The organism is Streptomyces sp. NRRL F-4489 (genome assembly GCF_001509485.1).
Taxonomy (GTDB): domain Bacteria; phylum Actinomycetota; class Actinomycetes; order Streptomycetales; family Streptomycetaceae; genus Streptomyces.
Genome location: NZ_LLZI01000228.1, coordinates 1 through 55,986 on the forward strand (window position 1 = coordinate 1; position 55,986 = coordinate 55,986).

Annotated in this window: 51 protein-coding genes; 29 read left to right on the plus strand and 22 right to left on the minus strand. The window is 74.4% G+C overall.

The window, feature by feature from the left end; translation table 11 throughout:
- Window positions 1-432: 432 nt before the first annotated feature.
- Window positions 433-1,281, plus strand: coding sequence for a DeoR/GlpR family DNA-binding transcription regulator (locus ADL22_RS18715; RefSeq protein ID WP_066980754.1), 849 nt, complete (start codon window positions 433-435; stop codon window positions 1,279-1,281).
- A gap of 62 nt (window positions 1,282-1,343) precedes the next feature.
- A complete protein-coding gene (locus ADL22_RS18720; protein ID WP_066980622.1) occupies window positions 1,344-1,817 on the plus strand; it encodes an SRPBCC family protein in 474 nt (157 codons plus the stop codon).
- A 71-nt stretch (window positions 1,818-1,888) separates the two neighbouring features.
- Here the strand turns inward: ADL22_RS18720 and ADL22_RS18725 are convergent, their stop codons facing one another.
- A complete protein-coding gene (locus ADL22_RS18725; RefSeq protein ID WP_066980756.1) occupies window positions 1,889-3,004 on the minus strand; it encodes a PLP-dependent cysteine synthase family protein in 1,116 nt (371 codons plus the stop codon).
- Between the two features lie 302 nt (window positions 3,005-3,306).
- Between ADL22_RS18725 and ADL22_RS18730 the strand changes: the two genes are divergently transcribed.
- The 4 genes from ADL22_RS18730 (at window position 3,307) to ADL22_RS18745 (ending at window position 5,764) form a co-directional block, all read left to right on the plus strand.
- A complete protein-coding gene (locus ADL22_RS18730) occupies window positions 3,307-3,597 on the plus strand; it encodes a hypothetical protein (protein WP_066980624.1) in 291 nt (96 codons plus the stop codon).
- Window positions 3,598-3,772: 175 nt separating this feature from the next.
- Entirely contained in the window at window positions 3,773-4,273 is a 501-nt protein-coding gene (locus ADL22_RS18735) for an ATP-binding protein (RefSeq protein ID WP_066980627.1), read from the plus strand.
- A 199-nt stretch (window positions 4,274-4,472) separates the two neighbouring features.
- On the plus strand, window positions 4,473-5,189 hold the full coding sequence (locus ADL22_RS18740; RefSeq protein WP_079064251.1) for a TetR/AcrR family transcriptional regulator: 717 nt from the start codon (window positions 4,473-4,475) through the stop codon (window positions 5,187-5,189).
- Window positions 5,190-5,209: 20 nt separating this feature from the next.
- On the plus strand, window positions 5,210-5,764 hold the full coding sequence (locus ADL22_RS18745) for a DUF4865 family protein (RefSeq protein WP_066980631.1): 555 nt from the start codon (window positions 5,210-5,212) through the stop codon (window positions 5,762-5,764).
- A 548-nt stretch (window positions 5,765-6,312) separates the two neighbouring features.
- Here ADL22_RS18745 and ADL22_RS18750 read toward each other — a convergent pair.
- Both ADL22_RS18750 and ADL22_RS18755 read right to left on the minus strand, forming a co-directional pair.
- Window positions 6,313-6,636: a hypothetical protein gene (locus tag ADL22_RS18750; protein WP_066980634.1), complete on the minus strand. Its 324-nt coding sequence runs from the start codon at window positions 6,634-6,636 to the stop codon at window positions 6,313-6,315.
- Between the two features lie 215 nt (window positions 6,637-6,851).
- Complete coding sequence (locus ADL22_RS18755) at window positions 6,852-8,078, minus strand: ROK family protein (RefSeq protein ID WP_066980637.1); 1,227 nt, start codon at window positions 8,076-8,078, stop codon at window positions 6,852-6,854.
- A 161-nt stretch (window positions 8,079-8,239) separates the two neighbouring features.
- On the opposite strand from ADL22_RS18755, the gene ADL22_RS18760 reads away from it, so the two are divergent.
- Window positions 8,240-9,541, plus strand: a complete 1,302-nt coding sequence (locus tag ADL22_RS18760) for an MFS transporter (protein ID WP_420711574.1) — start codon at window positions 8,240-8,242, stop codon at window positions 9,539-9,541.
- Between the two features lie 312 nt (window positions 9,542-9,853).
- A complete protein-coding gene (locus ADL22_RS18765; RefSeq protein WP_066980640.1) occupies window positions 9,854-10,612 on the plus strand; it encodes a maleylpyruvate isomerase family mycothiol-dependent enzyme in 759 nt (252 codons plus the stop codon).
- Window positions 10,613-10,725: 113 nt separating this feature from the next.
- Here the strand turns inward: ADL22_RS18765 and ADL22_RS18770 are convergent, their stop codons facing one another.
- Together ADL22_RS18770 and ADL22_RS18775 are read right to left on the minus strand one after the other, a co-directional pair.
- On the minus strand, window positions 10,726-11,175 hold the full coding sequence (locus ADL22_RS18770) for a hypothetical protein (RefSeq protein WP_234430767.1): 450 nt from the start codon (window positions 11,173-11,175) through the stop codon (window positions 10,726-10,728).
- A 438-nt stretch (window positions 11,176-11,613) separates the two neighbouring features.
- Window positions 11,614-12,231, minus strand: coding sequence for a TetR/AcrR family transcriptional regulator (locus ADL22_RS18775; protein WP_066980648.1), 618 nt, complete (start codon window positions 12,229-12,231; stop codon window positions 11,614-11,616).
- Between the two features lie 371 nt (window positions 12,232-12,602).
- Here ADL22_RS18775 and ADL22_RS18780 point away from each other — a divergent pair, with 371 nt between their 5' ends.
- Window positions 12,603-13,541 carry a class I SAM-dependent methyltransferase gene (locus tag ADL22_RS18780; RefSeq protein WP_079064252.1) on the plus strand — a complete coding sequence of 313 codons (939 nt, stop codon included), beginning with the start codon at window positions 12,603-12,605 and terminating at the stop codon, window positions 13,539-13,541.
- Window positions 13,542-13,690: 149 nt separating this feature from the next.
- On the opposite strand, the gene ADL22_RS18785 is transcribed toward ADL22_RS18780, so the two are convergent.
- Complete coding sequence (locus tag ADL22_RS18785; protein ID WP_066980651.1) at window positions 13,691-14,971, minus strand: geranylgeranyl reductase family protein; 1,281 nt, start codon at window positions 14,969-14,971, stop codon at window positions 13,691-13,693.
- Window positions 14,972-15,151: 180 nt separating this feature from the next.
- Here ADL22_RS18785 and ADL22_RS18790 point away from each other — a divergent pair, with 180 nt between their 5' ends.
- A complete protein-coding gene (locus ADL22_RS18790; protein ID WP_066980654.1) occupies window positions 15,152-16,513 on the plus strand; it encodes a dipeptidase in 1,362 nt (453 codons plus the stop codon).
- Between the two features lie 598 nt (window positions 16,514-17,111).
- Here ADL22_RS18790 and ADL22_RS18795 read toward each other — a convergent pair.
- From ADL22_RS18795 to ADL22_RS18805, 3 genes are all read right to left on the minus strand, one after another.
- Window positions 17,112-18,146, minus strand: coding sequence for an NUDIX hydrolase (locus ADL22_RS18795; protein WP_066980657.1), 1,035 nt, complete (start codon window positions 18,144-18,146; stop codon window positions 17,112-17,114).
- A 355-nt stretch (window positions 18,147-18,501) separates the two neighbouring features.
- Window positions 18,502-20,619: a serine/threonine-protein kinase gene (locus ADL22_RS18800; RefSeq protein WP_066980762.1), complete on the minus strand. Its 2,118-nt coding sequence runs from the start codon at window positions 20,617-20,619 to the stop codon at window positions 18,502-18,504.
- Window positions 20,620-21,066: 447 nt separating this feature from the next.
- Window positions 21,067-22,023 (minus strand): ROK family protein, encoded by a 957-nt coding sequence (locus ADL22_RS18805; protein WP_066980660.1) that lies wholly within the window; start codon window positions 22,021-22,023, stop codon window positions 21,067-21,069.
- 324 nt (window positions 22,024-22,347) lie between these two features.
- Between ADL22_RS18805 and ADL22_RS18810 the strand changes: the two genes are divergently transcribed.
- Window positions 22,348-23,337, plus strand: a complete 990-nt coding sequence (locus tag ADL22_RS18810; protein ID WP_107116338.1) for a LacI family DNA-binding transcriptional regulator — start codon at window positions 22,348-22,350, stop codon at window positions 23,335-23,337.
- 52 nt (window positions 23,338-23,389) lie between these two features.
- Here ADL22_RS18810 and ADL22_RS18815 read toward each other — a convergent pair whose 3' ends face one another.
- Window positions 23,390-24,682: a DUF6986 family protein gene (locus tag ADL22_RS18815; protein WP_066980666.1), complete on the minus strand. Its 1,293-nt coding sequence runs from the start codon at window positions 24,680-24,682 to the stop codon at window positions 23,390-23,392.
- A 204-nt stretch (window positions 24,683-24,886) separates the two neighbouring features.
- On the opposite strand from ADL22_RS18815, the gene ADL22_RS18820 reads away from it, so the two are divergent.
- Window positions 24,887-25,405, plus strand: a complete 519-nt coding sequence (locus ADL22_RS18820; RefSeq protein ID WP_066980668.1) for a DinB family protein — start codon at window positions 24,887-24,889, stop codon at window positions 25,403-25,405.
- Between the two features lie 133 nt (window positions 25,406-25,538).
- Here ADL22_RS18820 and ADL22_RS18825 read toward each other — a convergent pair whose 3' ends face one another.
- From ADL22_RS18825 to ADL22_RS18840, 4 genes are all read right to left on the minus strand, one after another.
- Complete coding sequence (locus ADL22_RS18825) at window positions 25,539-26,501, minus strand: electron transfer flavoprotein subunit alpha/FixB family protein (RefSeq protein ID WP_066980671.1); 963 nt, start codon at window positions 26,499-26,501, stop codon at window positions 25,539-25,541.
- A 115-nt stretch (window positions 26,502-26,616) separates the two neighbouring features.
- Window positions 26,617-27,405, minus strand: a complete 789-nt coding sequence (locus tag ADL22_RS18830) for an electron transfer flavoprotein subunit beta/FixA family protein (protein WP_066980673.1) — start codon at window positions 27,403-27,405, stop codon at window positions 26,617-26,619.
- Between the two features lie 212 nt (window positions 27,406-27,617).
- Complete coding sequence (locus ADL22_RS18835; protein WP_066980765.1) at window positions 27,618-28,124, minus strand: flavin reductase family protein; 507 nt, start codon at window positions 28,122-28,124, stop codon at window positions 27,618-27,620.
- 231 nt (window positions 28,125-28,355) lie between these two features.
- Complete coding sequence (locus ADL22_RS18840) at window positions 28,356-28,694, minus strand: thioredoxin family protein (protein ID WP_079064261.1); 339 nt, start codon at window positions 28,692-28,694, stop codon at window positions 28,356-28,358.
- A 418-nt stretch (window positions 28,695-29,112) separates the two neighbouring features.
- Between ADL22_RS18840 and ADL22_RS18845 the strand changes: the two genes are divergently transcribed.
- A complete protein-coding gene (locus tag ADL22_RS18845; RefSeq protein WP_066980677.1) occupies window positions 29,113-29,814 on the plus strand; it encodes a lysophospholipid acyltransferase family protein in 702 nt (233 codons plus the stop codon).
- Between the two features lie 400 nt (window positions 29,815-30,214).
- Here ADL22_RS18845 and ADL22_RS18850 read toward each other — a convergent pair whose 3' ends face one another.
- From ADL22_RS18850 to ADL22_RS18860, 3 genes are all read right to left on the minus strand, one after another.
- Window positions 30,215-31,285 (minus strand): threonine aldolase family protein, encoded by a 1,071-nt coding sequence (locus ADL22_RS18850; protein WP_066980680.1) that lies wholly within the window; start codon window positions 31,283-31,285, stop codon window positions 30,215-30,217.
- Window positions 31,282-32,043: an SDR family NAD(P)-dependent oxidoreductase gene (locus tag ADL22_RS18855; RefSeq protein WP_066980771.1), complete on the minus strand. Its 762-nt coding sequence runs from the start codon at window positions 32,041-32,043 to the stop codon at window positions 31,282-31,284. Before ADL22_RS18855 ends, ADL22_RS18850 begins: the two co-directional genes overlap by 4 nt.
- Window positions 32,044-32,147: 104 nt before the next feature.
- Window positions 32,148-33,545, minus strand: a complete 1,398-nt coding sequence (locus tag ADL22_RS18860; RefSeq protein ID WP_066980683.1) for a DUF6421 family protein — start codon at window positions 33,543-33,545, stop codon at window positions 32,148-32,150.
- 411 nt (window positions 33,546-33,956) lie between these two features.
- Between ADL22_RS18860 and ADL22_RS18865 the strand changes: the two genes are divergently transcribed.
- The 4 genes from ADL22_RS18865 to ADL22_RS18880 all read left to right on the plus strand — a co-directional run bounded on the left by ADL22_RS18865 (window position 33,957) and on the right by ADL22_RS18880 (window position 37,473).
- Complete coding sequence (locus tag ADL22_RS18865; protein ID WP_079064255.1) at window positions 33,957-34,640, plus strand: glycerophosphodiester phosphodiesterase; 684 nt, start codon at window positions 33,957-33,959, stop codon at window positions 34,638-34,640.
- A gap of 183 nt (window positions 34,641-34,823) precedes the next feature.
- Window positions 34,824-35,711 carry an ABC transporter substrate-binding protein gene (locus ADL22_RS18870; protein ID WP_066980689.1) on the plus strand — a complete coding sequence of 296 codons (888 nt, stop codon included), beginning with the start codon at window positions 34,824-34,826 and terminating at the stop codon, window positions 35,709-35,711.
- Between the two features lie 17 nt (window positions 35,712-35,728).
- Complete coding sequence (locus ADL22_RS18875) at window positions 35,729-36,637, plus strand: amino acid ABC transporter permease (protein ID WP_066980691.1); 909 nt, start codon at window positions 35,729-35,731, stop codon at window positions 36,635-36,637.
- A gap of 20 nt (window positions 36,638-36,657) precedes the next feature.
- Entirely contained in the window at window positions 36,658-37,473 is an 816-nt protein-coding gene (locus ADL22_RS18880; RefSeq protein ID WP_066980694.1) for an amino acid ABC transporter ATP-binding protein, read from the plus strand.
- Between the two features lie 12 nt (window positions 37,474-37,485).
- On the opposite strand, the gene ADL22_RS18885 is transcribed toward ADL22_RS18880, so the two are convergent.
- A complete protein-coding gene (locus ADL22_RS18885) occupies window positions 37,486-38,019 on the minus strand; it encodes a GNAT family N-acetyltransferase (RefSeq protein WP_066980697.1) in 534 nt (177 codons plus the stop codon).
- A gap of 179 nt (window positions 38,020-38,198) precedes the next feature.
- On the opposite strand from ADL22_RS18885, the gene ADL22_RS18890 reads away from it, so the two are divergent.
- From ADL22_RS18890 to ADL22_RS18915, 6 genes are all read left to right on the plus strand, one after another.
- A complete protein-coding gene (locus ADL22_RS18890; protein ID WP_066980700.1) occupies window positions 38,199-38,585 on the plus strand; it encodes a VOC family protein in 387 nt (128 codons plus the stop codon).
- 154 nt (window positions 38,586-38,739) lie between these two features.
- The gene (locus ADL22_RS18895) at window positions 38,740-40,329 is read left to right on the plus strand and encodes an FAD-dependent monooxygenase (protein WP_066980703.1); all 1,590 of its coding nucleotides are present in this window, start codon (window positions 38,740-38,742) and stop codon (window positions 40,327-40,329) included.
- A gap of 167 nt (window positions 40,330-40,496) precedes the next feature.
- Window positions 40,497-41,102, plus strand: a complete 606-nt coding sequence (locus tag ADL22_RS18900; protein WP_066980706.1) for a DUF5134 domain-containing protein — start codon at window positions 40,497-40,499, stop codon at window positions 41,100-41,102.
- A 180-nt stretch (window positions 41,103-41,282) separates the two neighbouring features.
- Complete coding sequence (locus ADL22_RS18905) at window positions 41,283-42,236, plus strand: M56 family metallopeptidase (RefSeq protein WP_066980708.1); 954 nt, start codon at window positions 41,283-41,285, stop codon at window positions 42,234-42,236.
- A gap of 91 nt (window positions 42,237-42,327) precedes the next feature.
- Entirely contained in the window at window positions 42,328-43,194 is an 867-nt protein-coding gene (locus ADL22_RS18910; protein ID WP_079064256.1) for an HAD family hydrolase, read from the plus strand.
- A 191-nt stretch (window positions 43,195-43,385) separates the two neighbouring features.
- Window positions 43,386-44,177 (plus strand): SDR family NAD(P)-dependent oxidoreductase, encoded by a 792-nt coding sequence (locus tag ADL22_RS18915; RefSeq protein ID WP_066980711.1) that lies wholly within the window; start codon window positions 43,386-43,388, stop codon window positions 44,175-44,177.
- A gap of 49 nt (window positions 44,178-44,226) precedes the next feature.
- On the opposite strand, the gene ADL22_RS18920 is transcribed toward ADL22_RS18915, so the two are convergent.
- Window positions 44,227-45,603 (minus strand): pyridoxal phosphate-dependent decarboxylase family protein, encoded by a 1,377-nt coding sequence (locus ADL22_RS18920; RefSeq protein ID WP_066980713.1) that lies wholly within the window; start codon window positions 45,601-45,603, stop codon window positions 44,227-44,229.
- A 249-nt stretch (window positions 45,604-45,852) separates the two neighbouring features.
- The gene (locus tag ADL22_RS36695; protein WP_066980716.1) at window positions 45,853-46,647 is read right to left on the minus strand and encodes a FadR/GntR family transcriptional regulator; all 795 of its coding nucleotides are present in this window, start codon (window positions 46,645-46,647) and stop codon (window positions 45,853-45,855) included.
- A 185-nt stretch (window positions 46,648-46,832) separates the two neighbouring features.
- Between ADL22_RS36695 and ADL22_RS18930 the strand changes: the two genes are divergently transcribed.
- Window positions 46,833-48,293 (plus strand): MFS transporter, encoded by a 1,461-nt coding sequence (locus tag ADL22_RS18930; protein WP_079064258.1) that lies wholly within the window; start codon window positions 46,833-46,835, stop codon window positions 48,291-48,293.
- Between the two features lie 217 nt (window positions 48,294-48,510).
- Window positions 48,511-48,990, plus strand: a complete 480-nt coding sequence (locus ADL22_RS18935) for a nuclear transport factor 2 family protein (RefSeq protein WP_066980720.1) — start codon at window positions 48,511-48,513, stop codon at window positions 48,988-48,990.
- A gap of 10 nt (window positions 48,991-49,000) precedes the next feature.
- Here the strand turns inward: ADL22_RS18935 and ADL22_RS18940 are convergent, their stop codons facing one another.
- Both ADL22_RS18940 and ADL22_RS18945 read right to left on the minus strand, forming a co-directional pair.
- Window positions 49,001-49,504, minus strand: coding sequence for an SRPBCC family protein (locus ADL22_RS18940; RefSeq protein ID WP_066980724.1), 504 nt, complete (start codon window positions 49,502-49,504; stop codon window positions 49,001-49,003).
- A 138-nt stretch (window positions 49,505-49,642) separates the two neighbouring features.
- Entirely contained in the window at window positions 49,643-51,016 is a 1,374-nt protein-coding gene (locus tag ADL22_RS18945) for a glycosyltransferase family 39 protein (RefSeq protein ID WP_107116337.1), read from the minus strand.
- 356 nt (window positions 51,017-51,372) lie between these two features.
- On the opposite strand from ADL22_RS18945, the gene ADL22_RS18950 reads away from it, so the two are divergent.
- The 4 genes from ADL22_RS18950 to ADL22_RS18965 all read left to right on the plus strand — a co-directional run bounded on the left by ADL22_RS18950 (window position 51,373) and on the right by ADL22_RS18965 (window position 55,886).
- On the plus strand, window positions 51,373-52,722 hold the full coding sequence (locus ADL22_RS18950; protein WP_066980726.1) for an acyltransferase family protein: 1,350 nt from the start codon (window positions 51,373-51,375) through the stop codon (window positions 52,720-52,722).
- 83 nt (window positions 52,723-52,805) lie between these two features.
- On the plus strand, window positions 52,806-53,567 hold the full coding sequence (locus ADL22_RS18955) for a (5-formylfuran-3-yl)methyl phosphate synthase (protein ID WP_066980729.1): 762 nt from the start codon (window positions 52,806-52,808) through the stop codon (window positions 53,565-53,567).
- Between the two features lie 121 nt (window positions 53,568-53,688).
- Window positions 53,689-54,843 (plus strand): NAD(P)-dependent alcohol dehydrogenase, encoded by a 1,155-nt coding sequence (locus ADL22_RS18960; protein WP_234430768.1) that lies wholly within the window; start codon window positions 53,689-53,691, stop codon window positions 54,841-54,843.
- The gene (locus ADL22_RS18965) at window positions 54,840-55,886 is read left to right on the plus strand and encodes a class I SAM-dependent methyltransferase (protein WP_079064260.1); all 1,047 of its coding nucleotides are present in this window, start codon (window positions 54,840-54,842) and stop codon (window positions 55,884-55,886) included. The genes ADL22_RS18960 and ADL22_RS18965 overlap by 4 nt, the downstream gene beginning before the upstream one ends.
- Window positions 55,887-55,986: the final 100 nt, after the last annotated feature.

Sequence of the window (55,986 nt, forward strand, 5' to 3'; positions counted from 1 at the left end):
GGGCGGTGCGGACGGTGGTGTGGCCGCGGTCTCCACTGGCTCTCCCCCGATGTCAGTGCGTGCGGTGCGGTCTGGTGCCCCTGGGGCGCGGTGGGCGGTACGCGGTGCGCGGTGCCGGGCAGGTGCGCGTCACCCGGCTTTCCGCCTCCCCGGGATTGTCTCCCCCGGAGAGTCTCTTTCCCAGGGAGCCTCCGCACCCCGCTCGCGGTTCCCGGGACCGTCGTTCCCGGGACGGCCGTTCGCGGGACGGCGATTGCCGGGGCGGCGGTCGCCACGACCGGCCGTTCGCCGGACGGCGGTTGCCGCGGCCCGCGGGCGGCCGGGCACCCGGCCCCGGCCCGCTGTCAGACCCTCGTGCGAGGATGAAGGCACCAGGAGCACAGGTGGCGGAGCAGGCGGCGGAGAGTGCCGGGCGGGAAGGGACGGGCCGCGGTGGGCGACAGTCAGAATCTCCTCGCGGAGCAGCGGCGGGCCCTGATCCTCGACGAGGTCAGGCGGCGCGGCGGCGCGCGGGTCACCGAGCTGACCCGCCGGATGGGCGTCTCCGATATGACGGTCCGTCGCGATCTGGACGCGCTGGCCCGCCAGGGCATGATCGAGAAGGTGCACGGCGGCGCTCTCCCGGTGAGCGACCCCAGCGCCCACGAGCCGGGCTTCGAGGCCAAGTCGGGGCTGGAGCCGGGCGCCAAGGCCGCGATCGCCGAGGCCGCGGCCGAGCTGGCGGTGCCGGGCAGCGCGATCGCCCTGGCCGGCGGCACGACGGCGTACGCCCTGGCCCAGCGCCTGCTGGAGGTGCCGGAGCTGACGGTCGTGACGAATTCGGTGCGGGTGGCCGAGGTGTTCTACGCCGCGCAGCGGGCGGCGGCCGGCGGCGGCGCGGGCCGGCCGCCCGCCGAGGCCCCGACGGTGATCCTGACGGGCGGGCTGCGCACCCCGTCCGACACCCTGGTCGGGCCGGTGGCGGACGCCGCGATCCGCTCGCTCCACTTCGACCTGCTGTTCCTCGGCGTGCACGGCATATCGGCGCGGGCCGGGCTGTCCACGCCCAATCTCGCCGAGGCCGAGACCAATCGCCATTTCGTCCGGTCCGCCCGGCGCGTGGTGGTGGTCGCCGATCACACCAAGTGGGGGACGGTGGCGCTGAGTTCGTTCGCCGCGCTGGACGAGGTCGACGTGCTCGTGACGGACGCCGGACTGCCGGCCGAGGCGCGCGCGGAGTTCGCGGACCGGCGGACGGAGCTGCTGGTGGCCGGCGAGCCGGCACCCGGTGCGGACGGCTGACTGGCTGTCAGCTAGGGTGGCGTGCGCCGAATTCCGGCCGGTCCCTCTGGAGGTGCTCGTCCATGTCCCGACGACTCCGCTCCGTCTCCCTCGACTTCGCCGCCACGGCCCCGCTGCGGCTGGTGTTCACCGCCGAGACCGCCGCGCCGCCCGCGGCCGTCTACGCCGCGCTGGCCGACGACGTCCCCGGCTGGGCCGAGTGGTTCTCCGGCGTCTCCGAGGCCGCTCCGGCGGACGGCGGACGGTGCCGCCTGGTGCGGCTGGCCGGCGGCACCCGCTTCGCCGAGACGATCATGGCCGCCGAGCCCGGCGCGCGCTACGCCTACCGCGTCGACACCACCAACGCCCCCGCGCTGAGCGCCCTGTTGGAGGACTGGCGGCTGACACCGGCGGGCAGCGGTACCCGGGTGCGGTGGACGTTCGCGGCGGACGGCACGGCCGCCTTCCGGTGGCTGATGCCGCTGGCCCGCCCCGCCATGGGCCGTGCCTTCCGCGACTCCGTACGCGCCCTGGACCGCCGCCTGACCGCGTCCTGAGACCGGGCCGCCTCCCCGGGAGCGCCCCGGGGACGGCGCCGCCGGCCCCGAGGAGCGCCCCCGCAACGGCCTCAGCCGTCCCACACCCCCGTGGCCAGAAAATGCTCGATCGTCCGGGCGTACGGGGCGATGTCCAGCCCCTGGGCGGCCAGCCAGCCGTCCGAGTAGTACTTGTCCAGATACCGGTCGCCGGGGTCGCACAGCAGCGTCACCACCGATCCCGTCCGCCCCCCGGCGACCATCTCCGCGACGAGCCGCAGCGCGCTCCACAGCCCGGTGCCGGTCGAGCCGCCCGCCTTGCGCCCGATGACCTGCTCCAGGGCGCGCACCGCGGCGATACTGGCCGCGTCCGGCACCTTCATCATCCGGTCGATCGCGCCGGGCACGAAGCTCGGTTCCATCCGCGGCCGGCCGATGCCCTCGATCCGCGAGGCGGTGACGCAGTGCGTGCTGGCGTCCCCGGTGAGCCAGCCGTCGAAGAAGCAGGAGTTCTCCGGGTCCGGGACGCAGATCCGGGTGTCGTACTGCATGTAGTGGACATAGCGGGCGATGGTCGCGGAGGTGCCGCCGGTGCCGGCCGTGGCGACGATCCAGGCGGGCTCGGGATAGCGCTCCAGCCGCAGCTGCTGGTAGATCGACTCGGCGATGTTGTTGTTGCCGCGCCAGTCGGTGGCCCGCTCCGCGTAGGTGAACTGGTCCATGTAGTGGCCGCCGGTCTCGGCGGCGAGCCGGGCGGAGACCTCGTAGACCGTCCGCGGGTCCTCGACCAGATGGCAGGTGCCGCCGTGGAATTCGATCAGCCGGGTCTTCTCGGTGCTGGTGGTGGCCGGCATCACCGCGATGAACGGGACGCCGATCAGCGACGCGAAGTACGCCTCGGAGACGGCCGTGGAGCCGCTGGAGGACTCGATCACCGGCTTGCCCGGGCGGATCCAGCCGTTGCACAGCCCGTAGAGGAACAGCGAGCGGGCGAGCCGGTGCTTGAGGCTGCCGGTGGGGTGCGTCGACTCGTCCTTGAGGTAGAGGTCGATGCCCCACTCCTCGGGCAGCGGGAAGCGCAGCAGGTGGGTGTCGGCGGTGCGGTTGGCGTCCGCCTGGACCTTCCGGACGGCCTCTTTGAGCCAGGCCCGGTACTCCGGATCCGAGCGGTCCACATCGACGGTCGGCAGGACCGGCGGGGCCGGCATGCGGTCCGCGGCGTCGGACCCGGGCGGGCTCTGCGGCTGGGGTGCGGTGCTCACCGGCGCGCTCCTCAAGGGGGTGTACGGCCCGTCCGGAAGGCCGGGCCGAGTCCGACTATAACCACCCGGCGCACGCTTCTCACCTGCATAAACATCCCTTTGAGGGGCCCCAAGACGACCCTGGGGGAAGGGTGTTGTGCGCCTCTGCGCCCCCGGAGGCACTGGTATGACCGGCGCGGTGGCGGCACACTTCTACAGGGGGGCGGTGGCCGGCACCCGCCCACGACATCATCAGGGGAGTGATGAGAATGGCGGACCAGGAGTATCAGGCGACCGGCGTGCGGATCGACCGCTCGCTGCGGTCGCTGACGAGAGCCGGCCAGATCCGCATCAGCGGCGGCCGGCTCTCCCTGCTGACGAGCTACGGCACGGAGATCGACAGCGCCCCGCTCGGCGCGGTCGAGGCCCACAAACCGCTCTTCGCGGCGCGCGACCGGGCGCTGGCCGTCCTCAACGGCAACCGCTACTCCCTCACCCTGGGCGGCGCCCGGGACCGCTTCCTGAAGGCCGTGGAGGCGGCGCGTCGGCCACGCGCGTGAACGCCGGCGGCGGCTGAGGCGGTGCGGTTGCGGCGGTGCACCGCCTGGACGACCCTGGACACGTATCACTGAGGGTTCACCAGCGGTGACGCTGTGGTGCAGCCGGCATCGCTGATTCCGATCTTCGCCCCTTCCCGGTACGGGGGGCGCCCGGCCTCATCAGGGAGTCGCGGTCGTGATCAGGCAGCCCAGCAGACACTGCACGGTGAAACTCCAGGCCGATCCGGTCCGCATCGGGCATGTGCGCAGAATCGTCTCGGCACAGCTGCGGTACTGGCACCTCGACGCCCTGATCGATCCGGCCGCCCTCGGCGTGACCGAACTCCTCGCCAACGTCCACCGGCACGCCCGCCCCAGCAAGCAGTGCACCGTCGAACTGTGCGTCCTGCTCGACCAGTTGACGGTCTCGGTGCGCGATCTCGACCCCCGGCTGCCGCACCTGCGCGCCGCCGCCAGCTGGGAGACCTGCGGCCGCGGCCTGGCCCTGATCGCCGCCCTCAGCGAGAGCTGGGGCGTGCGCCCGCACGACCCGGGCAAGGTCGTCTGGTTCACCCTCCCCGCGCTGACCACCGCGCCGGAGGAGGCCCGCGCGCACCGCACGCACTGGCATCCCGCCCCCTTGGCCGGCGCGGACGCCGACGCCCGGCCGCGACACCGGAGCGCCCGGGTGGGCTGAGGCCGGCCGGGCCGGACCCGCGGATACGTACCGGCCGTACGCGCGCCGCCGCCTCCCCCACCGCTACGCGGCCTCGCATCGCTACGCGACCTCGCACCGCTACGCGGTCTCGCACCACTCGGCGACCTGGCGCCGCTCCGTGTTCTTGCGCCACTCCGCGATCTTGCGTCCTGTAACTACTGGTACGTACAGTGGGCCCATGAGCAGCGAACGAGACACGGGGGGCCCGGGGGGCGCACCGCCCACCCTTCCCCCGGCCACCACCCAGGAACGCCTCGTCGCCAGCACCCGGGAGCTCCTCTGGGAGCGCGGCTACGTCGGCACGAGCCCCAAGGCGATCCTCCAGCACGCCGGCGTGGGCCAGGGCAGCATGTACCACCACTTCACGGGCAAGTCGGACCTCGCCCTGGCGGCGATCCGGCGCACCGCCGAGGAGATGACCGCGGCGGCCGAGCGGATCTTCTCCGGCCCCGGCACGGCCTACGACCGCATCGCGGCGTACCTGCTGCGCGAACGGGAGGTGCTGCGCGGCTGCCCCATCGGCCGGATGGCGCAGGATCGCGACGTGGTGCGCGACCCCGCGCTGCGGCAGCCGCTGGACGAGATGTTCGCCTGGCTCCGGCGCCGCCTCGCGGACGTCCTCGACGAGGGCCGGGCGGCCGGTGAACTGGCCGCCGGGCTCGACCCGGAGGCCACCGCGGCGAGCGTCGCGGCCGTCGTCCAGGGCGGCTACGTACTCGCCCGCGCGGCCGAGGACACCGCGCCGTTCGACGCCGCCGTACGCGGTCTGCTGGCCCTCCTGGCCGCGCAGACCGCCACGGGGACGCCCCCGGTTGCCACCGGGACGGCCTCGGTCGCCACCGGGACGGCCCCGGTTTCCGCCGGAGCGCCCCCGGCTTCCCGCCCCGCTCGCTGACCGCCCCGGAGCCCGCGACCATGCACGCCATGCAGTACACGATCACGCTGCCCGCCGACTACGACATGGAGATCATCCGGCACCGGGTACGGACCAAGGGCCACCTGCTCGACGGCTACGAGGGCCTCGGCCTCAAGGCGTACGGCATCCGGGAGCGCGGCACCGACGGCTCACCGGTCAACCAGTACGCGCCGTTCTACCTCTGGGCGGACGAGGACGCGATGGACCGCTTCCTGACCGGCGACGGCTTCCGCGGCCTGGTCCGGGACTTCGGCCGGCCGGCGGTCGCCAACTGGCGCGTACTGCACCACCGTTCGGGCCCGGCGGCGGACCGCCCGCCCCGCGCGTTCACCCGGCGCACCGTAGCCGTCCCGGCGGACGCGGATCTGGCCTCGGCCCTGGCGGATGCGCGCGCCGCGCACGACGAACTGGCCGCGACGGAGGGCGTCCACGCGACGGCCCTCGGGCTGGACCCGCGGCGGTGGGAGCTGCTGCACTTCACGTTGTGGGGTGGCGCCGACGAAGTCCCTCCGGGGGAGGGCGCGTTCCAGATCCTGCACCTGTCTACTCCGTAGGGGGCCGCCCACGTTGTCGGGTTTCCCGCCGCGGGGTGCGTTTCGTGTGCGCCTGCGGCGCATTGCTTGTATTCCGCTGCGCGGGGCTTTTCGGGTGCGGTGACGGGTCTCCGGGGGTGGTGTGTCGGACTGCTTCGCTTTACGTCCGACACACCACCCCCGGAGACCCGTCACCTCCCGTTTGGGGTCAGTTACCAGGCCGGTGGGGGCTGACGTGAGTGGGTCGGTGCGACTCTTCTCGTTGAGGGTGAGCGCCCGGAAATGACCACTGGGCCGCACCGGCCCACCGTGATCAGGCCCAACGGACAGAGAAATCCACCCCCCTCGGGAGGGGACGGGTCTGCGGGGTGGGGGTGTGCCGGACGTAAAGCGAAGCAGTCCGGCACACCCCCACCCCGCAGACCCGGCACGCGGCCGACCAGCCCCGCGCAGCGGACCCCATTGCGCCGAAGGCGCAACCCAACGCGCCAAAGGCGCGAGGCCCACGCGCCGCAGGCGCGAAAGAACAGCAACCCGCACGGCGGGAGAGCCAAAAACGTGGGAAGCGACTAAATGGCGTTGCAGCGAGACCCGACGATCTCGTTGTCGCCCCCCACGACCTCCTTGACGATTTCGCATTCGTAGAGCCAGCGCCTGCCGCCCGTCCTCATGATCAGAGTGTCTTCCATGGGCGCGTGGTTGATGTACAACCGCGTGCAGTCGTATCCGTCCAGGTGGCGCCAACGCGCGTCGTAGTCCAGGTGCCGGCACCGGTAGTCGCGGAGTGCGACAGCGCTGGACGCCGGCGCGGTGACTCCGATCGAAGCCACGGCGACGAGCCCCACGGTGACGGCGGCGATGACCGGACGGCGGACAAGTGATCGCAGGCTCATGGCGATTCCCTTCCTCTCGGCTCGCCGTGGCCCGCTTACCGCCGCCCCACGCAGCGCCGGGACCAGGCGAGAAACGACTCTCAGCATGGACATGCCCGGCACTCCGCCACAGAACCGGAAGCCTTACCGCCTATCACCCGAAAGTGTGACCTGCTCTCCCAACGCCCGCCGCTGACCGCCTACATGGCCGGCGAGCCGACGCGCGCCCGTAGGGCCTAGTGGGACTGGTCGAGGACCACCAGCGGATCGTCCAGCACCGGCTGCCAAGCCAACTCCGCCGCCCCCACCAGGCTGTTGTGATCCAGGCTGCACGGCAGAATCGGTACGCCGCCGCTGCGACCCCACAGGCTGCGGTCGGCGACGACCGCGCGGAGGCGTTCGGGGTCGGCCTCCAGGAGGGCGCGGTGCAGGCCGCCCAGGATGATGCGGTCGGGGTTGAGGATGTTGACGAGGCCGGCGAGGCCCAGGCCGAGCCGGTCGATGAGCAGGTGGGCGGCGGTGCGGATATCCGGGTCGCGGTACTCGTTCCGGAGCAGTTCGATCGCCTGGTGGAGGAGGGACACCTCGGGCCCCGGTTCGCGGCCGGCCGCGACCAGGAACGCCAGCGGGTCGGCCTCGACGTCGAGGCAGCCGCGGCTGCCGCAGTGGCAGGGCGCGCCCTCGGGGTGGACGGTGAGGTGGCCGACCTCCAGGGCGAGGCCCGAACTCCCGCTGTGCAGACGGCCGTCGAGCACCAGCGCGCCGCCGACGCCGCGGTGTCCGGAGGCGACGCACAGCAGGTGGCGGGCGCCGCGGCCGGCGCCGTGCCGGTGTTCGGCGAGCGCGCCGAGGTTGACGTCGTTCCCGGTGAAGCCGATCTTCTCGGTGACACCGGGGATGCCGGCGTCGGCCAGCGCCCGGAGGAACAGTTCGCGTACCGGGGCGCCCGAAGGCCACGCGAGGTGGAGGGGGTTGAGCGCCTCGCCGTCCGGTTCGGCGACCGCGGACGGCACCGCGAGGCCGGCGCCCAGGCAGCGCCGCCCGGTGTCGCGCAGCAGCGCGGCACCGGCCTCGACCACCTCGGCGAGGACGTGCGCGGGGTCCGCGGGGATGATGCCGCAGCTCGGCGTGGTGGCGACGATCCGGCCGCCGAGGCCGACCAGGGCGGCGCGGTAGCCGTCGGCGTGGATCTGCGCGGCCAGGACGACCGGGCCGTTCTCGTTGACGGACAGCCGGTGGGAGGGCCGCCCCTGGGAGCCCGCCGAGGCGTGCGGCCGGGAGTCGACGGTGATCAGGCCGAGCGCTTCCAGCTCGGCGGCCACCGCCCCCGCGGTCGCGCGCGTCACGCCGAGTTCGGAGGTCAGGACGGCGCGGGTGGGCGCGCGTCCGGTGTGTACGAGCTCCAGTGCGGGTCCGAGGGCGCTACGGCCCCGCTCCAGCCTGGTTGTCCGAGTCTGGGTCACGCTTCTATTCTGGCTTTGTGCCGACGCTAAACAAAATACGCATGGCCTTGGCCCGTCATCGACCCCCTTACTCCGGCAACCCCACCCATCAGCCCCCTTTCCCCACCAACTCGCCGAAATCCCGCATGGCTCGGATGGCCCGGATAGCCCGGATAACGCCAATGGCCTGGATAGCCCGGGCGCGCGGGCAGCGCGGCACAGCGGACCGCTTCGCCACCGGCCCCCGGCCGGGCGGCCCCCGGCTGCTCCGCCACCGCGCCGCGATCACCGCGTTCTTCGCGATGGACGGCTTCCTCTTCGCCGGCTGGGTCGTCCGGATTCCCGCGATCAAGGCGCAGACCGGCGCCGGCCCGGGGGCGCTGGGCCTGGCGCTGCTCGGCGTCTCGGTGGGCGCGGTGGCGTTCATGACGGTGACCGGGCGGCTGTGCCGGCGGTACGGCAGCCAGGCGGTGACGGTGGTCTCCGGGGCCGTGCTGGCGCTGAGCATCCTGCTGCCGCCGTTCGCCCGGTCGGCCACCGCCCTGGGGCTGGCGCTGCTGGTCTTCGGCGCGGCGTACGGCTCGCTCAACGTGGCCATGAACAGCGCGGCCGTCGAACTGATCGCGGCCCTGCGCCGTCCCGTGATGCCCGGCTTCCACGCCGCGTTCAGCCTGGGCGGGATGCTCGGCGCCGGCCTCGGCGGGCTGGTCGCCGGACGCCTCTCGCCCGCCGCCCACCTGGCGGCCCTGGCGGTGTGCGGACTGGCCACGGCGGCCGTCGCCGGTCGCGCGCTGCTCCGCACCCGTAAGGCGACCGCGCACGCGGCACCGCCTCCCGATCGGCACCCTTCCGAACCGTCGTCGTCCGCCGCGCCTTCCGGGCCGTCCTCCCCGTCGCCTTCCCGGGGCCCGGGGCGGGCCCGGCCCGGTGGGGGCGGAGCCGCGCGGCGGCTGGTCGCCGTCTTCGGCGTGATCGCGCTGTGCACGGCGTACGGCGAAGGCGCGCTGGCCGACTGGGGCGCCCTGCACCTCTCCCAGGACCTGGCCGCCTCGCCGGGGCTCGCCGCCGCCGGGTACGCGGTGTTCGCGCTGGCGATGACCGCCGGGCGGCTCTCCGGAACGGCGGTCGTCGAGCGGTTCGGCCCGGCCCGGACGCTGGCCGCGGGCGGCGCCACGGCGGCCGCCGGCATGCTGCTGGGGGCGCTGGCGCCGACCGCGTGGGCCGCCTGCGCGGGCTTCGCGGTCGCCGGCCTGGGCCTGGCCAACATCTTCCCCGTCGCCATCGCCCGGGCCGGCGCGGCCGGCGGTTCCGACGGCGTCGCGGTCGCCTCGACCATCGGCTACGGCGGCATGCTCCTGGGCCCGCCCGCGATCGGCTTCCTCACCGAGGCGTGGAGCCTGCCGGTCGCCCTCACCACCATCGCCCTACTGGCCGCAGTGGCGGCGGTGATCGCGTATGCGACGCGGGGGGCGAATCGGGGGTAGGCCCGGTCCTGCTCCTGGGGCGTCCCGTCCGTCGTTCGGCCGGTCCGTCGCTCGGCCGGTCCACCCTTCGCCCTTCGCCCTTCGGCCGGGCTTGCGTTGGTCCAACTACTGCCCCGCGCCTGGGACGTTGGCCCGCCCGCCGACCGTTGGGCCGGTCCGCCCTTCGGGCGCCCTACGCTCGTCCGTCCTCCGCGGAATGCGTGCGCGGCGGGCGGCGGAACGCATGCGACGCAGGGCGGGTGATGGCCCCAGCGCAGGGCAGCGCGAGGCCGGCCCGAGGCGTTGTCAGTGGTGGCTGGCACACTCGGAGGCATGGAGATCACAGAGTTCGTCGAAACGCTGCGGCTGGATGGCGGGTTGCTCGCGGACGCCGCCGAAGAGGCGGGGCCGGAGGCCCCGATTCCGGCCTGTCCCGAGTGGCGGATGCGCGATCTGGTCCTGCACACAGGGCGGGTCCACCGCTGGGCGACGGGGTTCGTGACCGACCCCCGGGACCAGCCGTATCCGCTGCCGGAGGCCCCCGAGCTGGCCGATGACGAGCTGGCGCCCTGGCTGCGCGAGGGCCACCACCAGCTCGTTCTCGCGCTCCACACGGCGCCGCGGGATCTGGCGACCTGGACGATTCGCCCGGCGTCGTCCCCGCTCGCGTTCTGGGCGAGACGGCAGGCCCATGAGACGTCGGTGCACCGCGCCGATGCCCAGCAGGCCGCCGGCGTTCCGCTCACGCCGCTGCCGGCCCCCTTCGCCGCCGACGGGATAGACGAGTTGGTGACGGGCTTTCACACCCACGAGCGCAGCCGCCTGCGCCCCGAGACGCCCCGGACGGTGCGGCTGCGCGCCACCGACACCCCCGGCGCGGAGTGGACGATGCACCTCACCCCCGACGCCCCGCCCCGCACGGAGCGGACGGCGGCCTCGGACGCGCCCGGTGGCGAGGCCGTCGACACCACGGTCGAAGGCCCGGCCGAAACGCTCTATCTGGCGGTGTGGAACCGCCTCCCCTGGGACGGCCTGACGGTCTCCGGCGACCCGTCGCTGCCGGCCCTGTGGCAGGAGCGGGGCGGCCTATAGGGACGGAGAGCGTGGGGGCCGCGTCCGGCAAGCACGGTGGAAAGCAGCCACGGGGCCGGGCCGGCCCGTCTCAGCCGAGCCGGCCCGGCCCCAACGAAGCTGACTCCGCCTGCTCAATCCCGGTGCCGCCGGTAATAGGAGATCGTGACGACGGCCAGCAGCGGCCCCCAGAGCAGCGGCGCGTAGCAGGCGTCCATCACGACGAGCGGCAGCCCGGTCGGAGCTCCGTGGGCTCGTCCGAAGCCGTGCGCGCGGGGGATCGTCAGCAGCATCAGGGCGGTCGCGCCGAGGGCGGCAGGAATCACCGCGGCCGGCGGCGCGACGCGTTTGCCCCCGATGAACGGCATCCAGCGCGGTACCACCTCGCCCCAGGGCTTGACCAGGCCGAGGGTGAGCAGCGCGAGTCCTTCGGTCCCCAGGCTCATCGCACCGCACATGACACTGAACCAGCCCGGAACGTCCAGCCCTTCGGTGTCGAACCCCACCGGGATGCCCAGTCCCATCGCGATCCGCCATATCCCGGACGGCACAGCGGTGAGCGCCGCGACGTGCGCGACCCGCACCACCCAACGGGCCGGCGCAGGCGTTGAATCCCCATGAACCACAGCAGCGGCAGCTGTCCCATGTGACCATGACCCGATGCTGTCCGGCGGGCCCACCCGCCGCATCATGCGCAAGACCAACCCGGCTCCCCCGCGCGGGGGAGGACACAGGGCGCCTTCGCCTTCGAGCAGAGAGCGGCCACACCTGATCATCCGCTCCCTGTTGCTCCCTCGATGGCCCCCGGCCTGCTGGCTGAGCATCTTCGAGGTCTCTTCGCAGAAGGTGTCGTGGCGCCGGAGCGTCACAGGACAACGAGCCTTTTCGCGGTCCCGGCGGTGTGCTGATGGGCGGTCGACAGACCACCGAGGTAGAGGCGGTAGACCCGGTCCCACTGCTGCCCCTGTCGGGCACGTTTCGCTACGGGGCACCGGTCCGAGTCCGGCACCGTTTGCCGTTCCTCAGCTGCCGGAGGGGCCGTCACCCGCCCCCGCCGCCCTGGCCAGCATCGCCGTGAGGCGCCGTGCCTGTTCGCGGGGTTCGGGAGCGCCGGCCCATCCGGTCATCAGCAGATGGTGGACCGTACCGACGAGGGCGAGCGCGATCGCCGTGGTGTCGGTGCCGTTCGCGAGCCGGCCGAGCCGCCGCTCGGCGTCCAGGTAGTCCGCGACCGCGCCCTGGATCGCTTCGTATCCCGGGGCGCCCGCCTGCAGCGCGGTGCGGATCCGTTCGGAGGCCGTGGGCCGGGTGAGGGCGAGGCCCGCGATCACCGGGCCCGCGGAGTCCAGGAGGGCGTCGGCGACGGTGGCGAGATTCTCCTCGACGGCGCCTTGTCCGGCCCGTTCCGGAAGGTGGGCGGCCTGCTCCGCGGTCCGGGCGAAGCGGTCCAGGCACAGCTCGGCCACGAACTCGTCCAGCCCACCGGCGAAGTGCGCGTGCAGCAGTCCCTTGGCGCAGCCCGCCTCCGTGGTGATCGCCCGGCTGGTCAGCGCGCCCGGGCCCTCCCGGGCCAGCAGCTGCTCGGCGGCGGCGAAGAGCCGTTCGCGGACGTCGGGGATGGCCACTCCACGCGGTGACATACGACCTCTCCGGGCTGGGGGTTTCACTCCGGTACTGCGGTGCAGCGGAGCCGCGGTGCTGTCCTACCGGACGGGGCGATTCGTTGCGGAGCCGGGACCGACCGATAACCGGAGACCGGCGACCCGGAACCGGGAACCGGCACCGGGACCCGTAACCGGCGACCGAGGGGATTCTCCCCGACGTCAGGCATTGCAGGTTTGGGCACCTGCCCATACTGTGCCACAAGCAGGTATGGGCAGGCGCCCAAACAGCCCTACCGACCTACCTACCTGCCGACTCGCCGACCTCCCTCCTCTTCCCCCTGCCGCCCTACCTGACATCCGCGCGCCTGCTCCCACCCCCAACCCCACCCACCGCCTGGGAGCCACCCATGCTCAACCACCCCACCAACACCTCCGTCCCCCCAGACACCTTTGCCCCACCCCTCAGCGACTTCCCCTCTCCTCTCACCACCCCCAACGCCCAGCAGGCGCGGGCCTGGAACGGGTACGAGGGGGAGCACTGGGCCGGCCACCAGGAGCGGTGGGACGCGGTGAACGGCGGATTCAACGAGCCGCTGCTCGACGCCGCGGCGATCGGCCGGGACGAGCGGGTGCTGGACATCGGCTGCGGCGCCGGCGCCACGACCCGGCTCGCCGCGCGCCGGGCTGCCGGCGGGCACGCGCTGGGCGTGGACCTCTCGGCGCCGATGCTGGCCCGGGCGCGTGCGGGCGCCGCGCGGGAGGGGCTGGCCAACGTGGCCTTCGAGCAGGCCGACGCACAGGTGCACGCCTTCCCGCCGGACGGCTTCGATGTGGCGGTCAGCCGCTTCGGCGTGATGTTCTTCGCCGACCCGGTGGCGGCGTTCGGCAATATCGGGCGGGCGCTGCGGCCGGGCGGGCGGCTGGCGTTCGTCTGCGGCGCGGAGGCCGGGGACAGCGAGTGGTTCCGGGCGCTGGCGGCGCTCCGCCCGTATCTGCCGATGGACGATTTCGGGGCGTCCGGCGACGGCTACTCCCCCGGGATGTTCTCGTTCGCCGACCCGGGGCGCGTCCGGGCGGTGCTGTCCGCTGCCGGATTCGCGGAGGTCGCGGTGGCGCCGGCGGTGGCGTACGGCGTCTGGGGCCGGGACGCGGCGGACGCGGCCGCCTTCCTGCTCGGGTCAGGACCCGGGCGGCATCTGCTGGCGCGGGCCTCCGCCGGGGACCGGGCGCGCGCCCGCGCCGCGCTCACCGAGGCGCTGCGCCGCCACGAGGACGGCGGCGCCCTCCGCATGCGCGCCACCGCCTGGCTGGTCACCGCCGTCCGGCCGGCAGCTGCCGCGCACTGACGCCCCGCCCCGCACCGCCACCGTCTGCCTCGCCGGCGCCGTCCGGCCGCCGGCTCGCGCCCGCTGGCCCGACCCGCCCCACTGCCCCCAGTTGGGCGGGATGTGGGGCGACGGCCGCAGGCAGGTGGGAAGCGATGGCCGGGTATCCGTCACCTCCGCCCGGCCGCCGCCTCCCGCCCCTCGGGCTCGTCCTGCGGGGCGGACGGGGCGGGCTCCCGGGACGCCTCGGCGCGGTCGAAGGCGTCCAGGGCGCGGCGGGCGATCGGGTGGGTGCGGACCAGTTCGGCGAGGGTGGCGGTGCCGCGGGTGATCTTCATGAACGCGCGCCAGGCGGGCCGGAAGCCCGTCAGTGCGGCGTGGAACATCCCGGGGCGGCGGGTGAAGACGGCCAGCAGCCGGCGGCCGACGCCCATCTCCACGCCCAGGCCGGCCTTGATGGCGAAGGCGTAGTTCAGCGCCTGGCGGCGGGCGTCGACGGCGTCCGCGGCCTCGGCGATCCGGACCGCCCACTCGCCCGCCAGCCGCCCGGAGCGCAGCGCGAACGAGATGCCCTCGCGGGTCCAGGGCTCCAGCAGACCGGCCGCGTCGCCGCAGACCAGCACCCGGCCGCGGGAGAGCGGGGAGTCGTCGGCGCGGCAGCGGGTCAGATGCCCGGAGGAGATCTTCGGCTCGAAACCGGCCAGGCCGAGCCGGCCGATGAAGTCCTCCAGATAGCGCTTGGTGGCCGCGCCCTCGCCGCGGGCGGAGATCACGCCGACGGTGAGGGTGTCGCCCTTGGGGAAGACCCAGCCGTAACTGCCGGGCAGCGGGCCCCAGTCGAGGAGCACCCGGCCGGCCCAGTCCTCGGCGACCGTTTCCGGAACGGGGATCTCCGCCTCCAGTCCGAGATCGACCTGGTCCACCTTGACGCCGACGTGCGCGCCTATCCGGCTCGCGCTGCCGTCCGCGCCGACCACCGCGCGGGCCAGCACCACTTCGCCGTCGGCGAGCACGACGGCGGCGGTCCGGCGGTCGGGGACGTTCGCCCCGTGCTGCTCGACCCGCGCGACGGTGACACCCGTCCGCACCCGGGCCCCGGCGTCCTTCGCCGACTCCACCAGCGCGGCGTCGAACTCCGGGCGGTTGACCAGCCCGAACAGCGTCTGCCGGGAACGGCGGGTGCGGGTCAGCTTGCCGTTGAGCGAGAACGTCACGGCGTGCACCCGGTCGCGCAGCGGGAGTTCGAAGCCGGGCGGCAGGGAATCGCGGGACGGGCCGATGATGCCGCCGCCGCAGGTCTTGTAACGGGGGAGTTCGGCTTTCTCCAGGAGCAGCACCCGGCGTCCCGCGCACGCCGCGGCATGGGCGGCCGAGGCGCCCGCGGGCCCCGCGCCGACCACCACGACGTCCCACACCTGCTCATTGCCCCCGGCTGCCTGCTCGCTGCTCACCTGTGCTTCCGCTCCCGTCCGATGCCTGGCTGCGCGTACCGCCCGCATCCTACGGGCCGCCTCCGGGCGGAGCGCCTGTGGGAAGATCGGGGCACGCAATCCCGTACGTCCGGCCCGCCCGGCTCACCCCGCCGGACGTGCGCCACGTACGTTCAACGCCGCGCCCACAAGGAGCGTTCCATGTCTGACAGCCCGCTCGCCCAGACCGTCGCCGCGCTGCAGCCGCGGGCCAGGACCGAGCTCGCCGAGCTGGTGGCCTTCAAGTCGGTGGCGGACTTCGCGCAGTTCCCGCGGAGCGAGAGCGAGGGCGCGGCCCGCTGGATCGCGGACGCGCTGCGGGCCGAGGGCTTCGAGGACGTGGCGCTGCTGGACACCCCGGACGGCACCCAGTCCGTCTACGGCCACCTCCCCGGCCCGGCCGGCGCGCCGACCGTCCTGCTCTACGCGCACTACGACGTCCAGCCGCCGCTGGACGAGGCCGCCTGGGTCTCCCCGCCGTTCGAGCTGACCGAGCGCGACGGCCGCTGGTACGGGCGCGGCGCCGCGGACTGCAAGGGCGGCGTGATCATGCACCTGACCGCGCTGCGGGCGCTCAAGGAGCACGGCGGCGTCCCGGTCGGCGTCAAGGTGATCGTGGAGGGCTCCGAGGAGCAGGGCACCGGCGGGCTGGAACGTTACGCCGCGGCGCACCCGGAGCTGCTGGCCGCCGACGCCATCGTGATCGGCGACGCCGGGAACTTCCGGGCCGGGCTGCCGACCGTCACCGCGACACTGCGCGGCATGACGCTGGTGCAGGTCCGGATCGACACCCTGGAGGGCAATCTGCACTCCGGCCAGTTCGGCGGCGCGGCCCCGGACGCGCTGGCCGCGCTGATCCGCGTCCTGGACTCGCTGCGCGCCGAGGACGGTTCGACGACGGTGCGCGGGCTGACCACGGACGCCGCCTGGGACGGCCTCCAGTACCCGGAAGCGGACTTCCGCAAGGACGCGAAGGTCCTGGACGGCGTCGGCCTGATCGGCAGCGGTACGGTCGCGGAGCGCCTGTGGGCCCGCCCGGCCGTCACGGTCCTGGGCATCGACTGCCCGCCGGTCGTCGGCGCGACCCCCTCCGTGCACGCCTCGGCCCGCGCCCTGGTGAGCCTGCGGGTGCCGCCGGGCACCGACGCCGCCGAGGCGACGCGGCTGCTGATCGCGCACCTGGAGGACGCCGCCCCCTGGGGCGCCCGCCTCACCGCCGAACAGGTCGGCCAGGGCCAGCCGTTCCGCGCCGACACCGGCAGCCCGGCGTACGCGTCGATGGCGGCGGCGCTGCGGGAGGCGTACGACGGCCAGGAGATGCAGACGTCCGGTATGGGCGGCTCCATCCCCCTCTGCAACGCGCTGGGCGCGCTGTACCCCGACGCCGAGATCCTCCTCATCGGCCTGAGCGAGCCGGACGCGCAGATCCACGCCGTCAACGAGAGCGTGTCCCCGGAGGAGCTGGAGCGGCTGTCGCTGGCGGAGGCGCTGTTCCTGCGGCGCTATGCGGAGGGGCGGGGCTGACGGTCCGCTGCGCTTGGCCGGCTTCCCACGTTGTCGGCTGTCCCGCCGCGGGGGTCTTTTCGTTCGCGCCTGCGGCGCATCGCTTTGATTCCGCTGCGCGGGGCTGGTCGGCAGCGGTGCCGGGTCTGCGGGGTGGGGGTGTGCCGGACTGCTTCGCTTTACGTCCGGCACACCCCCACCCCGCAGACCCGTCCCCTCCCGAGGGGGTCAATGAGACGGTTCGTTGGGGCTGGTGCCGGTGGTGCCCTGCGGGTCGTCGGTGGTTGGCAGCGCGGCCCGGGGGCCGTCGGTTGTGAGCTTGTGAACGCGGAATGTCCTATCCGCACGCCAGTAGGGGAAGCGGGCCGACAGGGCGCTTGCGGCGTTCAGCGCACCAGAGCATCGTTGGGCTGTCCCCACAGGTCCGCATCGATGGGGTAATCGGCTTCCTCGATCAGTGCCGTGGTGTGAATGAGCCGCAAGCGCCGATTGGCCGGAGGGGGCGGGGTGTCGGACGGACGTAGAGCGGCAGCAGTCCGGCACGCCTCGGCCCCATCCGACCCCTCGCCGAACCCCCCGTCGGGAAATCCGGCACCGCGGGGGCGCCCCATACGCGGGGCTACCCCACCGGAACGCCCGCCTCCAAGTGCAGCGGGCAGCCCCGTTCGCGGGCTCGTAGGGCCCAGTGGAGGCGGTTCCAGCGGATGGGGGGGAGGAGGGTTTCGGCCTCGGATTCGGTGACGAAGCGCCAGGCGCGGAGTTCGGCGCCGGGGAGGAGGAGGTCGTGGATGCGGTCGCCGGAGAGGGTGCCGCCGTCGTAGAGCAGGCGCAGGCCGCCGAAGCCGGGTGGGTTGGGGGCTTCCCAGTCGAGGACCAACAGGCGGGGGGCGCGGGGGAGTTGGATGCCCAGTTCCTCGGCTACCTCGCGGATGCCGGCGTGGGCGGGGGCCTCGCCCGGTTCGACGATGCCGCCGGGGAACTCCCAGCCGGGTTTGTACGTTGGATCGACCAGCAGGACGCGGTTCTGGTCGTCGAAGAGGAGGACCCCGGCGGCGAGGGTCTCCGCGGTGGGCTCGGGGGTCTGCACGATGTCGCACGCGCCGGCGCCGGTGCGGACGGCCTCGGCGATCCGCTCGGCGGTCTGCCGGGGCGTCAGCGCGGAGGTGTCCACGACGTGGGCGTCGCCCTTGAGCCAGTCCAGGGCCCGCGCGTAGGGTTCCAGGTGCTCCAGGGACCAGCGGCGTACGGAGGCGTTGGCGTCGGCGTCGCCGGGGATTTCCTCGCGGTTCGCTATGCGTTCGCGCAGGATCGTTTCCTCCGCATGGAGGAGGACATGTCGGACGGGTATCCGGCGCGCGGCGAGGGCGCCGAAGATCTCGTCGCGGTATTCCTGGCGCAGCAGCGTCATCGGCGTCACCAGCGGGCCCGGGACCTCGGTGAGCAGGGCGGCCGCGGTGTCCACCACCATGCGGCGCCAGGAGGGCAGGTCCTGGTAGTCGTCGACCTCTTCGAACCGCTTGGCCGGCAGCATCAACCGCAGTCCGCTGCCGAGGAGTTCGGGGTCGTAGAGCGTGCTTCCGGGAAGCAGGTCGAGCAGTTCATGAGCCGCAGTGGTCTTGCCCGCACCGAACGTGCCGTTCAGCCAGACGATCACGGTTTCCCCTCTTCCCTAGACCCAGGTGAGTTGCCCGCAACACCCTGCCACGGAAACGCTCCGGACCACGGCCCGCGCGCAGCACCGGGAACACCGCCTTGAGGAACACCCCGCACGGGGGACGCCGGTCCGTCTCCCCCGCCGCGAAGCCCCGGCAAACAAGCGCTCCCCCGCCCCTCCAGCACCGAAACCCCCACCCGCGCACGGCCTGCGGAGGGCCAGGCGGGGGCGGTACGTCGCATATGCCGGAGTCCCATCGCGCTCGTTCCGGGGGCGCGGGTCGGGGTCGGGGCGCGGGCCGGAGGTGCGGTTCCGCGGGGTCGGGGGCGTTGCGTGGGTCCGGCGGGAGGCGGGCTCAGCAGGTGCGCAGGCCCGGGACCGGCTGGTCGTTGTCGCCGCCGGTGAGGTAGACGACGCTGACGTAGACGCCGGAATTGCCGCTGTCGTCATCGGTCTTGGCCCACCAGACGTTGGTCCACTTCCCGTACGTCTCGCGGCGGCCCAGCTTCGCCTGGCAGTAGAAGTAGTTGGTGCCGATGTTCAGGTGCCCGACCTGCTGGAAGGAGGCGGTGTACGAGGCCGCGGTACGCCACACATCGCAGTTGGCCTTGCCGCCGCCGATGTCCACGCAGGCCGGGCCGTGGGTCGGGCCCCCGCCGCCGGTGCCGCCGCCAGTGGTCCCGCCGGCCGCGGCCCCGGACCCGCCGGTGGTGCCGCCGCCCGTCGTACCGCCGTGGGCCCCGCCCGCCGTGCCACCGCCGGTGCCGCCCTGGGTACCGCCCGCGGCCGTGCCGCCGTCGCGGCCGCCCTGCCGCCCGCCCGGACCACCGCCGGGGCCGCCCGCCCCGGGGGTCCCGGACGGCGAGGCGTCTCCGGAGGGCGTCGCCGGACTGCCGGACGCGGACGAGTCGTTGGCCTTGCCGTCGCCGGCCGTACCGCCCTTGGCGGCGGTCGCGGCCGCCCCCGGTGTGGTGGCCGGTACGGCCGGACGCCGGCCACCCGCGGTGTCCTGGCCCCCGGAACCACCGCCGATCAGCGCGTACGTGATCCCGCCGCCGGCCGCCAGGACGGCGAGCGCGGCCGCGATGGACACCAGCGCCCGGCGCCGGCGGCGGAGCGGTACGCGGGTGGTGTCGCCGTCCGGGCCGGGGCCGAGATCGGGGGTGTGGCCGGGGCCGAGGTCCGGGTGCGGGTGGGCCGGGTAGGGGCCGGGCGCGCCGGGGAGGGGGCCGGTGGGGCCGGTGGACAGAGGGCCGGTCACGGCGCCTGGGAGGCCCTGCCCGGCGTCCGGGCGGCCGCCGGGTGTCGGCGCACCTGTGCCGGACACAGATCCGCCCGGCCCCGACTGCCCGGCCGGGCCCGGTGCGTACGGCGTGGGGCCGCTATGCGTTCCCGGCCCGGCGGGACCGCCCTGGCCGCCCGGTGCGTTGGTACCGGGCGGCGGTGGTGCCGTCCACGGGCCGACCGGGCCCGGCAGCGGGCCGGCGCCGGACGTGGCGTCCGTCTGGGTCGGGGCGTACGGCATACCAGGCGCCGGGACGTACGGGGTACCGGGAGCTGGCGCGTACGGGGCGCCGGGCGCGGGGGCGTACGGGGTGCCGGGAGCCGGGGCGGGCGGTGGGGGCGCGACGCCCGGGTCGCGCCCCTCCGCGACCGCCTGGAGCATGGTGCGGGCCTGCGCCGCTGACGGGCGGTCGGCCGGGCTCTTGGCCATCAGGGCGTACAGGACGGGCGTCAGCGGGCCGGCGCGGCGCGGCTCCGGGAGCGGTTCGGTGACGATCGCGGTGAGGGTCGAGTACACCGACGTCCGGCGGAACGGCGCGCCGCCGCCCTCCACCGCCGCGTACAGCGTCATGCCCAGCGACCAGATGTCGGAGGCCGGGGTGGGGTCCATACCCTGGGCCCGTTCCGGGGGCAAGTAGTCGAGCGAGCCGACCAGTTCGCCGCTGCGGGTGATGTTGGTGGTGGCGCCGTCGCCGGGCGCCTCGATGCTGGCGATGCCGAAGTCGGTGAGGACCACCCGGCCGCCACCGGGGCGGCCCCACTTCTCCAGGAGGACGTTGCCGGGCTTGACATCGCGGTGCAGCACGCCTGCCTGGTGGGCGGCGTCCAGCGCGTCCATCACGGCGGCGCCGATGCGGGCGGCCTCCCGGGGGTCCAGCGGGCCGTGCGCGCCGATGGCGTCGTCCAGGGACGGGCCGTCGACCAGCTCCATGACGATGACCGGGCGGCCGGCCTCCTCGATGACGTCGTGGACGGTCACCACCCCGGAGTGCCGGATCCGGGCCGCGGCGCGCGCCTCGCGCTGCATACGGGTGCGCAGATCGGCGAGTTCGGGGGCGGAGGCGTCGGTGTAGGCGCGCAGGACCTTGAGGGCGACCTCGCGGCCCAGGATGTCGTCCTCGGCCCGGCACACCACGCCCATCCCGCCGCGGCCGATGCGGCCGGTGACGCGGTAGCGGCCGCCGAGCAGCCGGCCGGTGAGGTCGTCGTCGTTCCCGCGCCGAGGCCCGCTCTTGGCAGCAGCCGAGCGCGGAACGGCGCCGTCCGACCGCTCCGACCCCTCCGGCGTTCCGCCCGCCGGTCCGGGGCCGTTCGTCCCGCCCGGCCCGTTAGTCCCACCCGTCGCGCCGGGCCCGCCCGTCCCCTGCTGCTCGTGCTCCCCCGAAGTCACCCTGCCGATCCCCTCGCTGCCCGTCGCCACGCCGGCGGCGGCCCGTACACCGGCACACCGCGGCACCCGCTCCGCCCCACGGGCGGCCACCACCAGACTACGGGGCGTCGGTGACAGCCGGGCCCGGTCGGCCGGGTCGCCGACCCGTACGGGTCCGGGCTGCCCGGTACGGACTCCGGTCCCCCGGCCGTCGCCGCCAGCGGGCCACCCGCCCGCCGGCAAGGCGCCGTAAGGGCCCTACCGCCGCTACCGCCCCGCCGCGAACGCCGCCACCCGGGACCGTTCGGCGGCCGCTGCCGCCGCGCCCACGAGGCCGGCGTCCGTTCCGGTGCGGGCCGGGGCCACGGTCAGGCCGGAGACGAAGGAGAGCGTGGCGTACTCGCGCAGGGCGGACCGCAGGGGCGCGAACAGGACCTCGCCGGCGCCCGCGACACCGCCGCCGATGACCGCGATGTCGATCTCGACGAGGGTGGCGGTGGCGGCGATCCCGGCGGCCAGCGCCTGCGCGGCCCGTTCGAAGGAGCCCAGCGCCACCGGGTCGCCGGCGTGCGCCGCGGCGGCGACCGCGGCGGCGCTGGTGTCCCCGTCCGGGCCCGGCCGCCAGCCGTTGGCCAGTGCGCGGCGGGCGATGTTCGGGCCGCTGGCGATCCGTTCGACGCAGCCGCGGGCACCGCACGGGCACGGGTCGCCGTCGAGGTCGACGCTGATGTGCCCGATGTGGCCGGCGTTGCCCGAAGGGCCCGGGTGCAGGCGCCCGTTGAGGACGAGGCCGCCGCCGACCCCGGTGGAGACGACCATGCACAGCGCGTTGTCGTGGCCGCGCGCGGCGCCCTGCCAGTGCTCGGCGGCGGTCATCGCGACCCCGTCGCCGACCAGCGTCACCGGCAGGTCGCCGACCAGCGCGCGGACGCCGGCGACCAGCGGGAAGTCGCGCCAGCCGGGGATGTTGACCGGGCTGACGGTGCCGGCCGCGGCGTCCACCGGGCCGGCGCTGCCGATGCCCACGGCGGCCACCCGCGGCCAGTCCGGCGCGGCGGCCAGTTCGCGGACGACCTCGGCCACCGCGCGCATCACGGTGGCCCCGTCGCGGTCCGCGGGGGTCGGCCGGGCGGCCCGGACCAGGAGTCTGCCGCGCGGGTCCACCAGAGCGCCGGCGATCTTGGTGCCGCCGATGTCCAGCGCTGCGCTGAGGTCCGTCTGCATCGGTGTCGAAGTCTCCTGGTGAGCCCGGGGCCCGGGCCGCCCGCCCGGCGTGGGAACGTCAGTCTCGCGGGATTTGACAACGTTGTCCAGGGGCTATGCTCGTCGCCGCACACCGGCGCGCCCGGACGCCTTCCGCGGCCACCCACCGGCCCCGCCGGGCAGCCCGGACAGCTCGGACACCTCCGATAGTTCAGACAGACCAGATAGCCAAGACCACTCCAGATAGTCCAGATAGTTCCGACAGTTCAGACAGTCAGGACCGCACGCGTGAACGAGAACGCCCGCGCCACCGCCACCTCCCATCGCTACGGCACCCGTCCGACGATGAAGGATGTCGCGGCGCGCGCCGGTGTCGGCCTGAAGACCGTCTCCCGGGTCGTCAACGGCGAACCAGGCGTCACCCCGGACACCGAGCGCCGCGTCCAGGAGGCCATCGCCGCCCTCGGCTTCCGGCGCAACGACTCGGCCCGGATCCTGCGCAAGGGCCGGACGGCCAGCATCGGCCTGGTCCTCGAAGACCTCGCGGACCCCTTCTACGGGCCGCTCAGCCGCGCCGTGGAAGAGGTGGCGCGCGACCACGGGGCGCTGCTGATCAACGGTTCCAGCGCCGAGGACCCGACCCGTGAGCAGGAGTTGGCGCTGGCGCTGTGCGCCCGCCGGGTGGACGGGCTGGTGGTCATCCCGGCCGGTGACGACCACCGCTATCTGGAACCGGAGATAGCCGCCGGGGTGGCGACCGTCTTCGTGGACCGCCCGGCCGGCCGGATCGACGCCGATGTGGTGCTCTCCGACAACTTCGGCGGCGCCCGCGACGCGGTGGCCCACCTCATCGCCCACGGCCACCGCCGGATCGGCTTCATCGGCGACCAGCCGCGCATCCACACCGCCAAGGAGCGGCTGCGCGGCTACCGCGCCGCGATGGCCGCGGCCGGGCTCCCGGTCGAGGACTCCTGGGTCTCCCTGGGGTCCACCGCCCCGGACCGGGTGCGGGCGGCGGCCGCGGCCATGCTGGCCGCCCCGGAGCCGGTCACCGCGCTCTTCGCGGGCAACAACCGCGTCACGGTCACCGCCGTACGGGTCCTGCGCGCCCACGCCCGGCCGGTGGCCCTCGTCGGCTTCGACGACTTCGAGCTGGCCGATCTCGTCCACCCGGCCATCACGGTCGTCGCCCAGGACGCCGCCCAGCTGGGCCGGACCGCCGCCGGTCTGCTCTTCCGCCGCCTCGACGGCACCGGCGAACCCCCGCAGCGCCTGGAGATCCCCACCCGGCTGATCCCCCGGGGGTCGGGGGAGATCGCACCGGTGGCGGGGTAGGGCCGGCGGAGGCCCGCCGGCCCGTGACGCCCGGACCCGAACTGGCCCTGCCTCAGGCCGACTTGACCGGCGCGGTCCCCCGGCCCGCCAGCCCGTCCAGGTCCGCCCGGGTGAGCCCCGTCAGCTCGGCGACCTCGGCGGAGTCGACGGCGCCGCAGTCGAGGCCGCGGAGGAGGTAGCCGCTGAGGGCCTTGGCGGTGGCGGGCTCGTCGGCGATGTCGCCGCCGGCCTTGGCCACGTAGGCGGCGAGGCGGGCGGCGGCCTTCTCCAGGCCCTCGCGGTAGAAGGCGTAGACCGCGGCGTAACGGGTCGGGAGGTGGCCCGGGTGCATGTCCCAGCCCTGGTAGTAGGCGCGGGCCAGGGCGCGGCGGGTCAGGCCGTGGTGCAGCTTCCAGGCGTCGTGGACCTGGGCGGTGGGGCCGACCGGGAGGACGTTGGTGGAGCCGTCCGAGAGGCGGACGCCGGTGCCGGCGGCGGCGACCTGCATGACCGCCTTGGCGTGGTCGGCGACGGGGTGGTCGCTGGCCTGGTAGGCGGCGCTGACCCCGCAGGAGGCGCTGTAGTCGAACGTGCCGTAGTGCAGGGAGGTGGCGCGGCCCTCGGCGGCCTCGATCATCCGGGCGACGGTGGCCCGGCCGTCGGCGCCGAGGATGGACTGGGTGGTCTCGATCTGGATCTCGAAGCCGATCCGGCCGGGCGCGAGGCCGCGGGCCTTCTCGAACGCCTCCAGCAGCCGCACCATCGCGGTGACCTGCTCCGCGTAGGTGACCTTGGGCAGGGTGAGGACCAGGCCCTCGGGCAGGCCGCCGGCCTCCATCAGGCCGGTGAGGAAGATGTCCAGGGTGCGGATGCCGCGGTCGCGGACGGCGGCCTCCATGCACTTCATGCGGATGCCCATGTACGGGGCGGCGGTGCCGTCCCGGTAGGCGGCGGCGACGAGGGCGGCGGCGCGGGCCGCGGCCTCGTCCTCCTCGGCGTCGGAGCGCAGGCCGTAGCCGTCCTCGAAGTCGATCCGCAGGTCCTCGACGGGCTCGCGCTCCAGCTTGGCGCGGACCCGCTCGTACACCGGGCCGGCGAGTTCGTCGGAGATGCCGAGGACGGCGGCGAGCGCGCCGGCGTCGGGGGCGTGCTCGTCCAGCATGGCCAGCGCCTGGTCGCCCCAGGAGCGGATGGTGCCGGCGGCGAAGGCGTCGCCGGGCACGTAGACGGTGTGGACCGGCTGGCGGGTGCCGGGGTCGCCCGGGTAGCGCCGCGCCAGATCGGCGTCCACCTCGGCGAGAGCGGCGCCGATGCCCTCGCGTACGGTGTCCGCGAGGCTCGTCGCCACGGTCTCCTGCTGCCCCATTTCGGTACCCTCCCGGTGCTTGTGCCCGGTACCGCCATCGGCCCGGGCATTTCCGCGTAACGGAATCAACAATCCGTATAGCGAAGCTAACCGGGTCGTGTGGCGAGGTCAACACCTACCCGGCCGTGGCGGCGCAGGTCACCGCCGCCCACCGGCCGCGTAACTCGATGGCGCGGCCGCCCGCCGCGGCCCCAGAATCCCCCCATGACATGGACTGCACCCCCCGTGGAACGGCGTGAGCGGCCGACCGCCGCGGACGAGCGCGCGATGCTCCAGGGCTGGCTCGACCACCACCGCGACACCCTGCTGGCCAAGTGCGCGGGCCTGACCGCCGAGCAGCTGCTCCGGGCCGCCACCCCGCCGTCCGGCCTGACCCTGCTCGGGCTGGTGCGCCATCTGGCGGACGTCGAGCGGTACTGGTTCCGGATGCGCTTCACCGGCGAGGACGTCGGCGACCTGTACTTCACCGAGGAGGACCCGGACGCCGACTTCCACGGCGGCTCCCCGGCCACCGCGGCGGCGGACTTCGCGGCCCTGCGCGCGGAGATCGCGGCCGGCGACGCCGCGGCGGCCGGCCGCGGGCTGGACGAGACCTTCACCGTCCCCGACGGCCGGATCCTCAACCTCCGCTGGATCTACGTCCACATGATCGAGGAGTACGCGCGGCACAACGGGCACGCGGACCTGCTGCGCGAGGCGATCGACGGCGCGACGGGCTCCTGACGGACCGCGCACGGACCACCGGGCGCGGCCCCGTCAGGGACGCGCCGCCCATATGCCGAAGGCCCCGTACGCACCGTGCGTACGGGGCCTTCGGCCGGCACCGGCATCCGCTCCGACCAGCGGACCGGCCGGCTCAGCCCTTGCGGGTCTTGATCTCGTCGGTCAGCGCCGGGACGACCTCGAAGAGGTCGCCGACCACGCCGTAGTCGACCAGGTCGAAGATCGGCGCCTCGGCGTCCTTGTTGATGGCGACGATGGTCTTCGAGGTCTGCATACCGGCGCGGTGCTGGATCGCGCCGGAGATGCCCGCGGCGATGTAGAGCTGCGGGGAGACCGACTTACCGGTCTGGCCGACCTGGTTGGTGTGCGGGTACCAGCCGGCGTCCACCGCGGCGCGCGAGGCGCCGACGGCCGCGCCGAGCGAGTCGGCGAGCGCCTCGATGACCGGGAAGTTCTCGGCGCCGTTGACGCCGCGGCCGCCGGAGACCACGATCGCGGCCTCGGTCAGCTCCGGGCGGCCGGTCGACTCGCGCGGGGTGCGCGAGACGATCTTGGTGCCCTTGGAGGCGTCGGCGACCGTCACCGCGAGCTGCTCGACCGTACCGGCGGCCGGCGCGGCCTCCGGGGCGGCGGAGTTGGGCTTGACGGTGATGACCGGGGTGCCCTTGGTGATCCGCGACTTGGTGGTGTACGAGGCCGCGAAGACCGACTGGGTGGCCACCGGGCCCTCTTCGCCGGCCTCGACGTCCACGGCGTCGGTGATGATGCCGGAGCCGATCCGGACGGCCAGGCGGGCGCCGATCTCCTTGCCCTCGGCCGAGGACGGCAGCAGGACGGCGGCCGGCGACACGGCGTCGTAGGCGGCCTGCAGCGCGTCGACCTTGGGGGCGACGAGGTACTCGGCGAACTCGGGGGCGTCGGCGGCCAGGACCTTCACCGCGCCGTGCTCGGCGAGCACCGGGGCGGCGGTGTCGGCGCCGGGGCCGAGGTGGACGGCCACCGGGTCGCCGAGGCGGCGGGCGAGGGTGAGGAGTTCGAGGGTGGGCTTGCGGACGGCGCCGTCCACGTGGTCGACGTAGACAAGGACTTCAGCCATGGGAGTGCTCCAGGAAAAGTGCGGGCGAGAGGGAGGGCGGACCTGCTGACGGTCCGTCAAGTGCGGGCGGGGAAGCGGGGGCCGGCCCCGGCCGCCCCGGATCCGGATCCGCGGCTCAGATGAACTTCTGGCCCGCGAGGAACTCGGCGAGCTGCTTGGCACCCTCGCCCTCGTCCGTGACGATCGTGCCCTTGGTGCGGGCCGGGCGCTCGTTGGCCGACTCGACCTTCGTCCAGGCACCCGCCAGGCCGACCTCGTCCGCCTCGAGGTCCAGGTCCTCCAGGTCCAGGGACTCCACCGGCTTCTTCTTGGCGGCCATGATGCCCTTGAAGGAGGGGTAACGCGCCTCGCCCGACTGGTCGGTGACGGAGACGACGGCCGGCAGCGCGGCCTCCAGCTGCTCGCTGGCGGTGTCGCCGTCCCGGCGGCCGGTGACCTTGCCGTCGGCGACCGCGACCTGGGAGAGCTGGGTGACCTGCGGGACGCCCAGCCGCTCGGCGAGCAGCGCGGGCAGCACGCCCATGGTGCCGTCGGTGGACGCCATACCGCAGACCACGAGGTCGTAGCCGGTCTTCTCGATGGCCTTGGCGAGCACGAGGGAGGTGCCGAGCGCGTCGGTGCCGTGCAGATCGTCGTCCTCGACGTGGACGGCCTTGTCGGCGCCCATCGACAGCGCCTTGCGCAGCGCGTCGTTGGCGTCCTCGGGGCCGACGGTCAGGACCGTGATCTCGGCGTCGTCGTCGTTGGCTTCCTTGATCTGCAGGGCCTGCTCGACGGCGTACTCGTCGAGCTCCGAGAGGAGGCCGTCCACGTCGTCGCGGTCGACGGTCAGGTCCTCGGCGAAGTGCCGGTCGCCGGTGGCGTCGGGCACGTACTTCACACAGACAACGATCCTCAAGCTCACGCCGGCTCTCCTACCTGCTCGTCTCTTCAGAACTGCCTTGTGCTGGCAGCATAGGCGCCTCTCGGGGCGGCTCCCGGTCGGTTGCGGAACCCCGCGCCGACCGTCATATTACTCGCCAGTACATACAGTCTCGTGCCCCGAATCAAGGCCGTCGAAATGTGACCTTCCCAACGGCCCCGACCGGGTGACACGGCAGGTCCGGGCGGAAGGTGTCAGTCCCGCAGGGCGTTGAAGCGGCCCTGGTGGTACAGGAGCGGCCGGCCCGGTCCGGCGGGGTCGCCGACGACCGGCTGGGCGACCACGAGCCGGTGGTCGCCGGCCGGTATCCGGGCCACGACCTTGCACACCATCCAGGCCAGGACGCCGTCCAGCAGGGGCACGCCCTCGGGGCCGGTGCGCCAGGAGGTGGCGGGGCCGAAGCGGTCGGCGCCGCTGCGGGCGAACGTGGCGGCCAGCTCCCGCTGGTGCTCGCCGAGGATGTGGACACCGATGTGCTCGGCGGCGGCGACGGCCGGCCAGCTGGAGGCGCCGGTGCCGATGCCGAACGAGACCAGCGGGGGCTCGGCGGCGACGGAGGTGAGCGAGGTGGCGGTGAAACCGACCGGACCGGAACCGTACGCGGTGATCACCGCGACGCCCGCGGCGTGCCGGCGGAAGACCGAGCGCAGCAGCTCGGGCGAGGCGGTGGTGGGCGTGCCGAGGTCGGGCGAGGCCGTCATGGAGTTGTCCTTCTGCTGTGGGCTACGGGCCCGGGCGGAACCGCCGTCCGGCGCGCGGCGGCCGGCGGCGGTGGGGTCGTCGCTGCTCACACGCCGGGACAGCGCGCACTGGCGGTCCGCAGCAGATCGACATGCGCGCGTCCGTAGAGAAGGAGAAGGGTTCCTGGCCGCATGACGCCAGGCTGACGACGCGTGACCCGCACCGTCAAGGGCCGCCCGCCATCTGGGAGATCAATCACGGACCGCCGCCCCCAGGGCGGCTATGACATCGGCCTTGCGCGGCTGCCCCGCGGCGCGGCGGATGATCGCGCCGTCCCGGTCGAGGACCAGGACCGTGGGCGTCCGCTGGACCTCCAGCCGCCGCACCAGCTCCAGCCGCGCCTCGGCGTCGATCTCGACGTGCGCCACGCCGTCGATCATGCCGGCGACGTCGGCGAGCGTGCGGCGGGTGGCCCGGCAGGGCTGGCAGAACGCGCTGGAGAACTGCACCAGGGTGGCCCGCGCGCCCAGCGCGGCGCCGAGGTCGGCGGCGGCGAGGCGTGTCTCCGGCCGCGCCGTCGCGCCCACCACCGGCCGCTGCGCCGGCCGCGTCGCCGGGGCCGTTCCCGGCCGCCGGTCGTCGTTGTCCCGCTCGCCCACCGTCTTGGTCGTCCTTCCTCACGGGTCTTACGCGCCTCACGCGCCGTACGCGCCGGTGGCGGGTGCCCTGCGCCCGCGCCGGTTTCCGCCGCTCCTCAGCATGCAGCGCTTCCGCCCCCGCGAAGATTCCCACCGCGGCCGCCCCGGCCGGAAATCGCCACCCTTTCCCGTGCCCCTGCCTTCCCGCTCCATCCCGCTGACCTCACGTGACGAGAATCTCGCACCCTCGCGGGCCCGCACGCTGGCCGCCGGACCGCATATCGGGCACGATCTCCCGGAGCCGGGAGTTACGGCTGTGTAGGTTTCCGCCGGGAGAACGTCCCGGGGTACAGAGAAGGGGTCCCCGGACATGGCCGAGTTCGTCTATCCGCCCGTCATCGGCGCGGCGCGCACGCTCTTCAGGGCACTGGACCTGAAGTTCGACATCGCCGGTACGGAGCACATCCCGCGGCGCGGCGGCGCGGTGCTGGTGAGCAACCACATCGGCTACCTCGACTTCGTCTTCTGCGGACTGGCGGCCCGGCCGGCCAAGCGGCTGGTGCGGTTCATGGCCAAGGAATCGGTCTTCCGGCACAAGGTCTCCGGGCCGCTGATGCGGGCCATGAAGCACATTCCGGTCGACCGCACGCAGGGCATGCACGCGTACAAGCACGCGCTGAGCGCGCTGCGTTCGGGCGAGGTCATCGGGGTCTTCCCGGAGGCGACGATCTCCGAGTCGTTCACCCTGAAGACCTTCAAGTCGGGCGCGGCGCGGCTGGCTCAGGAAGCGGGGGTTCCGCTGCTGCCGATGGCGCTGTGGGGCACCCAGCGGCTGTGGACCAAGGGCCACAAGCGGGAGCTCGGGCGCCACCATTTCCCGATAACGATCCGCATCGGCGAACCGATCGCCGCTGACGCGGCGGAGCAGGCCGAGACGATCACTGATCGGTTGCGGGCGCGGGTTCAGGAGTTGCTGGAGGCGGCGCAGCGGGCGTATCCGGTGCGGCCTCGGCACCCCGACGACACGTGGTGGATTCCCGCCCATCTGGGCGGGACGGCGCCTGGCGCGTAGCGCTCGGCCTCCCACGTTGTTGGGTACCCCGCCGCGGGGGGCGTTTCGTGTGCGCCTGCGGCGCGGGGCCTTGATTCCGCTGCGCGGGGCTTTCGGGGTGCGGGGGGTCATGAATACAGCCGGTGGGGCCTGACCTGAGTGGGGCAGCGCGAGTTGTGTGTTGCGGGTGAGCGCCCGGCAACCAATGACGAGCCGCACCGGCCCACCGGGACCAGCCCCAACGGACAGGAGAATCGACCCCCTCGGGAGGGGACGGGTCTGCGGGGCAGGGGGTGTCCGGACGTAAAGCGACAGCAGTCCGGACACCCCCTGCCCCGCAGACCCGGCACCGCTGCCGAACAGCCCCGCGCAGCGGAAACGATGCGCCGAAGGCGCAACCGCACCGGCCGCGGGCGCGACGTCAGCGGGCGATCTCCTCCCGGAGAGCCGCGACGAACCCGTCGACATCCTCGGCCGCCGTGTCGAACGCGCACATCCAGCGGACGACACCAGCCGCCTCGTCCCAGAAATAGAAGCGGTACCGCTTCTGGAGGCGCTCGCTCACGTCGTGCGGGAGGCGGGCGAAGACCGCGTTCGACTGCACCGGGTAGAGGATCTCGACGCCGGGAACCTCCCGCACGCCGGCGGCCAACCGCTGCGCCATCGTGTTGGCGTGGCGCGCGTTGCGGAGCCAGAGGTCCTTGGCGAGCAGCGCCTCCAGCTGGACGGAGACGAAGCGCATCTTGGACGCCAGCTGCATGGACAGCTTGCGCAGGTGCTTCATGGCGCGCACCGCGTCGGGGTTGAGGACGACGACGGCCTCGCCGAAGACGGCGCCGTTCTTCGTGCCGCCGTAGGAGAGGATGTCGACGCCCACCGCGTTGGTGAAGGCGCGCATCGGCACGTCGAGCGTCGCGGCGGCGTTCGCTATCCGGGAGCCGTCGAGGTGGACGAGCATCTTGCGTTCGTGGGCGTGGTCGCAGATCGCCCGGATCTCGTCGGGGGTGTAGACGGTGCCGAGTTCGGTGCTCTGGGTGATCGAGACGACCTGCGGCATCGCGCGGTGCTCGTCCTCCCAGCCCCACGCCTGGCGGTCGATCAGCTCGGGGGTGAGCTTGCCGTCGGGGGTGGGGACGGTGAGGAGTTTGAGGCCGCCGATGCGTTCGGGGGCGCCGCACTCGTCGACGTTGATGTGCGCGGACTCGGCGGCGATCACCGCGCCCCAGCGGTCGGTGACGGCCTGGAGGGCGACGACGTTGGCGCCGGTGCCGTTGAACACCGGGAACGCCTGGGCGCGCTGCCCGAAGTGGCTGCGGAAGACGCGCTGGAGGTGGGCGGTGTAGTCGTCCTCGCCGTAGGCGACCTGGTGGCCGCCGTTGGCGAGGGCGAGCGCGGCGAGCACTTCGGGGTGCGCACCGGCGTAGTTGTCGCTGGCGAAGCCGCGGAGCTGCGGGTCGTGGTGCTGCCGGGCGTCGGTCTTCGCCTGGCTCACGGCTTGGGGGTCAGCCACAGACGCTGTCCATTCACTTCGTGTGCGGGCCGGTCCCACACCCCGGCGATGGCCTCGGCCAGCTCCGTGACGTCGGTGAAGCCCGCGAACTTGGCGTTCGGTCGCTCGGCGCGCATCTGGTCGTTGACGAGCGCCTTGACGATCAGGATGGCAGCCGCGGCGCGGGGTCCGCTCTCGCCCCCCGACTTGCGGAAGCCGTCCGCCATGGCGAGCGTCCACGCCTCGGCGGCGGCCTTGGACGCGGCGTAGGCGGCGTTCCCGGCGGTGGGCTTGCTGGCGCCGGCCGCGCTGATCAGGAGGTAGCGGCCGTTGGCGCTGCGTTCGAGCGCGTCGTAGAAGGCGAGCGAGGTGTGCTGGACGGTGCGGATCAGCAGGCGGTGCAGGGTGTCCCAGTCCGCGAGGTCGGTGTCGGTGAAGGTGGTGCAGCCGCGCCAGCCGCCGACGAGGTGGATCAGGCCGTCGACCCGGCCGAACTCCTTCTCGGTGCGGGCCGCCCATTCGCGGGTCTGGTCGAGGTCGAGGAGGTCGACGGTCTCGCCGATGACGGTGGCGCCGCCGTGCGCGTAGCGGGCCGCGTCGACGGCCTCGGCGAGCCGTTCGGGGTTGGCGTCGGAGCCGACCACCACCGCGCCGGCCTCGGCCAGCCGCAGCAGGGTGGCGCGGCCCGCCGGGCCGGCCGCCCCGGCCACCGCGATGACCGCACCCTCCAGCGGCCCCTGGCCGCCCGTCGAAGTAACCATCTCCGTCGCCTCCTCGTCCTGCCCCTGGACGGCCGCCGGCGCGGTCGCCGGGTCGGTCCGCTCGCTGTGCACGTCCTGCTCGCTCCGGTCGCGGGGGGTGCGCGTCACGCCGCGGCCCGGGTGTCGCTGTGGGCGGTGATGCCCTTGGTCGAGGCGATCACGCGGCGCAGCTTCTTCGCGAGGGCCTCGTAGAACATGCTCAGCGGGAACTCGTCGGGGAGCACGTCGTCCACGAGCTTGCGGGGAGGCTGGTCGAGGTCGAGGGCGTCCGGTCCCTTGGCCCAGACCGAGCCGGGGTGCGGGGCGAGGTAGGCCGAGACGAGGTCGTAGGCGGCGAACCAGTGGACGAGCTTGGGCCGGTCGATCCCGTCGCGGTAGAGCTTCTCGATCTCGCCGCAGAGCTGGTTGGTGACCTTGGGCGCCCGCTCCCAGTCGATGTGGAGTGTGTTGTCCGTCCAGCGTACGACGTCGTGCCGGTGGAGGTACGCGAAGAGCAGCTGGCCGCCGAGGCCGTCGTAATTGCGCACCCGCTCGCCGGTGACCGGGAAGCGGAACAGCCGGTCGAAGATCACCGCGAACTGCATGTCGCGGGCCTGCGGGTAGCCCTCGGCCTCCAGCTTCACGGCCTCCTTGAAGGCGGTGAGGTCGCAGCGCAGCTCCTCCAGGCCGTACATCCAGAACGGCTGGCGCTGCTTGATCATGAACGGGTCGAACGGCAGGTCGCCGTGGCTGTGGGTGCGGTCGTGGATCATGTCCCAGAGGACGAACGCCTGCTGGCAGCGGTCCTGGTCGTCGAGCATGGCGTGGATGTCCGCGGGGATCTCCAGGCCGAGGAGGTCCACGGCGGCGGAGGTGACGCGGCGGAAGCGGGCGGCCTCGCGGTCGCAGAAGATGCCGCCCCAGCTGAAGCGCTCGGGGGCCTGGCGGACGGCGATGGTCTCGGGGAAGAGGACCGCGGAGTTGGTGTCGTAGCCGGCGGTGAAGTCCTCGAAGGTGATCCCGCAGAAGAGGGGGTTGTCGTAGCGGGTGCGCTCCAGCTCGGCGAGCCAGTCCGGCCAGACCATGCGCAGCACGACGGCCTCGAAGTTGCGGTCGGGGTTGCCGTTCTGGGTGTACATGGGGAAGACGACGAGGTGCTGGAGGCCGTCGGCGCGCTGCCGGGCGGGCTGGAAGGCGAGCAGCGAGTCGAGGAAGTCGGGGACGCCGAAGCCCTCGTCGGCCCATCGGCGCAGGTCGGCGGCGAGCGCGCGGTGGTAGTCGGCGTTGTGCGGCAGCAGCGGGGCCAGCTCGCCGATGGCGGTGACGGCGCGCTCGACCTCGCGGCGGACCGTCCCGGCGTCCGGGGCGCCCTCGGCGGCGAGGTCGATGGAGCCGTCCTTGGACTGCCAGGGGCGGATGGTCTCGATGGCGTCCTTGAGTGCGCTCCAGGCGGGGTGCGCGGCCACGGAGTCGCCGGACGTGGCGCCGTCCTGGGCCCGTACGGGCGAAAGAATTTCCGTCATGACTGCCCTCCGGCGGTAGATCGTCCTGCGAGGACACGGTAACCAGCCGAGGATCACCCGTTCAAGTGGATCAGGCGAAAAATATTCTGCCGGGGACGGGTGGTCACGAATGTTTTTCCTGTGGGGGACGGGATCGACTCCAGTTTCTGGCATGGGGCGTGCGGGTTTCCGTGTTTTCTCCGGCGCGGGCGGGGTAGGGAGGACGGGTTCACGGACGGTGCGGGGCGGGTGGCGGACGGTGCGTAGACGGCTCGCCGGAGGGGCACTCGTACGGGCTAGAGGGCACTTGTCCCTGCGGGGCTGCCGCCCTCCGGCGGAATAGGCTGTGCGCGCCATTTCGGGCAGCAGTGCGCCGGCGGACGGCATGTGCACGGAGCCGACAGCAACCGAGCCGACTAAAGCGAGGCAGCCTTGTCCTTTCTGACCATCGGGCACCGCGGAATGATGGGTGTGGAGCCGGAGAACACCCTGCGCTCCTTCGTACGGGCCGAACGCGAGGGCCTCGACGCCATCGAGCTGGACCTGCACCTGAGCAAGGACGGCGCGCTGGTGGTGATGCACGACCCCGACGTGGACCGGACCACCGACGGCACCGGCCCGGTCGCCGAGCGGACCCTCGCCGAGCTGCGCGAGCTGGACGCCGGGCAGGGCGAGCGGATCCCGGTGTTCGAGGACGTGGTGGACGCGGTGCGGGTGCCGATCCAGGCGGAGATCAAGGACGTCGCGGCGGCCCGCGCGCTGGCCGAGGCGGTGCGGGCGCGCGATCTGACCGGCCGGGTCGAGGTCATCTCGTTCCACGACGAGGCCCTGTCCGCGGTGCGGAGCCTGCTGCCGGGGGTGCGGACGGGGCTGGTCGGGGAGCACTACGGGGCGGAGATCGTGGAGCGCGCGGTGGCGGTGGGCGCGGGGCTGGTGTCGCTGGACATCCGGCGGCTGACCCTGGAACTCGTCCAGCGGGCGCACACCGCGGAGTTGCGGGTGCTGGGCTGGACGGTGAACACCCATGACGAGCTGCGGCTGGCGCGCGGTCTGGGGCTGGACGGGGTGGTGACCGACCAGCCGGAGATCCGGCGGGCGGTGCGCTTCACGGCGTAGGCGGGGCCGGAGCCCGGTGAGCGCGCGGGCGGCGGCGGTCGGCCCGCGCCCCGTGGCGGTCGGCCCGCGCCCGGCCTCGTTACGAAAAACGCTGTTCACAGCGGTGCAATCCGCTTCCAGCATGTGGACGATCGGCCCCGGTGATCTCGACAGCGGGGCCGGTGCACTGCCAGTCTTCGCGGCATGTACCTGTCCCCACGCCCCGTGCGTCTCGCCGTCTGCGCCACCGCTGTCCTCTTCGCCGCGGCGGTCGGCTGCGCACCGCAGGACGCCTCCCCCGGCGGTCAGCGGGCCGGCGGGCCGGCGCCGGGCGAGCGGAACTGCGCGCCCGGCCGACTGGCCACCGTGGAGTCCGGGAAGCTGACCGTCGGCACCGACAAGCCCGCCTACGCGCCGTGGTTCGCCGACGACGACCCGGCCAGCGGCAAGGGCTACGAGTCGGCGGTCGCCTACGCGGTGGCCAAGCGGCTGGGCTACGGCAAGGACGCCGTGCGCTGGCGGACCGTACCGTTCAACAGCGCCTTCGCGCCCGGCGCCAAGACCTTCGACTTCGATATCAACCAGGTGTCCATCAGCGCCTCCCGCAAGCAGGCGGTGGCGTTCTCCTCCGGCTACTACGACGTGCGGCAGGCGGTGGTCGCGCGCAAGGGCACCGCGGCGGCCCGCGCCCGCAGCGCCGCCGACCTCAAGGACGCCAAACTCGGCGCGCAGGTGGGCACCACCAGCCTCGACATCGTCAACGACACCATCCGGCCCCGCCAGGCCCCAGCGGTCTTCCAGAAGAACGACCTGGCCAAGTCCGCGCTGGAGAACGGCCAGGTGGACGCGATCGTGGTCGATCTGCCGACCGCGTTCTACATCACCGGAGCGGAGCTGAAGGACGCCGTGGTGGTCGGGCAGTTCACCCAGCAGGGCCCGGCCACCGAGCAGTTCGGGCTGGTGCTGGACAAGGAGAGCCGGATCACCGGCTGCGTCACGGCGGCGGTGGACGCGCTGCGCCGCGACGGCACACTGGCCGCGCTGGAGAAGCGGTGGCTGGCCGACGCGGTCGACGTCCCGGTGCTCAAGTGACGTACCGGGCAGGGAAGATGGCGGAACGGGCAGTGCGGGTGGAAGCAGAAGTAGCGGCCGGGGCGCCGGCGGGGGACGACGGGTATGTGCCGTCCGCGCGGCGGATCGAGCGGGAGCGGTACAAGCGGGCCCGGGCGCGCCGGGCCACCGCGATCGCCGCGCTGAGCACGCTGGTCACCGGGGCGGTGCTGTTCTTCGTGATCACCGCGGCGCCCGGCTGGCCGCGGACCCGGGAGACGTTCTTCAGCGCCGCGTACGCGCGGATGGCGCTGCCGAAGGTGCTGGAGGGGCTGCTGCTGAACCTGCGGCTGCTGGTGGTCTGCGGCGCCGCGGTGCTGGTGATCGGGCTGCTGCTGGCGGTGGCGCGGACGCTGCGCGGGCCGGTGTTCTTCCCGCTGCGGGCGCTGGCCACCGCCTACACCGACTTCTTCCGCGGCATGCCGCTGATCATCTGCCTGCTGATGGTGGTGTTCGGGGTGCCCGCGCTGCGGCTCCAGGGCGTGACCACCGACCCGGTGGTGCTGGGCGGCGCGGCGCTGGTGCTGACGTACTCGGCGTACGTCGCGGAGGTCTTCCGGGCCGGGATCGAGTCGGTGCACCCCTCGCAGCGGGCCGCGGCCCGGTCGCTGGGGCTCTCCAGCGGGCAGACGCTGCGCTTCGTGGTGCTGCCGCAGGCGGTGCGGCGGGTGGTGCCGCCGCTGCTGAACGACCTGGTCTCGCTCCAGAAGGACACCGGGCTGGTGTCCATCGCGGGCGCGGTGGACGCGGTGTACGCGGCGCAGATCATCGCCGGCAAGGAGTTCAACTACACGCCGTACGTGGTCGCCGGGCTGGTCTTCGTCGCGCTGACGATCCCGATGACCCGCTTCACCGACTGGGTCACCGCCCGGATGGACCGCCGGCGCGCCCAGGGAGGGACGGTATGACGCGCCCGGGGAAGGACGGTATGAGCACGACGGACGGCACCGCGGTGGCGAGCGCCGGGGGCCCGGCGGCCGGGGACGGTGACGGCGGGCCGGTGCTGCGCCTGGAGGCGGTGCGCAAGACGTACGGGCGCGGCCGCACGGTCGTCCTGCGGGACGTGGATCTCGAGGTCGCCCCGCACACCGTGACGGCGCTGATCGGCGCGTCCGGCTCGGGGAAGTCCACGCTGCTGCGGTGCGCGAACCTCCTGGAGGAGATCGACGACGGCGCGATCTTCCTGGACGGCGAGGAGATCACCGACCCGCGGGCCGACGCGGACGCGGTGCGCCGCCGGATCGGCGTGGTCTTCCAGGCGTACAACCTCTTCCCGCACATGAGCGTGCTGGACAACATCACGCTGGCGCCGCGCCGGGTGCACGGGGTGGCGCGCGCCGAGGCCGAGGAGCGGGCCCGCGCGCTGCTGGACCGGCTGGGCCTGGGCGGCCGGGCCGGGGAGTATCCCGACCGGCTCAGCGGCGGCCAGCAGCAGCGGGTGGCGATCGCCCGGGCGCTGGCCGGGCGGCCCCGGCTGCTGCTGCTCGACGAGATCACCGCGGCGCTCGACCCGGAGCTGGTCGGGGAGGTGCTGCGGGTCGTCCGGGACCTCAAGGAGGAGGGGATGACGATGGTGCTCGCCACCCATGAGATGGGGTTCGCCCGGGAGGTCGCCGACCAGGTGTGCTTCCTGGACGGCGGGGTGGTGCTGGAGCGCGGCACACCGGCGGAGGTCTTCGGCGCGCCGCGGCAGGCCCGGACCCGGCAGTTCCTCCAGCGGATCACCGAGGCCGGGCGGCTGTAGCGGGGCGGCGGGTCAGCCGAGCGGTTTGACCAGCAGCTCGAACTCCAGGTCGGCGCGCTGCGGGATGCCGAACCGCTCGTCACCGTACGGGAACGGGGTGAACTGGCCGGTGCGGCGGTAGCCCCGGCGCTCGTACCAGGCGATCAGCTCGGCGCGCTGCCGGATGACGGTCATCCGCATCTCGGGGGCGCCGAACGCGGTGAGCGCGGTCCGCTCGGCCTCGGCGAGGATCACCTTGCCCAGGCCGCCGCCCTGGAGGTCGGGGCGGACCGCGAACATCCCGAAGTAGGCGTGGTCGCCGCGGTGCTCGAGCTGGCAGCAGGCGATCAGTTCGCCGTCCCGCTCCGCGATCAGCAGCCGGCCGCTGTCGTTGGCGACGACCGCGGCGACGCCGTCCGCGTCCGTCCGCTGCCCGGCCAGCAGATCCGCCTCGGTGGTCCACCCGGCCCGGCTGGCGTCGCCGCGGTAGGCCGATTCCACCAGCGCGACGAGGGCGGGGACGTCCGCCTCGGTGGCGGTGCGGAAGGTCGGCGGTGCGGTCAGCATGGCGGGCGGGTCCTCTCGGCGGAACGGCGGCACGGCGGTGGCTCTGCCCGAGGCTAACAAGCGGGCGGGGGCGGGGGCAGGCCGGCGGCGGCGGACGGCCGGCGGGCCGGTGCGCCGTGTCCCGTGTGCGCCGTGTCCCTGGGCCGGGCGCCCCGTTCCGGCGGCGTAGGGTCCGTGCCATGGTGCAGGTACTGAGCAGCAGGGTGCTCCTGCGGCCGGCGGATCCGGAGCGGTCGCGGAGGTTCTACGGCGAGACGCTGGGGCTGGCGGTGTACCGCGAATTCGGTACGGGTCCGGAGCGCGGCACGGTCTACTTCCTCGGCGGCGGCTTCCTGGAGGTCTCCGGGCGGTCCTCGGACGCCCCGACGCCGACCCTCCAGCTGTGGCTCCAGGTGCCGGACGCGGCCCGGGCGCACGAGGAGCTGGCCGGGTGCGGGGTGGAGGTGCTGCGGCCGCCGGTGCGCGAGCCGTGGGGGCTGATCGAGATGTGGATCGCCGACCCGGACGGGCACCGGATCGTGCTGACCGAGGTCCCCGCCGACCATCCGCTGCGCTACCGGCCCTGAGCGTGGCGGTGTCCTGAACCGGGCGGTGGCCGGGGCCGGGTGCGGTGGCCGGGGCCGCGCCCGGCCGGCCCGCGCGCCGGAGTGCGTCCGGTGCAACTCCGGTCTGCGCGGCGGTAACTGGTGGTCACCGCCCGGGGTCGCTAGCGTCACGGCCATGACCACTTCCCAACTCCCCCACGGCGGGGAGCACTTCGACGTCGTCATCGCGGGCGGCGGTCCGGTCGGCCTGCTGCTGGCGGCGGAGCTGCGGCTGCACGGCGTCCCGGTCCTCGTCCTGGAGCAGGGCCGGCCCGGCGACGGCGAACCCCGCACCCTGGCCCTGCACGCCCGGACGCTGGAGACCCTGGACCGGCGCGGTCTGCTGGCGGATTTCGTCCGGGCGCAGGAGAGCCTGCCGGGCCTGGCGGACCACCGGCGGGCGCTGGACGACGGTGCCGCGCGCGGCCACTTCGCCGGGCTGTACCGCCTCGGCCGGCACACCGGCCCGCGGACCGAGCAGCCGCACGGGATCGCGCTCCCCCACCACGTCCTCCGGGAACTGCTGGCCCGGCGGGCCGGGGAACTCGGGGCGGTGGTCCGGTACGGGCACGAGGTGACCGGGCTGGCGCAGGACGAGCACGGCGTCACCGTCCACGTACGGACCCCGGACGGCGAGACCACCGTGCGCGGGGGCTTCCTCGTCGGGTGCGACGGCGGGCGCAGCGCGGTCCGCAAGGGCGCCGGGATCGACTTCCCCGGTACCGGACCGTCGCTGGTGTGCCGGATGGGCCGGGGCGCGATCGAGGTGCACGGCGGCGGGGAGCTGCCGGCCGGGTGGCGGCGCACGGACAGCGGGTGGTTCATGCGGATGCCGGACGGGCGGATAGCCGTGAGCGAATGGGGCGTTCCGGAGGACCTGGAGGGCCCCGCGACCGCGGACGAACTGGCCGGGGCCATCGAGCGGGTGACCGGGCAGCGGATCACCCTCACCGACGTCGATTTCGTCACCCGCTTCACCGACAGCGCCCGCCAGGCGAGCCGGTACCGCGCGGGGCGGGTGCTGCTGGCCGGGGACGCCGCGCACATCCACTACCCGGCCGGCGGCCAGGGCGCCAACCTCGGCCTCCAGGACGCCGTCAACCTGGGGTGGAAGCTGGCCGCGGAGTGCCGCGGCGGGGCGCCGGCGGGGCTGCTGGACAGCTACGGCGCGGAACGCCATCCGGTCGCGGCCCGGGTGCTGGAGAACACCCGCGCGCAGGTCGCCCTGATGCGGCCCGGCCCGCAGGTGGACGCGTTGCGCGCGCTGTTCCTGGAGCTGATGGCGATGGACGAGGTGAACCAGTACCTCAGCGACATCATCCACGCCACCGGCATCCGCTACGAGCCCGCGCCGGGCAGCCATCCGCTGGCCGGTTCGTTCGCCCGCGACCTGCCGCTGACCACGGCGTCCGGCCCGACCCGGCTGGCCGAACTGCTGCGGAGGGGGCGGCCGTTGCTGGTGGTCTTCGACGGCCCGGGTAGCGAGGGGAGTGATGCGCCGGCCGCCGCGGCGGGGTGGGCGGACCGGGTCGGGATCGTCCGCGCCGCGGCCGAGGATCCGTACGCGGCGGCTCTGCTGGTCCGCCCGGACGGCTATCTGGCCTGGGCGAGCGACGGGCCGGTGGATCCCGGGGCGGTGCGGGCGGCGCTGACGGCGTGGTGCGGGGCGGAGGGCGGCGGCGCGGAGCGGACCGGGACGGAGGCCGAGGAGGCGCGGGCGGTCTGAGCGTGCGCGCCGGGGCGGGGGGCGGCGCCCGCCTCCGCTCCGCGCTCGGGCGGCGCCCTGGTCCGCTCTGCGCTCCCCGAGTGCGTCCGTGCGCTCCCGTGTGCCCCACCCGCGGCCGGGCATCCTGCGGTTGCCCACCGTCCGTACGGTCCGGGAGGTGTCCTGGCGTGCACACACCGCCGCTGGTCGGCTGGCTCCTGGTGGCGCTGTGCGCGGCCACCGGCGGCTACTGCCTGTCCCGTACGCGCACCGGCCCCGCCGCCCAGCGGGTGACGGCCCGCGGCGAGGCGCTGATGGCGCTGGGGATGGCGGTGATGGCGCTGCCCGCCTCGGTGGTGGTACTGCCCGGGTGGTCGGCGTGGGCGTTCACCGCGGTGTTCGGCGCGGCGGCGCTGTGGGCGCTGCTCCGGCGCCATCTGCACCACGCGGTGGGCGCCCTGGCGATGGTCTACATGGCGCTCGCCATGGGCGACATGGAGGGGATGGGAGGGACGGAAGGGATGGAAGGGATGGGCGCGGTCAGCGGCATGAGCGGCATGCCGGGCATGGTCCACTCCGCGCCGGCCGGGGTGCCGGTGCTGACCGGGCTGCTGCTCGCGTACTACACGGTGTACGTGCTGGCGGCGGGGGTCCGGCTGGCGCCGGTGGGCGACGGGGTGGCGGCCGGGAGCGCGGCGGCCGGCGGCGCCTGGTCCGCCGGGACGCCGGTCGTGCTGAGGGCGTGCCAAGTCGCCATGGGCCTGGGCATGCTGGCGATGCTCACGGCGCTCTGAAGGCCCTGCGAGGGCGCGCCGAAGGCGCCCTGCGGCGTATCGGGCACCTCACCGAAGGCACTCCGCGGCGTATCGGGCACCTCGCCCACCGCCCCGTTCACACCTCGGCCTCCCGTGGCGTGCGTCACATCGCCCGCGGGACCGTACCAACGGGTAGCCGGGCGCTCATAGGCTGGCGCCATGATGGTCCCCCTCACGCTGATGATCCTCGGCGTGCTGGCCGCGGCGACGGGGCCGCGCCTGATGGCCCGCGCGGACTGGCCCGACCGGGAGCCGGTGCTGGCCCTGTGGGTGTGGCAGTGCGTGGTCGCCGGTGTCCTGCTGTGCTGTGCGCTCGCCATGGCGCTGAGCGCGGCGGCCGCCTGGGAGGCGGTCCGCAGCCCGGTGTTCGGCTTCGCGCCGCGGGTGGTCGTCGAGGCGTACGCGCTCAATACGTACGGGCCGTGGGCCGGTGTGCTGGCGCTGCTGCTGGCGGCCGGGGGCGCCTGGACGGCGGTGGCGCTGACCCGCGAGGTGCGGGCGGCGCGGTCCCGCCGGCGGCGGCGCCGGGCCGAACTGCGCCGCCGTTCGCCGCTGCTGCCCGGTGAGGATCCGCGCGGGGGCCGCCTGGTGGTCCTGGAGGGCGACCGGCCCGAGGCGTGGTGGCTGCGCCAGCCCTCGCCCCAACTGGTCGTCACCACCTCGGCGTTGCGGCGCCTGAGGGGCCGTCAGCTCGATGCGCTGATCGCGCACGAGCAGGGCCACGTCCGGGCCCGGCACGACGTCCTGCTGCACTGCGCGTCGGCGCTGGCCGACGGCTTCCCGCAGATCCCGGTCTTCGCCGCGTTCCGCGATCAGGTGCACCGGCTGGTCGAGATGGCCGCCGACGATGTCGCCTCGCGCCGCTTCGGCCGGCTGACCATCGCCCTGGCGCTGGTCGAACTCAACGAGGACAGCGGGGTGTTCGGGCCGTGCCCGCCGCAGCTCGCGCAGGTCCCGCAGCGGGTGGACCGGCTGCTGGCCCCGGGCACCCGCCTCACGCCCGGCCGCCGCCTGCGGATGACCGCCTGCGCTCTGCTGCTGCCCGCCCTGCCCCTGCTGATCACCTTCGGCCCGGGGCTGAGCGCGCTGACCGGATCCGGCGCGGCGCGCTGACCCCGACCGGGCCGGCGGCGCGCTGTCCTGATCCGTTCCGGCGCGGTGACGCGCTCTGCCGCGGCCGTACGGGACGCGCCACCATGGCGGCATGACGACGATCAACGGCAACGGCGACGGCACCAGTGGCGGACCGGCCCACGACCCGGCCCACGGCTCGTCCGGCGATCCCGGCGGCGATCCGTCCGGCGGTCCGGCCGACCGCCGCTTCTCCGGCGTCCTCTTCGACTTCTCCGGGACGCTGCTGCGCATCGAGTCCGCCGAGTCCTGGCTCCGCGCGTCCCTGGCCGCCTTCCACGCCGTCCCCGGTACGCCGCCGTGCCCGCTCACCGACGCTGCCATCGCCGGCCTGGCCGCCGCGCTGGAACGGGCCGGGGCCCTGCCCGGCGGCGCCCCGCCGGCCGTCCTCCCGGACCGGCTCGCCGCCCTCTGGGAGGCCCGGGACCGCGACGGCCGCCACCACCGCGCCCTCTACACCGGACTGGCCCGCCAAGTCCCGCTGCCGCACCCGGAGTTGTACGACCCGCCGGGAGCGGCCCGCTCGCTCCACGACATCCTCTACGACCGCCATATGGCACCGGAGGCGTGGATTCCGTACCCCGACGCCGCCGAAGTGCTGACCGCCCTCCACCGGCACGGCCTCCGCACCGGCGTGCTCAGCAACATCGGCTGGGACCTCCGCCCGGTGCTGCGCGCCCACGGCCTCGACCACCACCTCTCCGCCTGCGTCCTGTCGTACGAGCACGGGATGACGAAGCCGGACCCGCGGCTGTTCGCGCTGGCCTGCGAGGAGTTGGGGGCGGCCCCGGAGCGGGTGCTGATGGTCGGCGACGACCGCCGGGCGGACGGCGGCGCCACCGCGATCGGCTGTGCGTACTTCCCGGTCGAGCATCTGCCCGCCCACCGGCGGCCGGACGGGCTGCGGCCGGTGCTGGGGGTGGTGGGGGCGGCGGGGTGACATAGCCCGGTGGCCCGGTGGCGGGCGGCCGGTGGCAGCGACGGCCCAGCGCTGACCCGGCGTCCGGCGTCCGCTCCCCCGGCGGCATGATTGCTGCTGCTCCGGCGCGGGGTCGCGGCCCCGCGCCGCCGCGTACCGCACCGTCGTACCGCCGCGCCCCGCCGGCGCGCACCGAGAAGGAGGCCGCCCGTATGCCGCCCACCGCCGCCCCCGGGCCGTATCTCGACGCCCTGTTCTCCCTGGCCGGCCGCCGGGCGCTGGTGACCGGGGGCAGTTCCGGTATCGGGCGGGCGATCGCGGAGGCGCTGGCCGGTGCCGGGGCGGCCGTCGTCCTGATGGCGCGGCGGCCGGACCCGCTGCGGACCGCCGCCGAGGAGCTGCGGGCGGCGGGCCGCACCGCCGACTGGGTCGCCGCCGACCTGGGCGACCGGGCCGCCCTGTGGGCCGGCGCCGACGAGGTGGCGCGCCGCTTCGGCGAGCCGGACATCCTCGTCAACGCCGCCGGGGTCAACCCCCGCCCGCCGATGGGTGAGTTGACCACCGAGGAGTGGGACCGCACCCTGGCGGTCAACCTCCACGCGCCGTTCCTGCTCGGCCAGCGCTTCGGGCCCGGGATGGCGGAGCGCGGCTGGGGGCGGATCCTGCACCTCGCCTCGCAGCAGGCGGTCCGGGCGTTCGGGAACAGCGGCGCCTACGGGGTGTCCAAGGCCGGGCTGGCGGGACTCACCCGCTCCCAGGCCGAGGCGTGGTCCCGGCACGGCGTGAGCGTCAACGCCCTGGCGCCCGGCTTCGTCCACACGCCGCTGAACGAGGCGGTCTTCGCCGACCCGGTGCGCGCCGAGGCGATGGCCCGGCGGACGATGGCCGGCCGCAACGGCGAAGCGGACGACTTCGCCGCGGCCGCCGTCTTCCTCGCCGGCCCGGGCGCGGCGTATGTGACCGGCCAGACGCTGTTCGTGGACGGCGGCTTCTCGGTGACGTGAGGCGGGGGCGCCGGGGGCCCGGACCTGCGACCGCCCGGCCGTGCGGCCGTCAACTCCCGTCATCCACCATGGAGTTGAGGATGCGCTCCACCGTCTCCTCCGTGATGTCCGGGTGCAGGAAGGCCAGCCGGGCGACCGTCTCGCCCTCCCACACGCTCGGGGTGACGAACGCGGTCCCGGAGGCCAGCAGCCGCTTGGACCAGGCGTAGTAGTCCTCGGGCCGCCAGCCGGTGCGCCGCACCAGGACGACGGTCAGCTCGGGCTCGCGCAGCAGTTCCAGGCCCTCGGTCCCGCGGACCCGGTCGGCGGTCCAGCGGGCGATCCCGGCGCCGCGGGCGATCGCGTCGCGGTAGGCGTCGGTGCCGTGCACGGCCAGCGAGAACCACAGCGGCAGACCGCGCGGGCGGCGGGTGAGGTGGTAGGCGTAGTCGCTGGGGTTCCACTCCCCCGGGGTGTCGCCGTCGGCGCCGTGGATGGCGTCCAGGTAGGAGGCGTCCTGGGTGTGCACGGCGCGGGCCAGGTGCGGTGCGCGGTAGAGCAGGGCGCCGCAGTCGAAGGGCGCGAACATCCACTTGTGCGGGTCCATGACCAGCGAGTCGGCGTGCTCGATCCCGCGCAGCCGGTCGCGCAGCTCGGGGACGAAGAGGGCGGCGCCGCCGTAGGCCGCGTCGACGTGCAGCCACAGTCCGCGGGCCCGGGTCTGGTCGGCGATCCCGTCGAGGTCGTCGATGATGCCGGCGTTGGTGGTGCCGGCGGTGGCGACCACGGCCACGACCGGGGCGCCGCCGTCCCGTTCGGCCGCGTCCAGGGCGGTGCGCAGCGCCGCGCCGGTGAGCCGGTGGTCGTCGGTCGGGACGACCAGGGGTTCCACGCCGATGATCCGCAGGGTGTTGCCCACCGAGGAGTGGACCTGGTCGCTGACCGCGATCCGCACCGGGGCGCGGTCGTCCAGACCGCGGGTGCGGCGGGCGGTGTCGCGGGCGACGACCAGGGCGGAGAGGTTGCCGGCCGAGCCGCCGCTGACGAAGCAGCCGCCGGCGCCGGCCGGGAGCCCGGCGAGGTCGGCGAGCAGCCGCAGCACCTGGTTCTCCGCGGCCACCGCGCCGGACGCCTCCAGCCAGGACACGCCGTGCAGGGAGGACGCCGAGAGCACCATGTCGAACAGCGCCGCGGCCTTGGTGGGCGCGCCGGGGATGAACGCCAGGAAGCCGGGGTGGTCGCAGGAGACGACGGTGGGTTCGAGGTCTTCGGTGTACGTGCGCAGCACCTCGGCGACCGGGCGCGGGCCGGTGCCTATGGCGCCCTTGAGGGCGACGGAGAGTTCACCGGCGTCGCCGAGCCGGCCCAGGGGCGGGGGGTCGAGCCGGAGGCGGTGCCGCAGGTGGTCGATGACCTGCTGGGCGAGTTCCTCGTCGTAAGCGTGCACGGGCGTCTCTCCTGTCACATGGCCCTGGCGCGTGGCGGTGGCGGTTCCGCGGTGGCCGCGCGGCCGCCGGCTCAATGGGTCTCGTAAATGGGTCTTCGATGGATCCATTTCGGAGGAGAGTATGCGGCCGCGGCGGGGGCGTCAATCGACGAGGGGAGGGGCGGGGGTGGGCGGCGGCCGGCGGGATACCCAACTCCGGGCGGACACAGGGGAGTTGACCGTCCGCCTGGCCGGCCGGCCGCCGCCGCGTCAGTCGCGGGCCGCGAACTGGTCCAGCACGGTGAGGAACTGCCGGTGGGCGTCGCGGAGATGGTCCCGCATGGCGGCCTCGGCGGCCGCGCCGTCCCCGGCCAGCACGGCGAACGCGATCGCCTCGTGCTCCTCCCGGATGGCCAGCCCGAAGTCCCGGTCGGTCGGGTAGACCCGGCTCCAGTCCGAGCCCAGCCACAGGGCGTTGCCCGCCACGAACATCTCGGCGCGCGCCCGGGTCACCGCCTCCGCCAGCACCTCGTTGCCGCCCGCGGCGGCCAGCCCGAGGTGGAAGCGGGTGTCGATCCGGTGGTATTCGCCCAGGTCCGTGACCTTGCCGTCGAGCAGCGCCACCAGTTCCCGGCGGGCCGCGCCGCCCCCGCGCTCGGCCGCCAGCCGGGCCGCGTACGGCTCGATGGCCTGCCGGTATTCCATGTAGTCGCGCAGTGACGCGCGGATGCCGGCGGTCACCGCGGCGCGCGCGCTGTCGCCACCCGGCCGGGCCGGTGCGACCCGGGTGCCGCCGGAGCGGCCGAGGGTGGTCTGCACCAGCCCCTCGTCGGCCAGCTCGCGCAGCGCCTGGCGGACGGTGTTGCGGCCCACGCCGAACGCGGCGGCCAGCTCCCGCTCCGGCGGCAGCCGGTCGCCCGGCCCGAACCCGCCGAGCGCGATCCGCTGCCGCAGCGCCTCGGCCACCACGGCCCGCGAGGACGGCTGTCCCGCCCCGGCCGCCCGCTCCCCCTCGCCGTTGGGCTTCGGCCCGCCGGCACCTTCGTCACGCACACCCTCGCTCACACCCCCCACCCTATTGGACTCGCACGGGAACCTATTGACAGGTGTGCGGCGCCCGCCTACGGTCGGCCCATCATTTTTGGATCCCAGGCAAACCCATTGCCCATCGGACCGAACGGCGCCCCGGGCCTCCCCCGCCTTCCCCACACGGGCCGCCGTCCCATGGGACCGCCGTGAGGAGCGTCATCATGAGCACAACCGCAGGTGCCCCACCAGGCTCCGCCCCGGAGCCGGACACCGGCCACGTCCCGGGCACCGTGTCCGGCCCCGACCCCGCTCCCGGCCCGGACCCCGCTCCCGGCACACGGCGGACCAACCCCTGGAAGATCGCCACCGCCTCCCTCATCGGCACCAGCGTCGAGTGGTACGACTTCGGCATCTACGCCACCGCGTCCGCGCTGGTCTTCCCCGAACTCTTCTTCCCCGAGATGAACCGCGCCCTGGGCACCCTGATGTCCTTCGCCACGCTGTTCGTCGGCGCCCTGGGCCGCCCGCTCGGCGCGATCGTGTTCGGTCACATCGGCGACCGGTACGGGCGCAAGAAGGCGCTCATCTGGTCGCTGCTGCTGATGGGCGCCGGCACGGTCGGCATCGGCCTGCTGCCCGGCTACCGCACCGTCGGCGTCATCGCCCCGGTCCTGCTGGTCCTGGTCCGGATGACGCAGTCACTGGCGGTCGGCGGCGAGTGGGGCGGCGCGGTGCTCTTCGCCGTCGAGCACGCCCCGCCCCGCCGCAAGGCGTTCTTCGGCTCGTTCCCGCAGGTCGGCGACGGTGTGGGGTACTTCCTGTCCACCGGCGCGTTCGCCGCGGTCGGGCTGCTCGGCCACCGGGCGCTGGCCGACTGGGCGTGGCGGATCCCGTTCCTGCTCTCCGCCGTCCTGGTCATGGTCGGGCTGCTGATCCGCCGCACGATGTCCGAGTCCCCGGAGTTCGAGGCCGCCCAGCAGGCCACCGAGGCCGAAGCCCGCGAGGGCGCGAGGGCCGAACGCCAACCGGCCGCCCCGGGCACACCGGAGGCCGCCGCCGGCAAGCCCGCCCGCCGCAAGCGCGAAGCCCCCTTCCTGACCGTCCTGCGCGACGCCTGGCGGACCTGGCTGCTGGCCTCCGGCGCGTTCCTGATCACGGTCGGCGGCTACTACATCGTCGTCACCTTCATGTCGACCTACGCCGTCGACAACCTCGGCTTCACCGACGCCCAGGCCGCCGGCGCGGGCACCGCCGCCTCCCTCGTGGTCATCATCTGCACCCCGCTCGCCGCGCTCGCCGCCGACCGGTTCGGGCTGCGCCGGATCACGCTGACCGGCATCCTGCTGCACCTCGTGGTCGCGTTCCCGATGTTCTGGCTCGCCGGGACCCGTTCGGTACCGGGCCTGTGGCTGGCGATGTGCCTGCCGATGCTGGCCAGCACGATCGCCTACGCCGCGATCGGCACCCTGGTCTCCGGGTGGTTCACCCCCCGCACCCGCTATACGGGCCTGTCCATGAGCTTCCAGACCGCCGGCCTGGTGGGCACCCTCGCCCCGGCCGCGACCAGCTGGCTCTTCACCGCCTCCGGCAATTCCTGGACGCCGGTCGCCCTCGCCTTCGCCGCCATGGCGCTGCTCAGCGCGGTCTGCCTGGTGGCCCAGGGGCGGCGCGACCCCCGCTGACCCCGTAGCCCGCCCGCTCCCCTCCCGGCCCCGGCCGCGACGCGCCGCACACGGACTCCCGTTTGCCCCGCGGGCGCGCGCCGGGGCCGGGCCGGAGTCGGGGCCGGGCGCCCCCATTACCTCGCAAGTAATCGCCCCGACTCCCCTCCCCCGGCACGATGGTCACCGCCGCACCACGCGGCACTCCCCACCCACCCGCACCGAACGGAACCCGACCATGCCGCCGGCCACCACCCCCGCGACCGCCACCGACACCGCCTCCGCCACCCGCGCCGTGATCGAGGAACTGCTGCGCCGGATCGGCGCGGGCGACCCCGACCGCATCGCCGAGCTGTACGCCGACGGCGCGGACTGGATGCTGGACTGGCCGGAGCACGAGTACGGCCGCGCCGAGACCCCGTGGATCCGCCACCGCTCCTCCCGCGCCGACGCCGCCGCCCACTACCGCGCCCTCGCCGAGTACCACGTCCCCGACGCCGCCGACACCCGCATCGAGCGGATCCTCGTGGACGGCGCCGACGCGGTCGTACTCTGCGAGATCCGCCAGACCGCCCGCGCCACCGGCCGCGCCTACCGCTCCCGTTGCGCCCTCCACCTCACCGTGGAGCAGGGCCTGATCACCCGCCACCACGTCTACGAGGACAGCCTCGCCGTGGCCCAGGCATTCGCCGGTGCCGCGGGCCCCGGGCGCGCCTGACCGCCGCGCCTCACCTCGCCCGTTCCGCCGCGGCGGCGGCGAGCTCCGCCGCCCCCGCGTCCAGGATCCGCCCGAAGACCTGGGTGATGACCGGCTTGGCCACCACCCGGCCGAGGACGTCGCCGAACGGAACGGGCAGGCGGAAGGCCGTACTCCACTCCACCAGCGTGCCCTCGGCGGTCTCCGCGAAGGTCATCCGCCCGAACTCGTGCCGGGCCGGCGGGAAGCTGCGTTCGACGGTGTAGTCGAAGGCGTACGGCGGCTCGTAGGTGGTGATCCGTTCGCGGAACCAGCCGATCGCCCAGGTGTGCAGCCGGACGGCGCCCACCCCGTAGGGCGCCTCCGCACCCGGCCGCGCCAGGCGCGCCTTGAGCACCAGCGGCGAGCGGGTGTAGTTGGTGGTCGTGGCGCACCACTCGAACACCTCGGCGATCGGCGCCGCGATGACCCGCCGTACCGCTACGTGCACGTTGCCGTCCACTGTTCCGTCCGCGTTCGCGTTCGCGTTCTGCATCTCTCGCCCTCTCACTGCCGGCCGTCGTACAGGGCGTAGACGACGCACCGCCCGCGACTGTGACGGTCGGCGGCGAGTGATCCGCGTCACGGCGGCGCGGCGGCGGACCGCGCCGCCGTGACGCGGGCCCCGGCCGGCTCAGTCCCGCCGCTCGTAGACGCTCACCCTCCGGCCGCGTTCGACGACGTCGGAGCGGCGGACGAAGTGCTCGTCCAGGACGCGCTGCTTGGTGCGGTCGCGCGCGGTGGCGTCGCGGCGGGGCCCGGGATCGGTGACGAGGACTATGCGCCGCGCGCCCAGCATGGCGTGCGCTATCTCGCGCGGCGCGGCCTCTATCCCCTTGAGCGTGCCGGACTCCACCGGCCCCCGCTCCAGGGCCAGATCGCGCAGCCCGGCGAACGCTCGGGGCGAGACCAGGGCGGTGTCGCGGCGCGCGGCGGGGATGAAGAGCACCCCGTCCGCGCCGCCCCGGACGTGCCCGACGGTCCGCGCCGCCGTCAGGACGTCATCGACGCGGCTCTGCACCGTACGCAGCCTCAGCTCCACCGGGAGCAGGGCCAGGAGGGCCACCGCGAGGGCGGCCGGCAGCAGGACGCGGACGTGCGTCCGGAGCCGCGCGGCGAGCGTGACGAGGAGGACGCCGAGGCCGAGCGCGAGTCCGACGTACGCGAACAGCACATAGCGGGTGATGTAGAGCGGTTTGACGAGCGAGACCAGCGCCAGGCCGACCTGCGGCACCGCGCACAGCGGGAGCGCGACCGCCGCGAGACCCACGCGCCCGCACGGCGCTTCCCCGCTTCCGCCGCCCGCTCCCCGGTCCGACTCCCCGCTCCCGCCGCGCGCCTGCGGCAGCAGTACGCAGCCGGCCGTGATCGCCACGGTCACCAGCACCCCGACGACCGTGGACCAGCCCAGCGGCTTGATCCAGGAGACCAGCGAGACCTGGTTCCGGCTGGTGAGGATGACCGGCAGGACGCCGGCCACGGCCCCGGTGGCGGCCAGCGCCCACCCGGTGCGGCGGGCGCGGTCGGCGCGGACCCACAGCAGGGTGGCGCCGTGCGCGACGAGGGCGAACAGCGAGAACCAGTTCAGCCACGCGGCCACCAGCACGGCCGCCGCGTACCGCAGCCACGGCCCGGCGCCCGGCCGTTCCAGGGCCGCTACCAGCAGCCGGGTGGACAGCACCACGCAGGCGAGCACCAGGGCGTACGACCGCCCCTCCTGGGCGTGTTCCTGGACCGCGGGGACGACGGCCAGCGCGAGCCCCGCCGCCGTCCCGGCCCACCGCCCGGCGAGGCGGGCGCCGAGCAGCGCGGTCAGCGCGCAGGCGGCCGACGTCGCCAGCACCGACGGCAGCCGCAGCGTCACCAGGCTGTCCCCGAAGAGCGCGAACAGCCCGTGCATCAGCGCGTAATACAGGCCGTGGACGACGTCCGCCTGGCCGAGCAGGTGCAGGATCTCGGCCGGCGGCCGGTGCGCCGCCTGCCAGGTCGCCGCCTCGTCCCGCCACATGCTGTGCTGCCGTGTGAGGCCCCACAGCCCGAGGCCGAGCGCGAGAGCCGCCGGCCCGGCCCAGACCGCTGCCCCCCGGACCGCTATCCGCCCCCGCCGCACCGTCCGCGCCCCCGTATTCCGCCCATGTCGTCACCAGGGCACGCCACTTGCCCCCATAGGCCGACAATACCGAACACGTGAACGTCGGCCGCCTGATATGCGCGATGGGCAACGACCGGGGCACCCCGGACGCACCCCCACCCCACCCACCCCTCTATACGCTTCATGTATACATACGGCTTATAGTCGGTGAGTCCGTTGCCAGGCGCGTCCGTTGCCGTGCGCCGCTCGCCATCCGGTCTGGAGAACGCACCGTGCAATCCACCGCGCAGCCCGCCCCGCGATCCACCGCGCGCAACGACCGCCCGGCCCCTCCGGACGGCGCGCGGCTGGCCGCCATCGACGGGCTGCGGCTCGTCGCCGCCCTCGCGGTGGCCGCGTACCACTACGTGGGGACGACGACCCCGCGCTTCTGGGGCGCGCACGACCCCCGGCAGTTCGCCCCGGTGCTGCACGGGATCAGCCGCTACGGCTGGCTGGGCGTGGAGTTCTTCTTCCTGATCAGCGGGTTCGTGATCTGCCTGAGCTGCTGGGGGCGCACGCCCGCGCAGTTCGTCGTCTCGCGCGCCTCCCGGTTGTTCCCGGCGTACTGGTGCGCGGTGCTGATGGTCGTCGGCCTGGTCCTGACCGCCCGGCTCGGCCACTTCCCGGCGGCGACCCCGATCGACCTCCGGACCGTGCTGGGCAATCTGACGATGGCTCCGGGACCGCTGGGGCTCCGGCTGATCGAGGGCGTCGCCTGGACGCTCTGGGTGGAGGCCCGCTTCTACCTGCTGATGGCGGTGATGCTGTTCCTCGGGATCGGCTACCGCCGCATGATCGCGTTCTGCGGCGCCTGGCTGACTCTGGCCCTCATCGCCCGCGAACTCGACTCCCCCGTCCTGGACGAATTCGTTCTCAGCCAGTACGCGGGCCTCTTCGTCACCGGCATCGCGCTGTATCTGATGCACCGCTTCGGCCAAAACCTCGTCCTGTGGCTGCTGGCCGGTTTCGCCTGGTGCTACCACCTCACCGTCCTCAACGACCGGGTGGCCGCCCACGCCGTACCGCCCGCGCAGGGGGGCGCCCTCTCCTGGACCGTCTGCGCGGCCGTCCTGACCCTCTTCCTGGCCGTGCTCGCGCTGGCCGGCATCGGCCCGCTCTCCCGGCTGCGGTGGCGCCGGCTCGTCACCGCCGGGGCGCTCACCTACCCCTTCTACCTGGTGCACCAGAGCCTGGGCATACCCGTGGCCAAGGGGCTGCTCCAGAAGGCCCCCGGGCTCGGCGTCCTGCCGTCGATGGCCGTGGGGTTCGCGTTCTCCCTGGCGCTCGCCGCCGCCGTTCACCGCCTGGTCGAACGGCCCCTGGGGCGCGTACTGCGCCGGCAGCTCACGCGGGGGATGAGCCCGGGACGGGCGGGTGGCGACCGTACGGACCGTGGGGGCGCGGACCTCGGTCTTACGGGCTGCGAGCGCGCGGCCCCCGGGGGCGCGGGCCTCGGACGTGCGGGCCATACGGGCCGTACCGGCGCGGACGGCACCCTGGGGGCGCAACGGAGACCTTCATCAGGACCCCGCGCGCCCCTGCCGCCCCCTACCGACCCCCTTCCGCCACGGCAAGGATGAGCCGCACCGCACGTGATCCAGTCGGCCGGCACTCCCGCCACCCGGGCCGGGCGGAGACGCGGTGGAAGCGGAAGGAGCCCACGGTGTTGCTTCTCATCTCCCCGGACGGCGTCGAGGAGGCCCTCGACTGCGCGAAGGCGGCGGAACACCTCGACATCGTCGACGTCAAAAAGCCCGACGAGGGCTCGCTCGGCGCGAACTACCCCTGGGTCATCAGGGCCATCCGCGACGCGGTCCCGGCCGGCACCCCGGTCTCCGCCACCGTGGGCGACGTCCCGTACAAACCCGGCACGGTGGCCCAGGCGGCGCTCGGGGCGGCCGTCTCCGGGGCGACGTACATCAAGGTCGGCCTCTACGGGTGCACGTCCCCGGCCCAGGCCATCGAGGTCATGCGCGGGGTCGTCCGGGCCGTGAAGGACTACCGGGCGGACGCGTTCGTCGTCGCCTCCGGGTACGCCGACGCCCACCGGATCGGCTGCGTCAACCCGCTCGCGCTGCCGGACATCGCCCGCCGCTCCGGTGCCGACGCGGCCATGCTCGACACCGCGATCAAGGACGGGACCCGGCTGTTCGACCACGTACCGCCGGACGCCTGCGCGGAGTTCGTCCACCTCGCCCATGAGGCCGGGCTGCTCGCCGCGCTCGCGGGCAGCGTCAAGGAGGCGGATCTCGGCGCGCTGACCCGTATCGGTACGGACATCGTGGGGGTGCGCGGGGCGGTCTGCGAGGGCGGCGACCGTACGGCGGGAAGGATCCGGCCACGGCTGATCGCCGCCTTCCGGGCGGAGATGGACCGGCACATCCGGGAACAGGCGGCCGCGCCGGCGGCTCCGGGCGCGGGCTGACAGCGGGCTGGCGGCTGGCGGCTGGCGGCTGGCGGCTGGCGGCTGGCGGCTGGCGGCTGGCGGCTGGCTGACGATGCGTCACCGGAGCACGTAATCACCAGTTTCGATGGCTGGAGGCCCCGTGACCCTCACCTTCAGCGCGGCGGTGCTGCGCTCGTACGAGAGCCCGTTCACCGTCGAGGACGTGGCACTGCACGAGGGGCCGGCCGAGGGGGAGATCCTGGTCAGGATCGCCGGCTGCGGGATGTGCCGGACCGACCTCGCGGTGCGGCGCTCGGCGGGCCGCTCACCGCTGCCGGCGGTGCTCGGCCACGAGGGCGCCGGGGTCGTGGCGGCGACCGGCGGCCCGGACACCGGCCTGCGGGTCGGTGACCACGTGGTGCTGAGCTTCGACTCCTGCGGGCGGTGCCGGTCCTGCCTGGGCGCGGCCCCGGCCTACTGCGACTCCTTCGCCGCGCTCAACCTCTTCGGCGGGCGGCCGGAGCACGCGGCGCGGTTCACCGACGCGGCCGGGCGCGCGCTGGCTCCCCGGTGGTTCGGCCAGTCCTCGTTCGCCGAGTACGCGCTGGTCCCGGCCCGCAACGCCGTCCGGGTCGATCCGGCCCTGCCCCTCGCCCTCCTCGGACCGCTCGGCTGCGGCTTCCTCACCGGCGCCGGGGCGGTCCTGAACACCTTCGGCATCGGCCCCGGCGACACCCTCGCGGTCCTCGGCGCGGGGGCGGTGGGCCTGGCCGCGGTGATGGCGGCCACCGCCGCCGGCGCGCGGACCGTGGCCGTCGACCGGCATCCGGCACGCCTGGCCCTCGCCGAACGGTTCCAGGCCCTCCCGCTGTCCGCCGCGACCGCCGACCTCCCCGGCCGCCTGCGCCAACTCACCGACGGCGGGCCGCAGTTCGCCCTCGACACCACCGCGTCCGCGCCCCTGATCAACGACGCGCTCCGCGCCCTGCGCCCCACCGGCCGCCTCGCCCTGGCGGCCCGGCTCCACACCGCCCTGCCGCTCGAACCGGGCACCCTGGACCGGGGTCGGACCCTCTCCCACCTCTGCGAGGGCGACGCCGTACCGGCCTTGCTGATCCCTCGGCTGACCGCCCTGTGGCAGGCCGGCCGGTTCCCGTTCGACCAGCTGATCCGCACGTACCCGCTCTCCGCCGTCAACGACGCCGAACGCGACTGCGAGGCGGGCCACGTGGTCAAGCCCGTCCTGCTTCCCCCGGGGAACGACCCCTTCCCCGCCGCCCCAGCCACCCCACCCGTCCAGAGGGAGCCCACATGACCGGCACCGCACACCGCGACACCGACCGGAACGACGTGAGGGGCGCGGAAGGAGCAACGGGCCCCGCAGGTGCAACGGACCCCGAAGGCGCACCAGGAACGGGCGGGGTCTCAGGCGACGCCTCAGGAGGGGCCTCAGGAGGGGCCTCAGGAGGGGTCTCAGGCGGTGTCGGCCTGACCGCTCTCCTCGTCGCCGCATCCCGGGCGATCGAGACCCACCGCCCCGACAGCCTGGCCCAGGACCCCTACGCCGAGCACTTCGTCCGCGCCGCGCCGGCCACCGCCCACTGGCCGGTCCGCCCGCACCAGACCCCGGGCGGGGACGCCAACCCCCTCTGGGGCCGCTTCGCCCGCTACTTCGGCCTGCGGACCCGGGTCCTGGACGACTTCCTCCTCCGGGCGGCGCACACCGGCGGCGTCCGCCAAGTGGTCCTGCTCGGGGCGGGGTTGGACACCCGCGCGTACCGCCTCGACTGGCCGGCCGGCTGCACGGTGTACGAGATCGACAGGGCGGGCGTGCTGGCGTTCAAGCACACGGTGCTGGACGCGCTGCCGGCCACGCCGAGCACCGCGCGCGTACCGAGGGCGGCGCGCGTACCGGTCCCCTGCGACCTGCGGGCCGACTGGGCCGGAGCACTCACCGCCGCCGGCTTCGACCCGGACGAGCCGACCGCCTGGCTGGCCGAAGGGCTGCTGTTCTACCTGCCCCCGGCCGCCGAGACCCGCCTCATCGCCACCGTGGACCGGCTGAGTGCGGCCGGCAGCACCCTCGCCTACGAGGCCAAACTCGAAAAGAACCTGCTCGCCTACCGCGACAGCCCGCTCTACACCGCGACGCGATCCCAGATCGGCATCGACCTGCTCAGCCTCTTCAGCACCGAACCGCGCCCGGACTCCGCGGGCCACCTGGCGAGCACGGGCTGGTCCACCGCGGTCCGCACCCCCTTCGACTTCACCCGCCACCACGGCCGCGGCCCCCTCCCCGAACCGAACGACGCCCTGGCCGGCAACCGCTGGATCTTCGCCGACAAACCCCGGCCATAGCGGCGGGTACGGCCTCCCGGGTCGCATCGGGGGCGTATCGGGGTCGTATCCGGGATGCCTCCGGGACCTATCCGGGATCTATCAGGGTGGCCCCCGAGAT

What these genes read in the sequence shown, in the direction of transcription:
- ADL22_RS18720 (WP_066980622.1), top strand. Translation starts at nt 1,344, where the DNA reads ATGTCCCGACGACTCCGCTCCGTCTCCCTCGACTTCGCCGCCACGGCC.
- ADL22_RS18725 (WP_066980756.1), bottom strand. Translation starts at nt 3,004, where the DNA reads ATGCCGGCCCCGCCGGTCCTGCCGACCGTCGATGTGGACCGCTCGGAT.
- ADL22_RS18730 (WP_066980624.1), top strand. Translation starts at nt 3,307, where the DNA reads ATGGCGGACCAGGAGTATCAGGCGACCGGCGTGCGGATCGACCGCTCG.
- ADL22_RS18740 (WP_079064251.1), top strand. Translation starts at nt 4,473, where the DNA reads ATGAGCAGCGAACGAGACACGGGGGGCCCGGGGGGCGCACCGCCCACC.
- ADL22_RS18745 (WP_066980631.1), top strand. Translation starts at nt 5,210, where the DNA reads ATGCACGCCATGCAGTACACGATCACGCTGCCCGCCGACTACGACATG.
- ADL22_RS18750 (WP_066980634.1), bottom strand. Translation starts at nt 6,636, where the DNA reads ATGAGCCTGCGATCACTTGTCCGCCGTCCGGTCATCGCCGCCGTCACC.
- ADL22_RS18760 (WP_420711574.1), top strand. Translation starts at nt 8,240, where the DNA reads ATGGCCTGGATAGCCCGGGCGCGCGGGCAGCGCGGCACAGCGGACCGC.
- ADL22_RS18765 (WP_066980640.1), top strand. Translation starts at nt 9,854, where the DNA reads ATGGAGATCACAGAGTTCGTCGAAACGCTGCGGCTGGATGGCGGGTTG.
- ADL22_RS18775 (WP_066980648.1), bottom strand. Translation starts at nt 12,231, where the DNA reads ATGTCACCGCGTGGAGTGGCCATCCCCGACGTCCGCGAACGGCTCTTC.
- ADL22_RS18780 (WP_079064252.1), top strand. Translation starts at nt 12,603, where the DNA reads ATGCTCAACCACCCCACCAACACCTCCGTCCCCCCAGACACCTTTGCC.
- ADL22_RS18790 (WP_066980654.1), top strand. Translation starts at nt 15,152, where the DNA reads ATGTCTGACAGCCCGCTCGCCCAGACCGTCGCCGCGCTGCAGCCGCGG.
- ADL22_RS18805 (WP_066980660.1), bottom strand. Translation starts at nt 22,023, where the DNA reads ATGCAGACGGACCTCAGCGCAGCGCTGGACATCGGCGGCACCAAGATC.
- ADL22_RS18810 (WP_107116338.1), top strand. Translation starts at nt 22,348, where the DNA reads ATGAAGGATGTCGCGGCGCGCGCCGGTGTCGGCCTGAAGACCGTCTCC.
- ADL22_RS18815 (WP_066980666.1), bottom strand. Translation starts at nt 24,682, where the DNA reads ATGGGGCAGCAGGAGACCGTGGCGACGAGCCTCGCGGACACCGTACGC.
- ADL22_RS18820 (WP_066980668.1), top strand. Translation starts at nt 24,887, where the DNA reads ATGACATGGACTGCACCCCCCGTGGAACGGCGTGAGCGGCCGACCGCC.
- ADL22_RS18825 (WP_066980671.1), bottom strand. Translation starts at nt 26,501, where the DNA reads ATGGCTGAAGTCCTTGTCTACGTCGACCACGTGGACGGCGCCGTCCGC.
- ADL22_RS18835 (WP_066980765.1), bottom strand. Translation starts at nt 28,124, where the DNA reads ATGACGGCCTCGCCCGACCTCGGCACGCCCACCACCGCCTCGCCCGAG.
- ADL22_RS18845 (WP_066980677.1), top strand. Translation starts at nt 29,113, where the DNA reads ATGGCCGAGTTCGTCTATCCGCCCGTCATCGGCGCGGCGCGCACGCTC.
- ADL22_RS18855 (WP_066980771.1), bottom strand. Translation starts at nt 32,043, where the DNA reads ATGGTTACTTCGACGGGCGGCCAGGGGCCGCTGGAGGGTGCGGTCATC.
- ADL22_RS18860 (WP_066980683.1), bottom strand. Translation starts at nt 33,545, where the DNA reads ATGACGGAAATTCTTTCGCCCGTACGGGCCCAGGACGGCGCCACGTCC.
- ADL22_RS18870 (WP_066980689.1), top strand. Translation starts at nt 34,824, where the DNA reads ATGTACCTGTCCCCACGCCCCGTGCGTCTCGCCGTCTGCGCCACCGCT.
- ADL22_RS18875 (WP_066980691.1), top strand. Translation starts at nt 35,729, where the DNA reads ATGGCGGAACGGGCAGTGCGGGTGGAAGCAGAAGTAGCGGCCGGGGCG.
- ADL22_RS18880 (WP_066980694.1), top strand. Translation starts at nt 36,658, where the DNA reads ATGAGCACGACGGACGGCACCGCGGTGGCGAGCGCCGGGGGCCCGGCG.
- ADL22_RS18885 (WP_066980697.1), bottom strand. Translation starts at nt 38,019, where the DNA reads ATGCTGACCGCACCGCCGACCTTCCGCACCGCCACCGAGGCGGACGTC.
- ADL22_RS18890 (WP_066980700.1), top strand. Translation starts at nt 38,199, where the DNA reads ATGGTGCAGGTACTGAGCAGCAGGGTGCTCCTGCGGCCGGCGGATCCG.
- ADL22_RS18895 (WP_066980703.1), top strand. Translation starts at nt 38,740, where the DNA reads ATGACCACTTCCCAACTCCCCCACGGCGGGGAGCACTTCGACGTCGTC.
- ADL22_RS18905 (WP_066980708.1), top strand. Translation starts at nt 41,283, where the DNA reads ATGATGGTCCCCCTCACGCTGATGATCCTCGGCGTGCTGGCCGCGGCG.
- ADL22_RS18910 (WP_079064256.1), top strand. Translation starts at nt 42,328, where the DNA reads ATGACGACGATCAACGGCAACGGCGACGGCACCAGTGGCGGACCGGCC.
- ADL22_RS18915 (WP_066980711.1), top strand. Translation starts at nt 43,386, where the DNA reads ATGCCGCCCACCGCCGCCCCCGGGCCGTATCTCGACGCCCTGTTCTCC.
- ADL22_RS18930 (WP_079064258.1), top strand. Translation starts at nt 46,833, where the DNA reads ATGAGCACAACCGCAGGTGCCCCACCAGGCTCCGCCCCGGAGCCGGAC.
- ADL22_RS18935 (WP_066980720.1), top strand. Translation starts at nt 48,511, where the DNA reads ATGCCGCCGGCCACCACCCCCGCGACCGCCACCGACACCGCCTCCGCC.
- ADL22_RS18940 (WP_066980724.1), bottom strand. Translation starts at nt 49,504, where the DNA reads ATGCAGAACGCGAACGCGAACGCGGACGGAACAGTGGACGGCAACGTG.
- ADL22_RS18945 (WP_107116337.1), bottom strand. Translation starts at nt 51,016, where the DNA reads ATGTGGCGGGACGAGGCGGCGACCTGGCAGGCGGCGCACCGGCCGCCG.
- ADL22_RS18965 (WP_079064260.1), top strand. Translation starts at nt 54,840, where the DNA reads ATGACCGGCACCGCACACCGCGACACCGACCGGAACGACGTGAGGGGC.